The following is a 57,671-nucleotide window of genomic DNA, read 5'->3' as shown; positions in this document are numbered from 1 at the left end:
ATCAATCCGTTCCGCCTCGACCGCAGCCAGGCCAACACCAACGGCCAGTCGCACGACTACATGAAGGAACAGCTCGCCTACAACAATGGCGCGGCGGACCTGTTCCCCAAGTACACGGGTAACAACAGCGCCGGCAGCGGTTCGACGTTCGGCACGCCGGGTCTCGTGATGGGCTATTTCGACGGCAACACGGTCACCGCGCTGTGGAATTACGCGCAGAACTTCGCGATGAGCGACAACATGTACACCGACACGTACGGTCCGTCGACACCGGGCGCGCTCGAGGTAATTTCCGGCCAGACCAACGGCGCTATTCCTGCCAACGGTGCCGCTCAAGGCGACAACGTGATTGCCGACGGCGCGGGCAGCTTCACGATGAACGGTGATTCCGACCCGACCGGGGACGTGTGCAACACCTCGACGTCGAGCGGCCAGGCCACGCTGAGTTCGAATAACAAAAATATCGGTGACCTCCTCAACGCGAAAGGCATTACGTGGGGCGGCTTCATGGGCGGCTTCGACCTGAGCGCCACCAACTCGAACGGCACCACGGCGTGCAAGCGCAGTACCTACTCGTCGGTCCTCGGCGCAACGAAGACGGACTACGTACCTCACCACAACTGGTTCCAGTACTACGCTACGACGGCCAACCTGGCGCACACGCGCCCGACGTCGACCGCGCTGATTGGACAGACCGACCCGCTCGATTCGACGGCTACGCCGGTGCACCATCAATACGACGTCAACGACTTCTTCACGGCCGTCTCGGCGGGCAACTTCCCGTCGGTCAGCTACCTGAAGGCACCGGCCGTCGGCGATGCGCACCCGGGCAACTCGGATCCGATCGACGAGCAGGCGTTCATCACGAAGGTCGTCAACTTCCTGCAACAACAGCCGGACTGGAAGAACACCGCCGTCATCATCACGTACGACGATTCGGATGGCTGGTACGACCACGCTTATGCGACGCCGACGACTTCGTCGTTTGACGCCACCGCCGACCAGCTGAACGGCGCGGGCACCTGCAACGCAACGGGCGCGAAGCAAGGCGTCGGCGTGACAGGCGCGGCTGTCAACGGCCGTTGCGGCCCGGGAACGCGTGTTCCGCTTCTGGTGATCTCGCCGTACGCACGCAGCAACTATGTTGACCACACGGCGGTCACTCAGGCTTCGGTTGTCAGGTTCATCGAAGACAACTGGCTCGGCGGCACCCGCATCGGCAACGGATCGCACGATGCGACGACGGGGAGCATCGCGTCGCTGTTCGACTTCACCAACGGTGGCAAAACGCCGGCGTTGTACCTCGACACGAACCTTGGCACCAAGCTGTCGGCTCCTCCTGCAACGAACTAAGGAGCCACCGTTTATCCGTCCGTTCTGCCGCACAGGGAAGTACGCGGTGTGACGTTCAGGGAACGGAGCTGTTGATGCCCGTCAATCAGTGATGACGTCGAGCCAGCCGGTACGGTGGCTCGACGTGCTTGTTTGCAGTTCAGCTTGACTACCGCTATCGCCATGAATCGTCGTTCGAACGCCACCTTGTCTTCACAACTACCCACCGGAAGCGGCCCGTCCCCTCGCGCTGCGAGCAGCACGTGGCGTCGCCCGATCCTCCGGATAGTGCTGGGCATCGTGCTGCTGGGCGCCGCTCTGGTTGGCTACGCGCTGATCTATCCCGAGCGTATGCCCGCGGCGATCGGCGATACGGTCGAGAATCTGACGGGCCTCAACGCCCATCCGGTCAAGCTCCAGCGTCCCCCCGTCGCGCCCCTTAGCGCGGTCGCGGTACTCGGCAGGGACCTGTTCAATGATCCGTCGCTTTCGGCGTCGGGCAAACAGTCGTGCGCGTCGTGCCACAGCGCCGCGCACGCTTTCTCGCCTCCCAACGACCTGACGGTACAACCAGGCGGCCTTCACATGACGGAAGCGGGCTATCGGCCGGTGCCATCGCTCGCGTACCTGTATCGCCAGGCGCCGTTCAGCATCGGTCCCGATCAGGGCGATACCGACGCCGCACCGGTCAGCCTCGATACGCAGGCATCGGCCGCGCTAGGCGTGCAGCGCGCCCAGAAAACCGCGGGCGCGGCGCCTGCCGCGCCGGCTATGGTGCCGCAAGGGGGACTCTTCTGGGACGGCCGGGCAAGCACGCTGCAGGACCAGGCGCTTGGGCCGCTGACCAACCCGGTCGAGATGGCGAACCCCGATCTGGCTTCGGTTGCCGACAAGCTAAGGCACTCGAAGCACATCGATACGCTCAGACAACTTTTCGGTCCGCACGTCGTCAACGATCCCAATCTGCTCGTGTCGGAAGCCATGTTCGCGATCGGTCGGTATCAATTCGAAGACCCGGCGTTCCATCCATTCTCGAGCAAATACGACGCCTGGCTCGAAGGACGTGCACGCCTCACACAAGCCGAACTACGTGGCTTGCGTCTGTTCAACGACAAGGACAAGGCCAATTGCGCGGGTTGCCACCTGAGCCAGCCGACGTCGGACGGCCTTCCACCTCTTTTTACCGACACGCAGTATGAAGCGCTCGGCGTGCCGCGCAATCGCGAACTTGCGCAGAACAGGAATCCGAAGTTCTACGACATGGGCATTTGTGGGCCATTCCGGACCGACATGGCCAGCGAGACGCAGTATTGCGGCATGTTCCTGACGCCGACACTGCGCAATGCCGCCGAACGCAAGACGTTCTTCCACAATGGCGTGTATCACGACCTCAAGCAGGTGCTGGACTTCTACAACCTGCGCAATACGTCGCCGGACAGAATCTATCCGCGCGATGCGTCGGGCAAGGTGCAGAAGTACGACGATCTGCCGCCGCAATACCATGCGAACGTGGATGTCGCCGATGCGCCGTTCGACCGCAAGTTCGGCGACCAGCCCGCGATGACCGATCAAGACATCCAGGACATCATCGCGTTCATGAAGACGCTGAGCGACGGGTACAAGGACTGAGCAGCCGCGCTGGACGCCGCCGCTGCAGCTTCCAGGCTGCGGCACGCGGCCCGGTGCGGTATCCTTGCCGGTCCGCGACTTTGTCCCTACCCATCCCCGATGGCCGATTTTCCTTTCGACGCCGTGCTCTTCGACTGCGACGGCGTGCTCGTCGATTCCGAACCCATCACGAACCGCGTGCTCACCGAGATGCTCGGCGAGCTCGGCTGGCATTTGAGCGTCGAAGAGACGATGCGCATTTTCGTCGGCAAGATGGTCAGGGACGAAGCCGCGTTGATCGAGGCGCGCACCGGCTTCGCGATCACGGCCGGGTGGCTGGCGCAGTTCCGCGCGCGTCGCAACGTGGCGCTCGACAATGAGTTGCGCGCGATCGACGGCGCGCCTTTCGCGGTCCGCGCGCTGCAGCAGACATTGAACGGACGCATCGCGGTGGCGTCGGGCGCGGATCGCATCAAGATCGAATTGCAGCTCGTGAAGGCCGGCATCCTCGACTGCTTCGACGGACGCATCTTCAGCGGCCACGAAACGCCGCGCAGCAAGCCGTTTCCCGACGTCTACCTCGCCGCAGCCGCGGCACTGGGCGTCGAGCCGACACGCTGTGCGGTCATCGAGGATACGGTGACGGGCGCGACCGCGGGCGTCGCCGCCGGCGCGACGGTATTCGGCTATTGCCCGACGCACCTCGGCCATAGCAGCGCGACCGCGTTGCATGGCGCGGGCGCGGTGCACGTGTTCAGGGAGATGGCTGAGCTACCGGCGTTGCTCGCGGGATGGGGCACGCGCTGATCGACTGACGTGTTGGCGGTTGAACGACACCGGCTTGCCGCAAGTTGGCCAACGCCGATCAGTTTTCGACTGCGCAGATACGGTCGATCAGCGCTCGAGCCAGCACAGACGTTGAATCCCGCCGCATGGCATGGTGCGTGCAACTGGAACGCCCGAGCGCAAAGCATTTGCGCGCTCGCTACCCATCCAACGTTGCCGGAGATTCATCATGTCCAACTTGACCCTTGCCGACCTGTCGCGCTGCGACGACCTCGACCACGCAGCTGCACAGTCCGTGCGCGGCGGCCACTCGTGTTTCCCGCACGAATACCCGCCTTCGTGTTACGGCGAAAAACCGCCGGTTCGCGGCCCGTCGTACTACAACCCGCCCTCCTACAACCCCTGCCAGCCCGTGCATTACGGCTGCGGGCCGGTCTACACCCCGGTCTGCCATCCGGAGCCGGGCAAAATCGTGCCGCTGTAAGCACGAGGCCCAGCGCCGCTGCGGTACGACGGCGCAATCATGCATGGGTTGCGGCCCGGGTTGGTACGATCGGGCCGCATCGCGCGCTTCATGCTCTTATTCGAAGGCCGGATCGATCGGCACGCGATAGCCGACCGCTAGCCGGTTCGTTTCGTTCGCCATCCCGACGATGGCCTGCAGCTCGCCGAACATCTCGTCGGTCATGCCGGCGCGGCGTGCCGCCGCCGTGTGGCTCGCGACGCAATAGCCGCAGTTGTTCGTCACGCTGACCGCGACGTATAACAGCTCCTTGACGAGCGGGTCGAGCGCGCCGGGCGCCATCACTTCCTTCAGGCTGTCCCACGTGCGCGCGAGGGTCGGCGGATGCTGCGCGATGTACTTCCAGAAGTTGTTCACGTCGTCGACCTGGCGGGTCGCTTTGATGTCGTCGTAGACGGCTTTGACTTCCGGTGATGCGTCCGTGTATTCGATGGCTTTGGGCTGGGTCATGCGGGCTCCTTGGCGTATCGGTTGGGGGTGTGCGTCGGGGTATTGTGCACTTGCAGTGGCGGATGCGTGAGGCGAATGTGTACCCCACCGCGCCTCTCAATCCTTCCTGACCCACTCCATCCGCACCGACTCGAGTTCTCGCGGCAAACGCGGTGAGACAGGCGCCCGGCGCGGCAATTCGACGAAGCCGAGACGGCGGTAGAGCGCGTATGCGCGCTTGTTGCTGATCAGCACATCGAGCACGAGTTGCTGCCGATCGCGTTCGCCACGCCCCGCGCGAGCCTGCAAATTCATCAGTTCACCCGCGCGCATCGCATCCGCAAACAGCGTGCTGAAAACACCCGTGCCGCGCAGGCGCTCATGCGTCGCGCAATGCGCGATCAACCTCTGCGACGACTTCGGCGCCGGCAGTTCGCTCTCGAGCACGAGGCCGCGCAACAACATGCGAACCGTGCGGCGCAAGCCAAAGAACAGCAGTAGCATCAGCGCGACGTGCGGATCGTCGAACCATGTGTGGCGTCCGTCATGCAGCGCGAGCACCGCGACCGGCTGATCGTCCCCGGTCACGGCCACACGGTGGCGTCGATACGAAAAGCGCCCGAGCTTCGAGGCAAACGCAAACGCCAGAAATTCGATGCAAGCTTCGGCCGACTCACCGAGAAAGAAACCGAATTCACGCACGCCAGATGCGAAGATCAGCGGCGCGCATGCTTCGGCATCGTCGGCGCGCGCGGCGCGAAAGCGCAGGAGGAGCGGTTCGTCGTCGCGAGCGGGCGCGTGCGCACGTGCGGGTTCTACGGCATACATAGCAGACTGACCTTTCGTGGATTCGTTGATCTTTGTGTTTAGCGCGGCAGGCGCGCGAGCGCGCACTGGTCTTGATAATTAGCCAGGCTGACAGGAAGTCAGTATCTTTTAAAAGTTCGCTTTTCCTTGCACGTCCAATAGAGCACCATGCCAAAACCGACGCACACAGTCACATTCAGTGGAATCAAAAAATAATTCCCTTTTTTGAATCCTAGCAGTACCGAAATCGCCGAATAGAGGAAGCTGAAGATCTCGCCCGCCAGCAACACGGTATTGATCCGCGGCATGATGGCGCGATAGCCATTCGTGCCTTTCGGCGTTCTGTGAAAGTCGCCATACACGCCGAACAGAGCACGCACGCCGCCGACGAAGTAGTACCAGGCCATCGGCAAAAACATCGCGATATAGCGGTAGGTGTCCCACAAATCTTTCACGGCGCTCCGCTTGTCATCGAAACGTGCCCCGCGGCGCGCACCGAGCGCATTTTCGAGCCCCCAGAGCACAGCCAGGCCGAAGAACGTAAACGCCCCCCAGCGCATGAATGCGGCATCGAAATGTACGAAACAGGTAAGCGGCAGGCTCAGCAAGATCAGTACATAGATTGACGCGAGCAGCACCGACGAAAACATCACGGAGATAGCGTGCATTCGCTTCATCAGAGGCATGCGTTGCACCACCATCTGCTTCACATGCTTGAAGCCGCTATGAATTAGTCCGCGCCCCCAACGCTCGCGTTGAATGCGAAATGCGCTAATGGTCTCGGGCAGCACCGACATCGACACCACGTCGCGCAAATAAGCGTATTTCCAGTCGCCGAATTGCGCGCGATAACCGAGATCGACGTCTTCCGTGACGGTCGACGCATTCCACCCGCCCAACGCATCGACGCACGCCTTGCGCCATACACACGAACTGCCGCTGAGCGATGCCATGTCGCCATCCTCGCTCAGGCCGACCGTCACGTATTGCTGATGGCCCATTTCCATCGCCTGGAAACGCGTCAGAAATGACACGTCGCGATTCTCGTAACCGATGCCCGTTTGCAGGAATCCCAGTTTTGGGTCCCGGAAACACGGAATCGTCTTCAGCAGAAAGTCGACGGGCGGCACGAAATCCGCGTCGAAAATAGCGAAGAACTCCCCGCTCGACTGCTGAATGCCGTTGACCAGATTGCCCGCTTTGTAGCCCTTGCGGTCGAGTCGCCTGAGCAGACGAATATCGACGCCTTGCGCCGCGTATTGCGCGACTTTCCCGCGCGCGAGTTGTGTGGTGCCGTCCGACGAATCGTCGAGCACCAGAATTTCGAGCAATTCCGCGGGATAGCTCAGACGGCAGGCGGCATCGATCAGCCGCTCCACCACCTCTGATTCATTGCAGATGGGCAACAGCACGCTCACCGACGGCCGGCAATCGGCGTTGGCTTCGGCAGCCGAATGCTCGAGTTCGGTCAATTTGCGCCGTTCCACCTTTCGCGAAATCAGAAAGACCCGCAATTCAAGGAGCACGTACAGCGCAAAATAGACGACCACGACGAGAAAAACTGCCTGGCAAAACCAGGAAAGCAATGCGAGCATCGTGACCGCTCCCTCAAAGCTTCACGACGGCGCAGATTTCTTCCAATCGATGTGCCCAGGTATGGTTCTCTCGCACGTATTTCGCACCGGCTTCGGCGCGATCGAGGTCCGCACGCGAAGGTCCGTGACGCAGCCGCGCGAACAGATCTCGCGTTTCTTCATAGGTATTCACAACGTGACAGAAATCGCGGAAATGGCGATCGACGGCGCGGCTCGGGTTTGTCACCGCAATACCCCCGCAGGCTAGAATCTCGAGCAAGCGGCGCGAAAACATCGTTTCGGAACTCGTGACCGAATTCACGTTGATCGAAACCGCGTGCGACTTGTAGACGTTCGCCGTTTCCCGATGTGGCACCTTGCCATGCAGGCGCATCTGGCTTGTCTTCGGAAAGCGGAACTCGAAATGGCGCGACAGCCGGTCGTGATTCCGGTCGAACACATTGAGCGGCATCTCGTTGTGCTCGCAGATTTCGAACACCATGTCGAGAAAGCGGCGCCTCTCATTCAGAATGCGCCGGTAATAGCTGCCTGTAAAACAGACTTCGTTGCGCGTGAAATTGAAGCCCGTGAAGCTATGAAAAGCCGGCTGAAAGGGCATGATTAGCGTATTCACGGGCACGTGCGCCGGCACCTGCTGGCGATAGCGTGCGAGGCATTCTTCATCTGTGGTGAAGACGTAATCGAACGCCTTCGCCACGTCGATGAACGCTTCGAAGAACGGACCGTCGTCCTTGTTCCAGAATACCGTGGGAACGCCTGCTTTCCTCGCGAAATCGACCAGACGGAAAATCGCCGTTGGCTTTGTGAGGCGCAACGTTTTCGGCTGCTTCGCCAGTTCGTAGCGCCAGCTACCGTCCACGCCGTGGAATGCGGATTCGGCGAGCACCAGATCCGGCTTCCAGTTAGTGATGACGTCGCGGTAATTCGAGGGCGTCATCACACGAACACGGCATTCGGCAGACAGACAGTCTGCCGTGAAATAGTCCGTGACGAGCGCAATCTTCAGACGGCCAAATGGCCCGTCTCGTTCGACATCTTCCGATACTTTCGGATAGTCGTAGACCAGCGAACCCAGTCTTCTAATGACCCTGCCAACCATTCCCCTCACCCCGCACTTTTTGGTAGCGCCTTGATGACAAAATCGCGCCAGCAACGCTGTGTGGTCGCGTATTCTTTTGCTTGTTCGCCGAGCGCGGCGAGCGCCGGGCGATCGGCCAATGCCGTTTCGATCACGCGCGCGAGATCCGCCGCGTCGCCAGCGTTGAAGAACCAGCCTGCCGGGTGTGCGCCCATTTCGTCGCGAAACACCGGCAGGTCGGGCACGATGACCGGTTTGCCCATCGCCATCGCTTCGACGAGCTTGATGGGCGGCACGATCTCGCACACCTTGAACGGTTTGCGCGGGATGCACACGAGCGCGCAGCGGCTCAACGCCTCATGCGCCTGTTGCGGTGACGTCCGGCCCAAAAAGCGGATGTGTTCCGACAAGCCGAGGCGCTGCACTTGCGCTTCAAGTGCTGCACGCGCTTCGCCGTCGCCGATGATCATCACGTCCGGCTGCGCACCGCGTACACGTAGTTGCGCCACCGCGTCGATCAGCGTATCGAGCCCTTCGTAGCCCATCAACGAACCCGCGTAGCCTATTGTGTTCGGTTCGATTTCGCGTGGCGTGTGCATTGCGAACCGCTCGGGCTCCACGCAATTGGGCAGCAGGAACATGCGTTCTTCGGCAATGCCCCAGCGCTCGCGCGCGAAGCGGCCGAGTTGCTCTGAAATCACGAAGACACGGTCCGCATGCCGTGCGACCAGGCCTTCCAGTTCCAAACCTTGCCTGAACCCCTGGCGTCCCTCGTAATGCGGCAGACGCGAAATGCGCGTGAGCTCCCACAAACCACGCATTTCGTATTGAAAAGGGATGCCCAATTGCCGCGCGGCCAACAGTGCGGGCAGCGCATTGACGTGATTCGACGCGGCGTGAATCACCGACACTCGATATTGTTTCGCCCACTGCGCCACCACGCGCGCGGCTTGCATCGCATATAACAACACCGGACGATTGTTGGCCGGTCCGGCTGCATGCCGATAGCGCACTTCTCCAACCTGTGTTTCGTCGCTCTCGGCATCGCGCAAACGGTCGACGCGATCAAATGGATAGCCCGGACGAGTCAACGCATGCACGCTGCCTCCAGCCGATCGCATTGCACGGATGATTTCGTGCGTGCGCGTGGTGTAACCGCTCGTGTGGTACGGCAATGCGCTTGCGGCCACGTACAGCAGGTTCGGCGAACCCACCTGGCACTCCCGTGTATTGGAGAGGCGATTGAGTTTGCGCTCCAGCGTCCGCACGGTGAGCCATCGGCTGAAACCGAGGTAGGGCTCGCTCACGAACGTTTGCAGAGAATCGAATACGCCGCTCATGCCCGCGCTTTCCCTTGCGACTTGATCTCCGCCTGAGCGAGATCGATCGTCTTCGCCGTCCTGATCCGGCCGCGCGCGTGCAGATCGAGAAACTCGGCGGTCGTGATCACGTCGTAGTCCTTCGTCAGGCGCGACACCAGCTTGCGGTAGCCCTCGACGCGCTGGTCATCGCGATACGTCGCGTAGCCTTTTTCGTCCCAACAGAGCAGCGACCACGAATGCAGCAGGAAAATCGAGAACGTCGGGCTGCCGCTGAATGCGTCGAAAAGCAGTTTTCCCCACCACGGACGAAACCGGAAATACGGTGATTCCGGGTACGTGAGGCGCGCCCACCACTCGTCCTTGCCAACCTTTGGCAGGATCTTCTTTTCCGTCATCGGCACTTCGATGATGCCATTGGACCAGGCAAACGGATGGTTCGTGGGCTCGCTGAATAAGCACTGATTTGCGTGAACGGCGCACATCGAGTTATTGAACGACAAACGTATGCCCGCAGCTTCCAGCGCACGTATCGTGCACGCGTTCCACCGAAATGAACCAGCACGATGCGCGAGCACCGGCTTGCCCGTCTGCTCGGAGAGCAGGTTGCCAAAATACTTGATGACGAATTCGGCGCGCGCATCGTCCGTATATTGGTTCATGTATTGTGGCCGGCGATCTAGCCCATGCTCAGCCCAGAACGAATCGGGCAAATATTCCGGATGCGTGTGCAGTTGCACGTCCTGCCCCACCGAGTCGAGCCAACGTATGACCTCGCGCGTTTCGTCCAGATACGACCAGGGGCCGCATTGATCGACGAAGTAGACGTGCTTGACGCCGAACTCATCGCCGATCTCGGCCATCTCACGAATCCCCGCCGTACCGCGGTCGTGCACGCCCCACATGAGCCGCGTGACGTGATCGTGCGGCGCGCGCTTGGGGAGCGCCTCCGTATCGACCGTCAACATCGCGTAGCGATTTCTGTCCATTATCCTTAATCCAATGTCAGCAATGCATGCCACTCCGGCTCGCTGGCCAATCCAGCGCTCAACGGCACAATGCATGCATCGCGATAGCGCCATGCGAGATACGCCTGCTTTCTTTCATGCAACGATGGGCCTTCTCCGCTCACATCCGGGAGATATTCCACGAGCCAGCCTAGCCGGGAATAAAAAGCGAAGTCGGCGATATCCGTGACAAGAACCGGCGCCAGATCATCTCTGTCGCGCAGCTTTTTTGAAAAACAGTCACACGCGTGGCGTAGCTGATGACGATCCGTGCCTACAGCCCAGATCATTACAGTCTGTACATCGGCCGAACTCGGTCTGTGCTTGAGGGTAGCGAGCCACGGATATTGCGTAACGTGAGGTGAAATCAGCTTCACCGACGCCAGCAGATGTCGCACGTACCGCCATACGCGTTCTTTCCGGGAGGCCGGGGGCTTTTTGCCCAGCAAATCGTAGCGTTGCAGCAGGCTCCATTCAGGGCTGCGAGCAACTGCCTTCAACCGCCGACGCAACGCTTTCGTTTCAACGGTTACGCTCACCGCTTGGGCTCCTTTGATGTGGCCAAAGCAAGGATTTTCTCTGCGGCCAGCGACGCCCCATTCATGGGGATATCCGCTTGTTTTTCAGGTGTCGCGCCCAACATCTCGAGCAATTGAGCAACCGCAGTTTGGCGTTCTTCATCGGTCTCGCACGCGCAAACGACTGCAGGGATTGCCTCGGCGACCATATTCGCCCGACGAACCTGGTCGTCAGCCAATTGCGCATTCGGCACCAACAGCGCCGGAACAGTCGCCTGGACCAGCTCGCAGCAGGTGTTATAGCCGGCCGCACCGACAAAAACGTCGAAAGCGCGCAGGTAGCGTGCCAATGGATAGACCGTGAGCGGCGTTACGCTCTGCGGTAATCCCACATCACGAACCGAAATAGGCGCACGCGCCCACACAATCCTGAAGCCAGCCGCTTCGAAAACGCGAATCAGGCCGTGCCCGATCCCGGCAACGTCCTTCAGATTGCCCGGACCGAGCGCGAACAGAACGACGCGCTCCTCTTGCGGGAGACCCAATGCCTCTCGCGCAGCAGCGCGATCGAGCAATTCATCATCTTCCAACACACAGACTGGTGGAACGACTGCACGCGTTCCCCCTCCGTCAAGTGTGGATTCGCTTTCGCGTGCGCCAAGCTCCCCCGGCTGAATGACGAGATCGAACAACGCCTCATCCACCGTTACTGTCTTGCCACCTTCTTTCAGCAAACCACGATTCGACCACACGAGCGCGGGCGATCCGTATTCTTCGCACGCGGCGAGAAATCCCTGAAAAGGCCACGTGCCGTCGAAGACGATCACATCGGGCCGCACGCGTTCAAGCAACATGCCAAAGCGCACAGCAAGTTCGCTGTTCCAGGCGAAGGTGGAACTCGACGACCAGTATGGCGAAACGAAATAGTCCGCCTCGAAATCCATCTCCTCGATGAGCTCGATCGCGGACGCCAATGAAAAGAACACCGGCCGAGCGCGCCCGCGCAACCGACGTGCGTACGAAATGCAACGGTTCAGATGGCCCATGCCTGAGCCGTTCACGTTGAAGAACAGGATGCGCGGAAGCTGCGAATCGGACGAATCGTAGCGAGATCGCTTCGGATCGCTCATGCGTCGCCGCCGAATAAATCTCGGGTGTACACCTTGTGCACGACGTCCTCCAGATCGGCTGTCATGCGATTGGCGACGATCACGTCCGCACAGCGTTTGAATTCAGCTAGATCGCTCACGACCGCCGAATTGAAGAACGTTGCCTCGTGCATTGCGGGTTCATAGACGATAACTTCCACGCCCTTCGCCTTGATGCGTTTCATGACGCCCTGAATGCTCGATGCGCGGAAATTGTCGGAGCCGGCTTTCATGACCAGCCGGAAAATGCCGACGGTTTTGGGCTTGCTCGCAAGCACGCTGTCGGCAATAAAATCCTTGCGCGTTCCGTTCGACTCAACGATCGCGTGAATCAGGTTCTGCGGCACGTCGCGATAATTCGCGAGCAGTTGCTTCGTGTCTTTCGGTAGGCAATAGCCGCCGTAACCGAAGCTTGGGTTGTTGTAGTGCGCACCGATGCGGGGGTCGAGGCATACGCCTTCGATGATCTGGTGTGTTTCCAGCCCATGCTGCGCGGCATAGGTGTCAAGCTCGTTGAAATATGCGACGCGCATGGCAAGGTACGTATTGGCGAAAAGCTTGATCGCTTCGGCTTCAGTGCTGCCGGTGAACAGAGTAGGAATGTCATTTTTGACCGCGCCTTGCTTTAGCAGGTTTGCAAAGGTTTCGGCCCGCTCCGAGTGTTCCCCGACGACAATGCGTGAAGGGTACAAGTTGTCGTGCAGCGCTCTGCCTTCGCGCAAAAACTCGGGCGAAAAAATCAAATTTTCCGTACCTAAAGCCGCGCGTGTGCGCTCAGTGTAACCAACCGGAATCGTCGACTTGATGACCATGACCGCGCGCGGATTGATGAGCTTAACGTCGGAAATGACGGTCTCGATCGACCGCGTGTTGAAGTAGTTCGTTTCTGGATCGTAGTCGGTAGGAGTAGCGATGATTACGTAATCGGCACCGGCGTAGGCGTCGTCTTTGTCGAGCGTCGCGCGGAAATTGAGTGGCTTGTTCGCCAGAAAATCCTCGATCTCCACGTCGTCGATCGGCGATTCCTTGCGGTTGAGCATCGCCACCTTCCACGCAACGATATCGAGCGCAACGACTTCGTTACGTTGCGCAAGCAATGCAGCAAGAGATAGACCGACATAGCCCGTGCCGGCGATTGCTATTTTCATGGGCATCCTTCCAAGGATCGCGCTCGAAACCTGAACATCAATTCTGGGCCTACCACCAAGCCATGCCGATCAGGCCGATTCGATGAAACCCCGGAGCGTCCGTTCAAAGCTGTCTTCGATGATGTTAAATGGATGAGTTAGGATCGCTTTGCCAGCGTATACGTGTCAAACGGTTCCCGACTCACCTCGACGTAATTTTTCATTTCATCGATGAACTGAAAAATATTTTCAGTGGGAAGCAACTGAAGCTGCTCAGGTGCAAGATTCCACCACTCCGTATTCAACAACTCACCAATAATTTCATCGGGAAATCTATATTTAATGATTTTTGCCGCCACTCCACCCACCACAGCATACGGAGGCACATCCTTTGTAACTACTGCATTCGCGCCCACAACGGCCCCTGTCCCGACAGTAACGCCAGGCATGATTACCGCACCGTCTCCGACCCAGACATCGCTGTTCAGAACGATTAAATTCCCCTTATTTGGGGTTATTCCTAGGATCTCGCGCTCCGTAGCACTGTAAGGGTCCCCGATTCCTTTACTGACCACCGGCGAACTACTGAGTCCATGGATTGCATGTCTTCCTGCACCAATCGTCACCCGCCGGCCGATACTGCAATATCTGCCAATAAATACCGGCGCTCTGACATACCCACCACCATTCATGTAACTATGAGCACCGACAAATGAATTGCGTGATGACGATATAACTGGCGACTCCATTTTCGCGTGGCGCTCAAAGTAACAATTCGCGAGATTTAATGCATTTTTTCGATTAGCCTCACCGTCACAAATAGCATCCACGGGCAATTCAATTGCCTCAAGAGTTTTGTGCTCTATTAAAAAAGCAAATTTTTCAAATATATTCATGGTGATAGACAGCCAACCTTAGAAACTCAATCTTCTGGTTCTTCGCGAATTCCACGTTTAGTGTGCGACTCCCGCTTATTTACTATTTTACCCGCACTTCAATGAGTTTCCGCATCGACGCAGCCACAATCCCTGGTCGGAGCGGAAGCTTTTCAGTCTCCGCAATAACCTTTTCAATTCCTGCCAGATACGCGTCGGCCTCGTCGATTCTGTTGTGTTGAATCAGCAATGCAACCACGCTCAATTCGGTATACAGAGATACCTTCGAAAACGGAACCCGAGCTGCCGCGTTTTTGAGCAGGCGAACCTGGTCGTCCACGGAGAGCCATTTGACCGGGTCCTCCTTGAAATATTCCGTTGGAATTTCCCGTTCGAGCCTGAACACCCCCGAGGTGTCGACGGCACCGAGGAACGAGAAATACGGGCTGAGGAATTCCTGTCGAATCTTGTTTTCGAGAGCTGCTTCGAAAAAATAGTCCTGCTGGATGACCACGGTATGCCCTGGAATGTAATGCGGCACCAACGCATTGAACGCAGCAAGATCACGTTCGTAGTTCTTCAGGCAATCGTAGAACGCGATTTCGATCGGGCCGTCCGCTCGCGCCAGCTTCACGATGTCGCCAATACGAAAATCGATTAAATCAAGGTGGGGCTCCAACAAGCGCTGTAATACGGGAAAGTAGTTGTCGCCTTCTTTAAACGTCGCTCCATTCAGTGCCCGCTGCGTTTCCGGCTGTTCCAGATATTTGTCGAAGCCCGCGCCAGCCCAGATCGCGATATCGTATGCATGAATAGGCTTCTTCAACCCGTCACGTACTGCGGCATAGGCCGACGGATTATTTTTCAATCCAATTGAAAACGCTTCGGTCGACGCGCCCAGGAAAAGCCCTGCGTCCACAATGGCACCCTCGCCACGGTAGTATGATCGGGCAAGCCAATAGAGCAGCGACTTTTCATCCTTCGACATCATCGAAGGAAATGACAAAATTGACGGCGGAACCGGTTCATCACATTGAATGGAACTCAGGAATTGCATGATATCGGCCTGCATTAGAAAACCCCGATCGTAAATATGTTTAGATATGGTCATATTATCTTACTGCTCTTCGTGAGCATCGCTCAAATCATCCAACTTATCGATGTAAATTTCATCGTGAAAGACGATTCTTGGACCATCGAAATAGGACTTTTGAAACGTCGGCTTGTAAATTCCCCATTTTGGACGAGCAAACTTCGGGGTGGAATTGAACATGTTCGCGCCGGTAAAATTGACCACCGGATGGTATGACTTCTCGCCTTCCTCACGGAAATACACCACGACCATGCCGTTCGCTCCGTCAGACCATAGGACATCTATCCTGATATCCATCCATTTTCCTGGCTGGAAATCTTTTTTTATAACGTACTGACCATCCTTTAGAACTCTCAGCACGACATCATGCCCTTTGATGGCGACAAACATGTCGGCATGTGTGCCAAATCGCTTAAATTGCCAGACGGTATCAACGGACTCACGGGTGTCGTACTGCCACTGGTTGTCCGTTCTGAAGCTAAAACCATAGCGATAGGATTCACCTGCGCTATATAGCAGGGACTTCAGGCCGCTTGTTTCCGTTTCCGCCCGATATCTTCCATATGAAATATACGAGTCAGTGCGACACAAGATGGTCTTCAACGAACACTTGCCCGCACGAGAAACCGAGCAATCGACATTAATCGAATCATCTGCCTTAGGTTTTTGAGCGACCACACCGGATTGCGGCGAAATATTTCCTGATTCGTAGCCGATGTGAAGAAGCTCATGCTCCTTTGCTTCCGCAACCCCAGCCCGGCCAAAGACGCTTGCCGATGAGATCAGCAGCAAAAAAATAACTCCGCGAAATTGATAGTCAATTTTCATAGAAATTCTCCGCCAATTTTACGAATCCATTGAAAGCGAGCGGAAATAAAATATTATACTGCCAGACTCGATGTATGCAAAAAAGCCGGAATATCAAGCGACGGCATCGATGAAACATCAATACTCGTATCGCCAGTGATCTTGCTGTCAGATTTGCCCTTCTTTTTTTCGAAGAAGGTATCGACATCGTGCCAGGACCCGTCGTATTTCATTGCGTATCGATCCCCTTTAGCTTTTGACCTCAGTACGAGATTCGAAAACTCCTTACCCCCGAAGCCGTCAGAGCGATCCGGTGCTTCACGCAAGTTGCTCACAAGCTGTGAGGTCGTGACATAAGCGTGAAGCGCGCTTCGCTCGGAATATTGCTTGAGCACATCAAAAAATCCGGAGCTCGACTGGATTTCGTCGCCCTCACTCGTTTTGACTATCCAGTCGTTGCCCGCCCCCTGGACCACGACGGAGACGCCGGCGAGCAGGAACGACGACTCTTGCTCGACTTCAGGACCCTGCAGAACCACTACAACAGTGTCCGGCAGCCGATATCCGTCGATCAGAAACTCATGCCCTAGTCGCGCGTAAGCTTGCGGTAACGTCGAAAGGGGGAAATCGAAATGAGCCGGCAAGGTATCCGGATCAAGGCTTTGGTGATGGTGATCCGCAATTTCGATATGCACGGCGCGCAGATTGTTGTCCACGGTCAGCTTACCGCCCGATTCCGAGAGGGAACAGATATCCGCGGTCAAATTGCCGCCATCGAAAGGCTGGAACATCACGGGCAGCTTGATCCACGATAAAGATGATTTACCAGCGAAGCGCTTCACGCGGCGGATAAATTCCGTATCCGCGTTCTTCCGGATATTCTGGAAAAAGCCCACCTTGTCGATGAGATTTGCCTTGAAGCACAGCGACGCCGTCCCGTAGCGCTCGACCTCGTCGTTGAGCGGAAGCGGAGCGTATTGACCATCCACCCGAATGATATTGAACAGGCACGCGAAATCAATATTCATCGACGTGAGTGCGCCTATCTGCAACGTCGTACGTAGCGCACTGCTAATGTCATCGGAATCGTTGACGAAGAAAACGACGTCGTCGCGTCGATTTCGGGAAATGATCAGATTGCGTATCCAGTATGTTCCACGCTTTGCTTCATTGATCTCAAGCGCGAACAATGCCGGATCCACGCTCAATCTAGCAAAAAATTCGTGTGTTTTTTCGACCGATTCGTCCGTACTAATATCGTCGACGATTTCCAGTTTGATTCTGGAATGCGTCTGCATCAGCCACCCATACAAGGCCGCGTGAAGATGCCTGGCTTTGTTGAAGTTGGACATGATGTAGACCGCCTCCTGCTCCTCACGCGCTGTCACGTCAGCGATGACAGGCACGGGACACCGACGCCCCACCAAAATCTGCCTCGGAAGATCGATCGCTGCGTTTTCGCTCCCGCGATCCGTGATCGGCGGTGAATACGGCGCCGGCCAGATATCGAACACCACCGACTCGCCTTCAGTTCCGGAACGGACGATACCAGGCAAGGTCCTCCACGCATCCTCTCCCTCGGGCTGCAATTCCCCATTCAACGACAGCACCGAGACGGCATTAAACTGGCTGACATCGACACCGCCAAATCGGATCGGTCGTGTCCTGAAAGTCTCCCAGCCTCCCAGTCGGATTAAACCGGTCTCCGTCACGAACAAACGATGAGATTGCGTGGGTGATATGCCCTCAAGCGCAGGCTCGCGCGAGATCGCCAGAGTTTGTTGTTTTCCAGGCGTACATACCGAATGCACGTACCGGAGTCCGTCGTTCCAGTTCGCCGGGAATCGCGCCTTGGGAATAGCTCGCAGCTGCGATTGCCCGGCGTGCCACATGGCGCCGTCCGCACTCAATGCGGAATGGCGAATCATCCCGTGGTGCGCGACAACAAAACGGATCACACTGGCCGGCCGGCTCAGCAGTTCATTGACGTCTGCGAATACTGCCGTGAGTGCATTGCTGCGGATCGCGGCATCGACCAGGTCGTTCAACGCGAGGCTTTCGTGCCCCGAGCAAATCGTCTGGTCAACCAGGCCGTCGGCCAGCCACTTTTGAAGAATTTCGGGCTCAAGACGCCCTCCTCCGCTCATGCCGAGCGTGATGCTGGCCGCGAAACGCTTGCGCAGAACTGCGAGTACCAAGGGCAATTCCGGGATGACCCCCGCGTCGATCCGCTCGCTGACGAAAACACAAATAGCCAGTCCGAGCGCCCCTTTGGGCAGTGTCAGCAATCGCTCTTTCGTTAGCATGATGCGTTCGACTCCGACTGAATCAGCCACGCTAAATCGTAGCCATAAGCGCATGCAAAATAGGCCTCAAGCCGCTCTACCGAAGCGTCATTTTTGCTTTGCGCTCCCGTAGCGTTATGCCGCGCATAGAGGCTATTACCCCTGAAAGACTTGTCGTAGTTGACGACCGGAAAGCTCTTGTAATCCGAACTACATGCCTCTGGATTCAGAACGATTGACGGGAAGCCGTTTAACGCGCAATGCCATTTGATCCACAAGTCATCGGCGGTCGGCGCAATCTCCAGCGCAGCACTCAAATTCAAGAATTCCTTGGTAAAAAACTTGGTGCTGTACAGAATGCCGTCCTTTCCCGTGGGCAGGTTCGAAAGCGTCGGCTCGCACCTGCCCCACGTCCAGGTTTCGTATGGCCCGACCTGCTCGCGGTCGAATTCGATGTGGCGTCCGCGGAATGCAACCACGCAATCGTGTGTGAGGTAATTTTCGTAAAGCTGCTCAAGGAAATATTCCGGGTAGATCGTGTCGTCATCGACCGTCACAAAAAGCCGATCTTCGGCACGCTCCCTGGAGAAATGCTCTTCCAGGAACGGCCAGATCTTCCGGTACGGGCCAATATTCGCAACCCAGTTGACGCGAACCAATGGGAGCGTCATCAGCTCGGCGAGAACCGGATCGTCCGACGCGACCCCTTCGTCCAACAGGTAGGGCTGATGCGAAATATTGAGATCTATTCGCACCGGCCTCAGCGTTTGCTTGGCCAAGCTTTCGATCACACGGGGCAGATAAAGGAGACGAGAGCGGATCGTCGTCATCGTGACGACAATCTGAGGCGCATCGGATAAAACCGCGGCGCGGTCGACATGTCCGCGCTGCCCTTCGGCGTGCACATGAATCCGTCGACGGCAAAGTTCGATGTTGGCGCGAACGATATTCGCCCATCCCGGGCGGCGGGCGATACTCTCGTAGAGCGTGAGTGCCCGGCTAAAGTCACCCGCTCGATACAGCTCATTCGCACCCGCGATATTGTTGTTGTCCATACCGTCTAGTACGTCTTCCTTGTTGTTCGTTTTTTCCGCACAGCAAAAGCGGCCGATCCGCTCGAGCGCGTCTTCTTTCCGATCACTCGAATCTCTGTTGTACATCCCAGCGGTGAGCGATCAGGAATCGACTGGCGTTTTCGAGAAGCTCCGCAGTTCTGGACTTCTCCACCAGATCGGGAACATTCGAGTAATAACTGTCGGGACCCAGCTTGAAGATCGGCTCGAGCCCGTGATTCCGAATCAGTTGATCGAGTTCGTGCGAGTTCTCTTTATGGCCCGTTTCGACCTGCAACACGATCTCATTCTTCCGGAAAAAACTGGCCCCGCCTTTGATGATCTCCGTCTCGTGGCCTTCGGCGTCGATCTTGACAATGACCCGACCTAGTCTTTCGGCGTATCGATGGTCGAGCGTCTCCATAGAAACGCGTATCCGATGCTTGACGGTGTCTTGTTCGTGAATGGAAGTCGAAACAATGGAGTTCTTGCCCGAGCAATCGCCAAAGTCTCCAAACTCGGCCGTGCCGTTCTTCGATGACAGCGCGACACAGCTGGCCTCCGCGCCACCTTCACGCTCGTTCGCATTCAGATTCTCGACGAGATTGGTAAACGTGTCCGGCGTCGGTTCAAATGCAACGCACCGGAGTCGCGAAAAATACTTCTGTGCGACAAGGGTGTAGAAACCGACATTCGCACCGATATCGAAAAAGCGCACAGGCTTGGCATAAGCAATCAGTTGCAGAAACAGCGCTATCTGCAGTTCTTCGATTTTCAAAAAGTACGGCCAACGCTTTCTGCTTTGCTCGGTCAACGTTATCCCGCTGATCAGATTGTTCGCCCCTTTCACGTCGAATGGCTTGCCGGTGGGGGCGGGATTCGGCTTGACCGCGGTCGCGGTCTTGCTCGCTTCGGGGATGGCGATCGCATCGCCCTCCTGAAGACGCTCGGCTTCCAGACGTGACCGGCGCAATTCTATCTGCCTCGTTTGTGCGTCCGTACGTGCTTGAATTATAAGGCGGCTGTCGCACTCAGATGCACCGGTCGATATCGAATTTTCGAAGTGAAACTGCGCTCGACTTGATTGACGCTCAGCTACGGCGATGCGGCCCAAAGTATTGTGGATCGCCGAGATCAGAATCTTGCTGACCAGTGCCCTGCTTGCCCCCCAGTCCAATGCCAAACGAACGTGATGTCGCGCATCGTCACTTAGCCCCGATTGAAGGCGGCCAGCGGCAGCAAAAACCGCGAGCGCCGCGCGATCGGGGTGGTCTTGCAGCATCGCACGATCAAGCATGGCGAGACTGTTCCAATCCCCGAACTGCCATTGCGTTTGCGCACGCTGCAGTAAATGCTTGTCGTAGGGTGGGACGAGTTGTTCTGACCGAAGTTCAGCCATCTCAGCGCTCACCTGATGTCGTTAGATCTCGAAAGAGGATGTCCTTGATCAGTTCGAGCTGTGCCTCGGCACGCGCCACTTCCTCGCGCAACAGTTGCTGACCCACCGCCGTATGTGCTGCCGCGTCCCGGTGCGCCTTCTCCGATGTCGCCTTGTCGCGCTCCAGTTGCAACCGGCCTTGCTTCAGCATCTCGACCTCCTTTGCACAGTCAGCCGCGAGCTTGGCCGCTTCGGCCTTGTCGCGCTCCAGTTGCGCGTTGCTCTGCTTGAGGAGTTCAATTTGCTCGCAACCATGTGCCAACTTCGTAGCCGTCTCGTCGAGCCTGGTCTGGAGGGCTCCGCCCTCGGCCTGCGCCTGTACCTTCGCCTGGATCAGCGAGTTGATTTCGCTGCTGAGTTCGGCCGCGAGCTTGACTGCATCCTCGTGCCGCGCTCTCAGCTCGGCATTGTCCTGTGCCAGCTGCGCACCCGCCTGATTGAGCACGTCAATTCTCGTGGCATGACCCAGCGCAATCTTCGTAGCCTGATCGAGCCTGGCTTCGAGAGCCGCCTTGTCTCTATCGAGGCTCGCTTGAGCTTGAGTGAGGAGATCGATCTCCTTGCGGCCCTCATCTGCCAATCTCGCCGCTGTCTGGTGCTTGACTTTCAGTGCCTCCGCATCCCGCTCCCGCTGCGTTTTGATTTGCTTGAGGGCGTCGATTTGCCTCGCACGCTCAGCGGCAAGCGTCGCTTGCTGGTCCCGCTCTTGCGTCACGCGATTCAGCCTTTTCTCGACTTCGATGCGTCGTTCGTCGTATCCCGTCTTTTGTTTGGCGTCGCGTTGGCGCGCGAGCGCAGCCTCGTTGCGCAACTGATTCGCCTGTCGCGTCTCCGATTCGCTAAATGCGGTATCCGACGGCAGGACGTCAATCATCGCCTGCGCCTGAATGACGTCGCCCGCCTTATGAAGCTTAAAAGCGAGCCACTTAAGGCGATACGTTTTCGGATCCAACGCAAAGGCTCGATGTGCGGCCTCGGCCGCGCCGCCGCGATTTTGGTCGATCAAATACCTGCCCAGCGCCGTGTACGCGTTCGCTTGTACGATCGGGGAAATGTTGAGCAAAAGCTTTTCAGCCGCCTCAAAGCCGCCCGTCTTGAAGGCTTCGATGACCTGGCCGAAATCTTTTCCCCCAAGCGACTCGGGCGCAGTCACGCGGCGATACCTGCGCCAAACCCCGCCAAGCCTGACAGGCAGTGCGAGCAACGCTCTGGGAGAATCGACACCCCGAATCATGAGGTCTCCCAGCTTCACGTTCAGTGCGTTTCGCGTTTGCACTTCGTGTACGTCTCGCTGGACTTTGACCACGGTACGTAAGTGCTGACACTCAGCGAGTGCATCGACCAGCTCGTCATCCACCCAGTCTTTTCCTAGCGAAATGCTCCGCTGGGAATGCTGCCCCGCCTCCTTTTCGAGTGCCTCACTCCGCAGTTGGCAACGCTCCAACTCTTCCTGAACTTGATGCAGTTGCTCGATCAGTAATTCGTTTTCATATTTCACGCCGTCGAAATCCAATGCAACAGGGACATGATTGTTTTGTTCCATCATTTATTTCGCTCCCCATATACCACGTGTATCGATCAGCTTTTGTCGCCGGCTCAGTTCGGGCCTGACGCGCTTGAATTCGGCATGCTCCACGAGCAAAACGAGAATGTTACTTTGGGCGATTGCGTCGTCCAGCGTTAGTAGCGTGGCGTTCGTCTGCTCAAGGTGATCGGGCAATACCTGGAGGTTAGGTTCAACGATCGCGATTTTTTGGTCGTAGCGGCGCGCGAGATCTTCGGCGATTTCGAGCGCGGGGCTCTCGCGCAGGTCGTCGATGTCCGCCTTGTAGGTGATGCCCAGACACGCGATCCGGATATCCTCGAGCGCGACGCCTGATCGGGTCAGCTCTTCGACGGCCCGGTCTACCTTGAGCGAGACCCATGCCGGTTTCGAGTCGTTCACATGGCGCGCGGCACGGATCAATTGCGTGTCCGCCGGCGCACTGTCCACGATGAACCAGGGATCGACCGCAATGCAGTGTCCGCCAACGCCGCAGCCCGGCTGCAGAATGTTGACGCGCGGATGCCGATTGGCAAGCCGGATGACTTGCCACACATCGATCCCCTGTTGATCGCAGATTATCGAGAGTTCGTTTGCGTAGGCGATATTGACGTCACGAAAGCTGTTCTCAGCCAGCTTACACATTTCGGCGGTCCGCACGTCAGTGACGATGCAATCGCCTTGCACGACGAGCTTGTACAACGCAACAGCCGCCTCGGAACAAGTACGCGTCATGCCGCCGATAATACGGTCATTGGCAACCAGTTCATGCGCGACACGTCCGGGCAATACTCGCTCGGGACAATGCGCGATCCGGATATCCGACGCGTCGCCGCGCTGATTCGGAAAGCTCAGATCCGGACGGAACTCCGCGAGCCACTCGGCGAGGCGCTCCGTCGTGCCTACCGGAGAAGTGGATTCAAGGATGACCACATTGCCTGGCTTGAGCACTGGGGCGATCGATCTGGCCGCAGCTTCGATATAGCTCACATCGGGCTTGTTATCTCCAGTCAATGGAGTCGGCACGGCGATGATGAACGCATCGGCGGCCTCAGCGCGCAGAGTCGCCCGAAGATAGCCCGCGCCGACCGCGGCCTGAACGAGGATATCGAGCTCGGGCTCGACGATATGGATATTCCCGCGATTAATGGTGTCGACAACATAGGGCGAGACATCGACACCAATGACACGGAGCCGGCGCGAGGCAAACATTGTTGCAGTGGGTAGGCCGATGTAGCCGAGACCGATGATCGAAATGGTATTCACGATACCTTCACCAGGATATCGCGCATGCCATGCGCGGCGTTGTCGTCGCCATGAGAATTGTTCGCGTGTGACATCCCGACATAGGCGTCCGCTTCCGGCCGCGCTCCTACGACAATCAGGTTTTTCATTTTGACTGTTTGTTCCTGGCAAAAAACTGTTACGTGAGCAGATACAGTTCAGTGGGTCAGTCGACGTGATCGAGGATGATGCTCTCGATCAGTTTCAAGACACCCATCATCGCAAGCCCGACGAGCAAGGTCACGAATGCGCTATACAAGCGCTTCGGCTCCACGGGGTAGTCCGGCCGCGTCGCGGGCTGCAACACCGAAACCATCTTTAAGGTACGGGCTGCATCCATGCGGCCCTGCTCCAATGCTGAAAGCGCAGTCTTGTACAAGTCCTGGGCGAAGCCGACCTGCATCTGCAAGCGCTGGAACTCTTCGACCGTGTAGTTCAGTGTTTTGCTTGACGGTGAAGCCAGTTCCGCTCGCCTTTGCGCAATCTGCTGATCAATGGCGGCGAGATTCTTCTTGAGCATCACCACAGTGGGTTGATTGGCGCTCAACGTCGAAGGCAGCGAATCGAGTTGGGTCTGAACCTCGGTTTTCTGCGCCTCGAGCTTGTCGATCAGGCCGTTAAGACTCGCTGCCGTAGTTGCGGGCGCGACTAGTCCCTGGTGATTCTGGAAATCAACGAGGGCCTGCGTCTCGTCGAGCAGGCGTTGGTGTGTGACTGTGACCTGCTTGGTCAGGAAATCAACCTGGGACTGCGCGAGTTGATGACCGATCCGGTTCATCTGTGCCTGCCCCTCGCGGATCATGAACTCCACGATGGCACGCGCGGTTTTGGCATCGTAGGCCTGGACCTGGATGTCGATGACGCCGTTGTAGCTGTCGTATTCGACGTCAACGCGCGACAGCCAGTACTGATAGAACCATTCAGCCGGCTCATTCCTGAACAACATGCGCGAAATCGGATCATGATGCCAGCCGCTGTAGTGCGAGCGCAGATCAAACGCGGCATCCAGCTTATCCAGCATCTCCCGTGACAAAAGATATTGCGTCAGTAACAACTGATCGGCACTGCTCGGACTGGCGGCGCCTGCGACTGCGGCAATGCCCGGCGCAAGGCTGATTGGCGAGCCGCTGACTTGATCGGTCCGTTGGATGACCACAATCGCATTCGAAACGTAACGATCGGACGCGAAGAACAACCAGTACGGAATGGACAGAATGGTGTACGCGGCGACCAGTCGGATGAGCAATTTAAAAGCCCTGACCGAAAACAACGCGTCCTTGCATTGGCCCAGGAACATGCCCGATCTGGCAATTACACCCGGGTTGGCCGGCAACAATGAATCACTCATACCAGAACATAATCCTTATAGACTTTCAAACCATCTTCGAGATCGTCGAACCAGTGGGCCTGGCCGTTATTGATCCAGATAGCCGACTGACAAAACTGTTTCAGTGTGTTTTCGTCGTGGGAGACCATGATCACGCTAGCGTGAGCGGTCATATTTTTGAAAGCGTTTGCGGCTTTCTTTCTGAATCTCGCGTCTCCTGCCGCCGTTACTTCGTCGGAAATGTACACATCGAAATTGAAAGCCAGAGACATCGCGAATTGCAGGCGCGAGCGCATGCCCGACGAATAGGTCTGCACGGGTTCGTCAAAGGCAGCGCCTAATTCGGCGAAATCCTGGATATAGGCCAGGCGATCGACGAGCTCATCCTGGTGACCGTGAATCCGGCACACGAATTTTGCGTTTTGACGCCCGGTCAATGTCCCCTCCAGACCGGCGCCACCCATGGGCCAAGAGACCTGGCAAAGGCGTTGAACGCGTCCCTTGGTCGGAAAATCGATTCCGCCAATGATCCGCAGCAGAGTGGATTTACCAGCGCCGTTTTTTCCAATCAAGGCCACACTGTGACGCGATGGAATCGTGATATTGATGCCACCCAATATCCATTTTCCGGCTCCGTGTTCACTCTGGTAGCGTTTGTGAACGTCTTCGACAAGTATCATCGCATCACCAGCTTTCTGGAGAACCGCTTGTACAACATCAACCCAAGCAGCAGCAGGGCCAGGGCCCACGCATAAACGTAACCAAGGCTCACGCCTGCGAGCGCGTTGTAATTGGGCCAATAACCCAGCCGCATCATCTCAACGCCATCAACGATCGGGTTGGCGGCAAAGATGTATTGATAAGGCAGCGGCACGTACAACGTCAGCGGCAACAACGCACCCGACATGTAATACAACGGAAGATAAAGAATCTTGAAGATGTGATCGACTTCAGGAACAAATCGCATCAGCACCGAGGTCACCATTCCGAATCCCAAACCCAATAACCACAGTCCGAAAATCGCTGCGATCACCAGCAGAGGATTTTGCGGAAGCCATACTGGATTTTGCGTGTTCTGCGTTATCCCATGTCCAGTCATGATCACCAGAGACATGATTAAAATCGCGACTGGCACCATGAGGAACAACTCGACGAACGCGCGCACGAACGCGACATCAAAAGGTTTGATTTGCCGATAAGCGAAGAAAGCCCGATTCGAGTCGATTCCATGCAACACCTGCATCCATGTGCGACGCCAAAGCAGAAATCCGATGAAGCCCGCGACAATGAACATATTGATCGCCATTCCACCAACCTGGTTAACGTGCAATGTCTCGAATCCAAAAGCATGCAGACCAATGTAGACAACTGGCTCAACTAGTAGCCACAGCCAAGCGGCACGCCCCTCGAACAGACGATCGAGGGCCTCACGCAAAAAAATAGCGCGCCAGACCGAAAAGGTAATTTCGCTCGGACTACGAGTCTTTCCTGTCATAAGCCGCTACCGATTCATGTCGTAAGTGATGGTCGCCGCGGGATAGGCCACCATCGTGATATAGGACAGAAATTTGCTGAACTCGGCACCCGGCGAATTCGAAACGTAGATCAGGTCGTGGTTCTGAATCGGGAAATTCTGCGTCACAAAAAACGAGGCAGGATCACGCAGGTTGATTTCATAAACAACCGGCACGGTTCCGTTGACTGGCTGAACGGATGCATCCTTGCGATCGACCAACTTCGCATCCTCAAACCGGAACACAAATACTCCTCGCGCATCCGCGCGAGAATCACTGAGCCCGCCCGAGCGAGCGAGCGCCTGAGCCAGCGAGATTCCTTGGGCTTCAAGTGGAATTTCCTCATTCTTGCCCGTTGCGCCCAACACCGAGAACGTCTCGGGTTGATAAAGCGCTGTCACTACATCGCCGGGCCGGAGCGGCACGTTCTGATGCGGATCGCGAATCACGGAATCCAGCGGCATCGTCGCCGTCACATTGCCGCGTGAAAGACGAATAGCCATATGGCTGATCGTCTGCTTCCCTCCTCCGGCAAACGCCAACGCATCCAATAACCTCTCACCTCGCGGGGTAAGCGGCATCATCTTGCTGTCATTTACCTCACCAATAACCGTGACATTCGATGCGTTGTTCTTCGCCAGACTCACTAGTACCTGAGGCTGATTTGCCTTGCCTTTGAGCTGACGCAAAATGCTGGCCTCGATCTGCTCGATAGTCAGGCCCTTGACGAAGACCCGGCCAGCAAACGGCACCGAGATCGTGCCATCCGCGTCTACCATCTGAGGCGGCAATGGCACGCCCGTGCTGCCGCTCGGCGTTATGGCGGCGATCGATGTTGCCGGCGTCAGGCTCCCAAACAATATCGCTGGCGGCGCCTCCCATATCGTCACGTCGATCACGTCGCCCGGGCCAATCACGTAAATGTTGGCCGTCCCGCTCGTGAAGATGTTCGAGAATCGGCCGAGCTGCTTGGCATTGGCCAACTTGCGTGCCAAAGCATCGTTGACGTCCACGACCTGAATGCCCTCAACGCGCCCCGAATCGTGCTGTTCTAAAACCTGCTCTCGGCTCGCGCCCGACGACGGCATCCAACCCGGAAAGGTAGCGCACCCCGACAACGTCAAAACCACCGGAAAGCAAGCGATAAAAAAAGTCTTATTCATGAACCCTGAAACCTGAACCGGGCACGACCTGCGAATCGGGTTGCCACGATGCTGAAAACTTCCGGCGAAAGCCAGTCATCACATCGCGTTACGAACTCACCCTGACGAGCGCACCGCTTTTAAAATTGAGCTGGCACATTTAGCGCTATTTTGGATAGCCAGCATTTTATCCAGTGTCAATTGCACGCGATAGGGTTTCTTATTTCCGTTGAAATTCGATTACGCTCCAAAACGTGCTAATAACAAGCGCACGATCAGCAGCAACAGCACTAACCGCGCGACAATCTCGCACCACACAAAAGGTTCAACACCCCGCCAACCTCGCCACTGCCGCAACCGTCCGGCTAATCTGCTCCGGCTCATGCGTCGAGCAGATGAAGAAGCGCAAGCGCGCCGCCTTCTCCTCCACAGCCGGATAAAAAATCGGCTGCACGTTGATACCCTCTTCGAACAGCGCATTCGCCCACTGCGCGGCTTTCAGCGAACTGCCCGTGATGACCGGCACGACTGCATAGCCCGCGCTCGTGCCGGTGTCGAATCCGGCTGCGTGCGCCTCTGTCAAAAACTGGCGACCGCGCGCCTGCAATTGCGTGACACGCTGAGGTTGCGCGATCAAACATTCAAGCGCGGCGAGCGAAGCCTCGGCAAGCGCCGGAGCGAGGCCCACGCTATAGAGAAAACCCGGTGCAAGGTTGCGCAGCATATCGGCGAGCGGCTGGCAGCCAGCGATAAACCCGCCGCAACCTGCCAGCGTCTTGCTCATCGTGCCCATCCACAGATCGACGCGGTCCGACGCCACGTCGCAGTGCGCGCGAATACCCCTGCCCGTCGCGCCGAGCACGCCAAGCGAATGTGCTTCGTCGACCAACAGGAACGCACCGTGCCGCTCCTTCACCTCGCAAAAGCGCTGCAGATCGGGAAAGTCACCGTCCATGCTGTAGAGACCTTCGATCGCGACTAACACGTTGCGATACTCGCGGCGCACGCGCGTAAGCAGTTCGTCGAGCGCCTGCCAGTTGTTGTGCGCGAAGCTCAGTCGCTTTGCACCACTTAGCTGTGCCCCCTGCACGATGCTGTTATGCGCGAGCGCGTCGTGCACGATCAAATCACCAGGCCCGAACAGCGAACCAATGACGGTCACATTCGTGGCATGGCCGCTCACGAATGCGACGCAGTCGTCCGTTTCATAGAACTCGGCGAGCGCTCGTTCGAGTTCGCGATGCACGGGCCGCTCGCCCGCAACGATGCGGCTCGCCGAAGCGGACGTGCCGTAACGGTCGATGGCCGCCTTCGCGCGCGCCGCGATGACCGGATCACCTGCGAGTCCGAGATAGCTGTAGTTCGCGAAGTTCACATACTCGCGCCCACCTATCTGCGTAGTCGCGCCCGCAATACCGTCATGCACCCGAAAAAACGGCGACTCGACGCCCAGCGTCTCGCCCATCTCGCGCATCAGCTTGACCTGCTGGAATTGCGGCATCGCTTCGAAGCGGCTGCGCGCAGACAGTGTCTGCGCGGCCTGCGCCGCCTGGCCATCAGGCACGCCGGGCGCCGCAACCGCATCGGTCGCGCGCTCCAGTTGCCGCTTCAGCGCTTTGGCCGCCAATTGCTGGCGTAGTGTTTCCCCGAGTTTCATGTAATCCGATCTAACCTGTTTATGTGGCATGCCTGCGTAATGCGTGCGCCTCGACCCACTCGTATGCGCCCGGTGTGCCCAACAGCGCCGCGAGCAGCCGATAGTTCATTTCATGCGTTGGCCGCCGCGCGCTCACGTGACCGAGCAGCGGCGCACCGGCGAGCGCGAGGTCACCGACCAGATCGAGCACGCGATGGCGCACGAACTCGTCTGGTTGACGCAAGCCGCCTACTACACGCTTGCCGACAATCGCCGCCGTGCATGACATCCGTGCGCCGCGCAGAATGGGCGAGCCGCGCAGATAGCCCACGACGATCGCGGGCACGGCCCACTTGATCTGCCCATACGAGCGCGACGAAGCGATCTCATCGGCAAAGGCGCGCGGCGTGAGCCGGCCGTGCCATTCCATGTCGCCGAACCCCTTGAGGTCGTTGTTGTGCACGCTGAGCGCATAGTCGTCGGCGGGCTCGACGCGCATTTCACGGCGCGCGGCGCCCTCACCGTCGGCGACGCTCACAGTCTTGAGCACGCGCAAGAAGCGCTTCGGCTGCGGCAGCGCGGTGCGCCCGCATGCCAGGATCGCATCGATCCATGGCTGCGCGCTGCCGTCGAGAATCGGCACTTCTTCAGCGTCGAGTTCGACGATCGCGTGATCGATCTCGCACGCGAGCAACGACGCGAGCAGGTGCTCGACCGTGCGCACGCCGAGGCCATCCTTCGCGCGCAACATCGTGCAGAGCGGCTGCCCCCGGCGCAACGACGGATCGGCGGCCACCGTGCCGAGCGCTTGCCCCTTGTGCAGGCGCCGAAACACGATGCCGTGTCGTCCGCCCGCCGTCGCCGAGGTCTCGACGGGCAAAATGCGCACGTTCACGCGCCGTCCGGTGTGCAAGCCGTGCCCCGACAGTTCGAGCGGCCGCGCCAGCGTGCCTTCGCTCGGCCGCCAGCCCGCAGGCAGCTTCACTCCGCAAACGCCGGCGTCGACTGACATGACTCGTCTCCCTGTTGATCCTGATCGTCGTTGCCCGCGTTTCGATTACGTTCGAGCAGCGCGCGCGCCTCGTTCTCGTCGAGCGCGTGGCGCGCGGCCAGCGCCGCGAATTCCTCGTTCGCGCCATTCGCGGCCCCCTGCGTGCCGGGCTCGTTTTCGCCGCTCTCGTCGTCGAGCATGTCGACGATGCGCACGGCGAGCGTGTGCACCGTCGCGCCTTCGGCAATCGCCATGATCGACAGCTTCACGCCGAACGACTCCTCGACCGCCATGCCGAGTTCCATCCCCATCAGCGAGTCCATGCCAAGATCGAGCACCGAGCGGTCGAGCGCGATGCGCTCCGGCGACATGTGCAGGATGCGCGCGATGTGACCGCGCAACGCGGTCTCGACCGCCGCGACCGCTTCGACTTTCGGGAGAGCGCGCAGCTGTTCGAGCAGCGCGCCGTCCTCGCTCGTTGTCTCGCTAGCGCCGCCGCCTTGCAATGCCATGTAGCGACGCGCCTGCGCGGCGGGCATGCCGCGCGCGATCGCCGCCCAGTCCAGACGCACCACAGCCTCGCCGACCGCACCGGTTGCGAGCGCGCGCTCGAGCGCCGTCATCGCCTCGTCAGAGGTGATCGACGCACCGCCGATGCGCGCCTGCAGCGCTTCACGCGTCGTGCTGTTGCGCGCGAGGAAGCCGACATCCTCGATCGGCCCCCACGCCATGAAGGTGGCGGCCAGCCCGGCCGCGCGGCGATGGGCGACAAGCGCTTCGAGGAAGCTATTGGCCGCCACATATGCGCCCTGGCCCGGATTGCCGAGATAAGTCGTGGCCGAGGAATACAGCACGAAAAAGTCGAGCGCGCAGCGCTGCGTCGCGCGGTGCAGATTCCATGCACCGGCAACTTTGGGTTCGAGCACGGCGAGCATGCGCGCGTCGTCGATGTTGCGCAGCAGGCCGTCGTCGATGCGCATCGCGGAGTGCAGGACGCCCTTGAGCGGCGTTCCGCGCGCCTCGATGCGCTCGATCAGACCATCGAGCGCCGCCGCATCGGTCACGTCGCACGACACCACTGTCACGGTCGCGCCATGCTCGGCACGCCAGCGTTCGAGTTCCTGCTGCTTCGCCGAGTCGAGTGCGCCGCCGCGGCTCGCGAGCGTCACGTGACGCGCGCCGCGCGCGATCATCCAGCGCGCGCTTGCGTAACCGAGACCACCCGTTCCGCCGACGATCAGATACGCCGCCTGCGGGTCGAGGCGCAGCACGGGCTGCGCGACGCCGCGCGTGGGCGCCGGCGTACCCGACGGATAGGTGACGAGCACCTTGCCGATCTGGCGCGCCTGCTGCATGTAGCGGAACGCCTCCTCCGCGCGCGCGGCCGGGAAGGCACGATACGGCAACGGATGCAGCACGCCGTTCACGAAGAGCGCCATCACTTCCTCGAAGAGGCGCGTGGTGAGTGCGGGCAGCACGCCCATGAGCTGATCGGCGTCGATGCCAAAATAGCTGATGTTGTTGCGGAACGGCCGCAGGCCGATCTGGCTGTTCTCGTAGAAGTCGCGCTTGCCCAGTTCAAGGAAGCGGCCAAACGGACGCAGCATGTCGATGCCGCGCACCATCGCCTCGCCCGCGAGCGAGTTGAGCACGATGTCGACGCCCTCGCCGTTCGTGCAGGCGCGCACCTCGTCGGCGAACGCCAGGCTGCGCGAGTCGAACACACGATCGGCGCCGAGCAGGCGCACGAACTCGCGCTTCTCGTCGGCGCCAGCGGTGGCGAACACTTCCGCGCCGAGATGGTGGGCGATCTGGATCGCCGCGATGCCGACGCCGCCCGCACCGCCGTGTACGAGCACGCGCTCGCCCCGGCGCAGCCGTGCGAGCTCGCACAGTGCGTAGTGCGCGGTGAAGAAGGTCGTGGGAATCGTAGCGGCTGCTTCGAACGAAATCGTTTCGGGCTTGCGCGCGATCGCGCTCGCACGCGTGACCACGCGCGTGGCGAACGAAGCCGGCGCGAAGCCGAGCACCGCGTCGCCGGGCGCCCAGCCTTCGACGCCCGCGCCGACGCGCATGATGCGGCCCGAGAGTTCCATACCGATCGTCGCGCCCGCGAAGCCGGTTTCGACCGCCTCGTCGGAGAGCAGGCCCATCGAATACATGACGTCGCGGAAGTTCAGACCGGTCGCCATCGGCGCGATCTCGACTTCGCCTGGACTCAGTTCGCGCTCGGGCAACGCGAACCATTCGAGGTTGCGTAGCGAGCCGGGCATATCGAACGCCAGCACTGCGGGCACGGGGGCGGCCACCTGTTTAGCCGTGGATTCGTCGCGCGGCGTCTGCCGTTCCGCTGTTTGCGCCGGCAGCATGCGTGGCACGTAGCGGCCCTGCGCCGTGAGCAGCACCTCTTCCTCGCCGTCATCGTGCGTGAGCGCGTGCGCCAACTGCGATACGGCCTCGCCATCCGCGCCCGCCACGTCGATAAGGCGCAGCGCAAGCGTCGGGTATTCGTTCGCCATCACGCGGCCGAGGCCCCATAGGCTCGCCTGCTCGGGCTGCGCCGCTGTGCCCGAGCCTTGACTGAACGGCGCGCCTCCGCGTGTCACCACGGACAGGCGCGCCAGCGCGGCCACGCCGGCTGCGTCGAATTCGCGTGCGAGCATGGCGAGCGCGAGCACGCCGTCCTGCTGCGCGCGCATGATGTCGGCGCCGCTGGCGTCGTCGAGCTGTACGAGCGGTGCCACGAACACGATCTGCGCTTGCGTGTTCTTGCGTTCGAGCCATGCGGCCGCTTCGGGCACGCTCGTCGCTTCAACCTGGCAGCCAAAGCGCTCGAGTTCTTCCGCGAGCGCAGACCCGAACGCGTCGTTGCCGCTCTGCACGATCAGCCACGGCTGCGCGTCGGTCGAACTGGGTTGCATCTGCTGAGCGGACGCAGGCTTGCGCGCGACCATCAGCGTCGGCGCACCTTCGAGATCGAGGCCCTGCTCTGAGTGACGCACGACGTCCTGCAGACCGGCGCGTTCGCAAAGCGTGCGAAGCGCGGCCGGTGCGAGCGCGCCGTAGGCCTGTGCGGCGACCTCGTGGCCCGCCACGCCGAAGACGATGTCGGCGAAACGGCTGCGGCGCGCGTCGGCGAGCACGACTACGCCGCCCGGCGCGAGCCGTTCGGCAATTGCTTGCAGCGTGGAGAGTGGATCGGCCTGTTCGCCGATCATGCGATTGACGACGATCACGTCGAACGGCGCGGCGTCACGGTAATGCGTGAAAAGCGGTTCGTTCTCTCCGAGCTGCAGCGTCTGAACGTGCGCGTGCGCTTCCGCGTCGAGCGCGGCGAGCTGCTGGTGCGTGCCTGCAATCACGTGTTCGCACCGCGAAGCCGGCACGCCGATGTCGAGCGGCTGGAGCACTTCGACGCTCGTCGCGCCGATTTCCAGCATGCGCAGGCGACGAGTGCCCGGCCACGCTGCCAGCGCTTCTTTCGCGCAGGCGGCGAGCATCGCGCGGGCATGCGACCACGTGGGCGAAGCGTCGAAAAACTGCTCGACGAGGCTGCGCCCCGTCGGCGACAGCAACGCGGGCGCATCGGCATCGGATGCTCCATCGCGCAGCACGCGTGGCAGCGCCGCGCCCACGTGCGCGAGCAGTGTCAGTTCGGCGACGTGCGCGGGCGAAGCCCCCAGCACATCGCGCCACAGCGCATCATGCGAAGGCATCGCCGCGAAGGCGGCCGCGTCGTCGCGCACGAGACGCTCGCCCTCGAAGCGGGCGAGTCCGTCTTCCACGACGATCTGCGCAAGGCGCGCGAGCAGTGGCGTATTGGCGAGCGTGGGCAGCACGAGCTGCGCGAATGCGCCGATCGCTTCTAGCGCGTTCAACGCGTACAGGCCCGCGAGCACGTCGAGCAACGGCAGCGTTTCGGTCAAGTGACGCGTACGTTGCGCGCTGTCCTCATGCGAAGCGAGACGCGCGCTCGCACGTTCGACGAGCGCAGCCGGCGTGGGCAGCGCGGCGGCCGTGAAGCCCTCAGGCAGCGGACGCGCTTCAAGCGCGTAGGCAAAGCGCGCCGGTGCGGCGTGGCGTCGGCCCGTAAGGTCGACGCGGCGGAAACGGCACGCAGAAAGACGCGCGACGATTGCATTGTCGGCGTCGAGGAATTCGAATGACGCAACGATCGAATGCGGGCTGCGCCGCTGCACACGCGCCAGCACACGCCGTACCGAGTCGCCACGCAGAAAGTCGACGCGGCCGATCTGTACCGGCACGAAGGCCGCTCGCGCTTCGCCTGGCGCGGCGCCGGCCTGGCCCAGCACGGCGAAGAGCGGATGAAAACCGCTGTCCATCAGCGCGGGATGCAGCAACCAGCCGGCCACCGCGTGCGCGCTGGCAAGCACCTGCGGCACTTCAAAGTCAGCGAGCGCGTCGTCGCCTTGCACCTGCACCTTGTGCACCCAGCGGAACGCCGGACCATAGCTCAGACCGATAGCGGTCGTGCTTGCGTAGAGGGCGTCGCCGGGCATCGCGGGGATAGCTTCGAGGCGCGCCAGCACCGATTCATCGGCCGTGCTCTGCGCGCCTAGCGTGCTGCCGCTTTCGAGCAGGCGGCCCGTCACGTTGAGATTCCACGGCCCGTCGCTCATGCGCTCGCGCGTCTCGATCGTAAACGACGCGGTGCGCGCGTCGATCACGAAGCGCAACAGCTTCGCGTGCTGCGGCTGGAACACGACCGGCATGCGGATCTCGAGGTTCTCGAGGGCGACGTCCGACGTGCGGAAGAACACGCGCGCAGCGGCCAGCGCCATTTCCACGTAGCCCGCGCCCGGAAATGCAACGCCACCATCGACGACGTGATCGGCGAGCATCGGCACGCGCTGCGGATCGAGCTGGTTTTCCCATGCAAACGCATGCTCGTGCAGACGGTAGCCGAGCAGCGGATGATCGACGCGGCGATTCACGAGGTTGTAGCCCTCGATGGTGGCCGTCTGCCAGTGGCGTTCGCGCTGCCACGGGTAAGTCGGCAGCGCCACATGTGAGCCCTGAGACGCCACTGGCACGAAGCGGTCGACATCGACGCGCGCGCCGTGCGCGACCGCCGATAGCGTCGAATGCGCGAGCATCTGCGCGCTGTCGTGATGGCGCTTGAGTGTGGGCACGACCTCACCGGCGAGATTCAGGCTCGCGAGCGTCTGCTTGACGTAGTGGCGCAGAATCGAGTGCGGCGCGATTTCGATGAACACGCTTACGCCTGTATCGGCGAGACGCGTGAGCGCTTCGCCAAAACGCACCGGCTCGCGGATGTTGCGCCACCAGTAGCCTGCGTCGAGCGACGTGCCGGCAAGCGTGTCGCCGGTGACAGTCGAGACGTAGCGCTTCGTGCCTTCGCGCGGCGCCAGATCGGCGAGACCGGCGCGCACGACCGGCTCGATGGCGTCCATGCGGCTGCTGTGGAACGCGTAATCGAGATCGAGCAGCTGGAAGAAGCTGCCGTTCGCGGCGAGCGAAGCGCCGATCGCTTCGAGATCTTCGGGCGATCCGGCCAGCGTGACGGCTTCGGGGCTGTTGGTGCCGGCCAGCTCGACCGTCTCCGCGAGACCGAGGTGTGCGATCAACTGCCGTGCCTCGGCTTCGCCAATGCCCGCCGCAGCCATCTTGCCGGTGCCGCGCGTCAGGCCCTGCGCGCTGCTGCGAACGCGGATCACGCGCACGGCCTGGGCAAGCGTCAGCGCGCCCGATGCCCACGCGGCCGCGATTTCACCAACGCTATGACCGACCGCCGCATCAAAGCCGAGGCCGCGCGCTTCGAGTGTGCGCGTGATGCCGACCTGAATCGCGAACAACAGCGGCTGCGCGTTCTCCGTCGCCGCGAGCCATTCGGCGCTCGCGCCCGCGCGTAGCACGTCGAGGAGCGAGTCGCTGCCGTCGGCGCGCCAGAGCGCGTCGACTTCGTCGAGCGCCGCGCGGAACACTGTGTCTTCCGCATAGAGCTGCTTGCCCATGCCGGCCCACTGGCAGCCGTTGCCCGCGTAGACGAACGCCACCTTGGCGGCCGTCGCTACGGCCTGGCCGCGCGCCACATACGCCGGGAGCGCCTGATCGGACGACTCGGCGAGCATCAAGAGTGTGGCACAACCCGCTTTCAGGTCGGGAGGCGCAATGACCACGCGCTGTTCGAGCCATTCACGGCGGCGCGCGGCGCCGGCCGCGAGCGCGGCCCAATCGGCGCCGTTCTGCAAACACGCGAGATAGCGCGCGGCAAGTGCGGCGAGCGCATCCTGCGAGCGCGCCGTGAGAACGAGCGGCGGCAACGCTCCACGCGCGGCCGGCGTGCTGCCCATGACAGGCGCGGCGGGCGCGACGGGCGCGGCTACCCTCACCGCCTCCGCTAGCACGACGTGCGCGTTGGTGCCGCCGAAGCCGAACGAGTTGACGCCAATCGTCAGCGGCGCACCATCACGCCGCGAGAGTGGGGTGAAGCGGTCGACGACGCGTAGGCGTCCGCCCTCGAAATCGATGGCGGGATTGGGCGTTTCGAAATGGAGCGAGCGCGGCACCGCGCCGTGCTTCAGGCAGAGGATCGCCTTGAAGAGGCCGGCCATGCCCGAGGCGGTTTCGAGGTGCCCGACGTTGGTCTTGACCGAGCCGATCAGGAGCGGATCGTCGGCCGGACGGCCGCCCGCGACTGCCTCTATTAGCGCGCGCGCCTCGATCGGGTCGCCGACTGCGGTACCAGTGCCGTGAGCTTCCAGATAGGCGAGCGAGCGCGGATCAACGCCCGCGCGGCGGTAGACCGAGCGCAGCAGTTCAGCCTGCATGGCCGTCGTCGGCACACTGATACCGCCGTGCGAATGGCCGTTGGAATTCACGCCCGAACCGGCGATGACCGCGTGAATTGTGTCGCCGTCCGCAAGCGCGCGCTCGAGCGGCTTGAGCAGCACGAAGGCGCCGCCCTCGGCGCGCACATAGCCGTCGCCGGTCGCATCGAATGCGCGGCAGCGGCCTCGCGGCGACAGCATCGACGCCTTCGAGAAGCTCACGAAGCCAAACGGATGGAGCAGCAGATTGACGCCACCCGCGAGCGCCATTTCGGTTTCGCCCGATTGCAATGCCTGCACGGCCTGATGCAGCGCGACGATCGACGACGAGCAGGCAGTGTCCACCGACATGCTCGGACCGCGCAGATCGAACAGATAGGAAACGCGATTGGACGCAATGCTGAGCGTGTTGCCCGTGGCCGAGTATGGATCGATCCAGTTCAGGTCGTCCATGCTGCGGTTGCCGTAGTCCATGCTTGCGGCGCCGACGAACACGCCGCAGTCCCGGCCGCGCATCTCCGCTGGACGCACACCGGCGTCCTCGAACGCTTCCCACGCGAGTTCGAGCAGCAGACGCTGCTGCGGGTCCATCTGGGTCGCCTCGCGCGGCGAAACGCCGAAGAAAGCGGCATCGAAACCGGCCACGTTGTCGAGAACACCCGCCGAGAACGTGTAGCTCTTCCCCGGCTCTTTCCTGGACGGATGCTGGTAGAACTTCGTGCCGAATCGATCGGGTGGCACGACGGTCACTGCGTCGCGCTCATCGCACAGCAGTTGCCAGAAGTCTTCGGGCCCGGTCACTCCGCCGGGAAAGCGACATGCCATCCCGATAATTGCTATTTTTCTTTCCATCATCATGCCGGCATCTGCTGCAATTCGTTGCGCGAATCGGTGTCGCCGCCATCGGCAGGCATCATCGCGCGCTGTATCGTGGAACCGAGAGTCTCGACACCAACATCTCGGCGCTTGCCGGTGTCGCTTCCGAAATTGCGCCAAATAAAGTAATCACTGTTCGTCGGTTCCGTTTCGAGCGCATCGAACACGGAAGACATAGCAGGGACGTGATCGCCATAAAAACACAGGACCGTCGGCCGATTACGCCCGCGCAGATAGTCGGTCAACCTGCCGATCATCGCGTCCGCGTTTTCCACATGCCGAAGGTACGCGGTCAGGTCGAGCCAGCGTGCGTCGTCTCCTAGCGTGTGCCGCGATGAGGACTCCCCAGGGGAAACCGTCTCCAGATGCAAAGGGCCGTGATTTTCCATCGTGATCGCAAACGCAAACAGCGGTTTGTCGTCACTGGCCTGCAGGAGGGCGATGAGCTTGTCCGCTACCGCAAGATCCCCAACGTAAGGCCCCACACGAGACGCACCTTCGAAATGCTCAATGTCCAGAAAGCGGTCGAAGTGCATGTGCGCGAATGCCCGTCGACGGCCAAAGAAGTTCGCGTGGTACGGATGCAGGGCCACCGTGCGATATCCTCCGCGCCGGAAATAACCCGCCAGCGACGCGCACGCGCGGCGCACATACATATACGGATAAAAGCGCGCGTATCCAAGTTCGACCGACGTCAGGCCGGTGAGCATGGCGAATTCGCTGCGCATGGTATTCGCGCCCCAGGCCGGCACGGACAATTCGCCTTGCTCGAACGACTCGCGTTTTGCGCGATCGAAGTGCGCATAGGGCTCGCCAGACACGCATTCGCCGAGCCGGCGGGCGTCGAAATACGACTCGCTCTGAATGACGATGACGTCCGGATGAACGTCTGGGCGCCCGACCGAAAACGGGCTGTTAGCTTCGGCGCGAGTGAACGCGCGCCGTTGCGCACTGCTCAATCCGTTGATCAAATAGGCAACGGACGCCGAGAAAAAACCGAATCGGCGCTGGTCCGAAAAGGGTTGCAGCGTGAGCGGCAAGCGACGAGAAAGCGCGATGCACACTGGTAGACAAATCAATGCGACGACGGCCTCAGCCCATCTTTGCCGCAGCGCCACGGGACGTTCGGCAATGAACGCCCCCGCCGCTGCCCCTATTCCGACGAGCACGATGATGAGCTTGCCAAAACCAAGAAACGGCAAATAAAGACGCGGATGCGAGAAGACCTGGCTGAAAAGGCTCAGGTCGCTGAAGACCAGCGGTTCGCGCAGCGAGGCGTATTTGGCGTTGCCGACGACCGCGAGCAAGCCAATCAACACGAACGCGACGCCCATCGAAAATAACGGCCGCCCCGTCAGTGCGATGCAACCTGCCGTCACGGCAGCGAGCGCCGCCAGATGCAGCATCAGCGCGACAGGCGGCCTACGGAGCGACGATCTTGTGACAGAGATCGCTTCAACGGCGAAGGAGCATGCGACCATGGCGGCCGCGATCGTAATACCGTGCGGCACTTCACATATTCCGACGAGGGATCTGAAACAGGAGACCCAGGATTGCGTCACCGACAGCCGCTGGCAACAGGCGTAGTAACTTGAGGCCGAGCGTCAAACCGAAAGGGAAAGCGATTTCCACGCGACGCCGAGTCAGGCGCTTCTTGATAAACAAGGCGGCCTTTTCGGCGCTCCATATGAAGGGCTTGTTGCCAGGAAAAACGTCGCTCATCCCAGTTCGCACGAAGCCGGGCATCACGACTGAAATTCCAATATGGTCGCGTGCGAGAACCGGACGCACGGAATCGCAGTACGCCACGAGCGCGGCCTTGCTCACGCAATAGGCCGGCGAGATTGCCATCCCCCTCAATCCGGCGAGCGAACTGACAATCGCGATCTGGCCGCGCCGCCGATTCCGCATGCGCTCGATGGAAGGCAGCACTGCGTGCAAAGCACCGTAGAGATTGGTATCGACGACTTCGGCAGTCCGACTAACGCCTTCCCAGTCGTCAGATGAGCGGAGTGTGCTGGCAACGCCGGCATTGGCAATCAGCAAGTCGATTGGATGTCGCGAGTCGAAATCGAAGATCCACGCCTGAAGCGCCGCTGCATCACGGACGTCCACGCTGCCAACCACGACCTCGGCGCCGCGCGCGCGACACGCCTCGGCAACGTCCTCGAGACGTTCAGCGTTTCTTCCGATTAACCCTAGCGTGATACCGGGCGCGCAATAGCTTAAGGCCAGCGCACGCCCGAGTCCGGCACTACCGCCAGTGATAACGACTACACGCGGCACACTCGTTCTCACTCTTCCCCCGATCTCAAGCAATATTGTTTTGCCACGGTCTGTGAATGGAGTTATTTGCTTCTTTGCCGTGGTCGCACGGAATGAAACGCGCAGACCTTCATTGAAAAACATGCGAGGCCGGACAACCACTGTTTCCGCTAACGTCGATTTGAGCCAATCAAAACTTTGAAGTCGGAACGTCCGCTCTTGCAGCGCCGATCCTTTCACCGTCCTCTAGCGACGACACGGGAACATTCAATCCAGCGCAACACGGATAGTGCCGAGCGAAGAGACGTACTGAAAGAGACGAAAAGGCAAGCTTGTAAGCGCCGGCAGAATATTAGCGCAGGAAGATTCTTTCATACCATTACAGTTGACGAATATTTCTGTAAGAGTCGCGTCTTCACAACAGACGGAAAATTTCCAGTTGTTACAAGCCCAATCCATCGCCGCCCTCGCGTGAGCAATAAAAATTTCTTCTTGCTTGGGTCGCAAATATCTGCATCTTCAACTGTCCAGCTTTGCCGGTAGACATTGGCGGGCTTTTCCACTGAAGATCAATGCAGTAGTTCGCAAAGTGCAAAGATTATTTTTCAAAATGGCACCTGAATTTCCGTAAAAAAGCCAGCACCGCAAACGTTTGGTCATGCTCAAATGAAGCGAAAATAGTTCAATTGGGACAATTGTTAGAATAGGTTGGCGGCCTCAAATCTGAAGCGCAACACCTGTTTCGATCCGATTCATTCGCGATGCAACGCATTTCATGATTGGCCCAGCGGCACCCTTGTCGCAGTTCACATCGCTCACCGTAACGCTGGTATTCGCAACTGCGCGACCTACCGCGACCGGCTATCGTGTTGAACGACAATACCAGCGCGTCCGCCACGCTCGCCGCACTCTCGGTGGTTGATCGCGTCTCTCGCACTGTTGGCAGAGGACGTCGATCGTTTGCGCAAGCGCGATCGATTCGGCTTACCTCGAGGCCGGTTTCCACTCGTGGAGCGACGATCTGCGTATCCGATCCCACGTGCGTTATCTTGATGATCATCCAGTGCCTATTGGCGCCGGAGTAATTGGGAGGTGCCCGTGCCGATGTTCGCGCTTGACCTCGACTGAGTTTCCCGCGTGGACTCCATCGGCGAGTTGGCCCCTGGAGGCGCAGGCGCGAATACAATTAAACTACAGCGTTAGCCCCAGTTGTCGTTGGTTTCGTTCTGCGCTTGCGCGTCAAGACATGGCAAGACGAGGTCGCGATCAAATGCACTTCACGCAGAGAAGAGCTACAGGAATGCGATCGAGACACGCCGGCGTGGCGGCTTTCGTTGGGTGCCCACGGTTGCATGTGCGCACGAATCGACATGCACACTCAAAGCGGTCCCGCTTTCGGCACGCGCAGGACAGCGTCACCGCCTCTGTTTTAATGGCTCATGGCAGGTACCCTCGCCCGACGCCCAGTACACCGCAATAGCTTCTTCTTTCGGCACGAATTTCTTTCTCAACAATACATATAGGACCCGCACCTAAAATAGCGAAAAAGGTCCTCTGTAACCATGCGTGGCCATGGCGATCAGCATCGCGGACAGCGCCGGCAGCAATAGATCTAGTACTTTGTAGGCGTCCCAGTGCCATGGGAGCCAGCCAATCGCCCAGGTATAAGCGTGCGACTCGAAAGCAAGCAATTCTTCCTTATCCAAGGTTTCGAGTTCACACTCGAGTTTTTTGCGCGACCAATACCAGACGATTACGGCAAGGGCCCCCATTCGGAAGTCGAACAGTAGCCCAACCGGTATCTGCACCAGCAACCCTTCCAGACAGTGAGACAGGGACATGCGCCACCTTGCCGCCGCGAACCAGTCAAGTAGAGACGTCATTGGAATATCCTCCTTGTTCCAACATGCCAATGTGTCAAATTGAATTGGCTTCATCTTAACTGCACGTTGAGTTTCCGGGTTATGCGGTATTCCGATGCTATCGCGTGCCAACTGCCGTCATGCCCCCCGCGCCGATAGCCCGCGGACGTATGTGATTTAACCAGGCTGTGCCGACACCCGAATTATGCGCGCCAAGGTCGCGGATCAGATCGATCATGTCTTTTCTGACCGTCGAGTCGGCATGCGGTCGCAACGGGTACCCCGGCCTCCGGAGATACCACGAGTTGGAAGCGAAAGGTCCGCCTTCGGCCAGCCAGGTATTACCCTCCGCTGTAGGGTGTGGCACTCCCTCATCCGGGCGCGAGAGGGACTTGAACCGTCCTGAACAACGCGCTACTCAGGGCACACTACGGTATCTGCCGAGTTCTCGCCCCGGCTCGAAGCCCCTGCCCTTTCGGGCATGAGGCGAGATCTCCCAGGTAAAAGCGCACTCCTTCATCGCACAATCAACGCATCTACGCCATTTCGCCTTGCTCACTAAAGCTCCGCGATTTCGTACTTGCTCGCTCCGCTGGACAACGCCTTGCATACGGTTTTTGCTCATCGTCTCGCGATTCACGCTCCACGTCGGGTCTTGTCACTCGGTCACCCTCCTGCGGTTACGCTTCACTTCGTCCGCCGTGACCAGCTTATGGCGAGACTTGCACCAGCAGGAATGCGCCGATTCCGGGCGTACATGACAAAAGCCCCGCAAGAACTTTCATTCTTACGGGGCTTCTCTTTTGACGCTAAAGCGTTATCCGCCTACCGCGACATCATATTCATGCTGACGTTATGCAACACCCACAACGTCCCGCCAACCACGATCACAGCGGTCAGCACGGTGAACGCAAACGCCGTCACATTCCAGCGCTGCGACGACGACGTGTTCATATGCAGGAAGAACACCAGATGCACGAGGATCTGCACGAACGCGAGACCCGCGATCGCGAGCAACGCGCTCTGGCCCGTCAACGTGCCGGTCATCACGATCGCGAAGGCCGCGACGGTCAGAATGACGGAGAGCACGAAGCCCGCCGTATAGCTGCCGAAGCTGCCGTGACCGCCTTCCGAGTGTGCGCCATGGGCGCTATGACTATGGTCCATTTAGATCACGCTCGCAAGATAGACAAAGGTGAAAACGCCGATCCACACGACGTCGAGGAAGTGCCAGAAAAGGCTCAGGCACGTCAGACGGATCATGTCGCGTTCGGTCAGGTCGCGATGACGCATCACCTGCAGCGCCAGCACGACCATCCAGATCAGGCCGAACGTCACGTGCAGGCCGTGCGTGCCGACCAGCGTGAAGAACGACGACAGGAACGCGCTGCGGCTCGGACCCGCGCCTTCGGCGATCAGGTGCGAGAACTCGCGCATTTCCAGCACGAGGAACGCGAGGCCCAGCAGGAACGTCACGCCGAGCCAGCCGAGCAGCACGCCCTTGCGGTTCTTGTGCGCGCCGAGCATCGCGAAGCCGTACGTGATACTCGAGAGCAGCAGCATCGTCGTTTCAAGTGCGACGCCCGGAATCTCGAACAGGTCCTTGCCGCTCGGACCGCCCGCGAACTGGTGGCTCATCACCGCGAACACCGCGAACAGCGCCGCGAAGATGATGCAGTCGGTCATCAGGTACAGCCAGAAACCGAACACCGAGTGCGACGGCACATGGTCCGGCGCGAGTTGCGGCTCAACCGCAATTGTCTTCTGTAACATCAGTCCACCTCCAGCGCGACCTGCTTGCCGGCGCTTGCGCCGACACCGGCCACGGCACCAGCACCGCCGTTGCGATTCTCTTCAATCAGCGCGACAGTGTCGGCAGGAATGTAATAGCCGTCGTTGTCCATGAAGCTGTAGATGATCACGGTGGCGATCGCGCCGACCGCGCCAACGATCGCAAGCCACCAGATGTGCCACACACCGGCAAAACCGAGCACCAGCGAGAACAGACCCACCAACAGACCCGCGGACGTATTCGACGGCATGTGAATGTCGCGATACACCGGCACTTTCACACCGCCCTTGCGCGACTTCATTTCGGTAAACGCGTCGAGCGAGCGGACGTCCGGGATATGCGCGAAGTTATAGGCCGGCGGCGGCGAGCTCGTCGCCCATTCCAGCGTATGACCGTCCCACGGATCGCCCGTGAGATCGCGGTTTTCCGGCAGGTTGCGATCGCGGATGCTGACGACCAGTTGCAGCAACTGGCAAGCGATACCGATTGCGATCAGCACCGCGCCAAACGCGGCGGCGATCAGCCACGGATGCCATGCCGGGTTGTCGTAGTGGTTCAGACGACGCGTCATGCCCATGAAGCCGAGCACGTACAGCGGCGTGAACGCAACCCAGAAGCCAACCTGCCAGAACCAGAACGCGGCCTTGCCGATCTTCTCGTTCAACTTGAAGCCGAACGCCTTCGGGAACCAGTAGTTGAAGCCGGCCAGATAGCCGAACAGCACGCCACCGATAATCACGTTATGGAAGTGAGCGATCAGGAACAGGCTGTTGTGCAGCACGAAGTCCGCGCCCGGAATCGCCATCATCACGCCGGTCATACCGCCGATCGTGAAGGTCACCATGAAGCCGAGGGTCCACAGAATCGGCGTCGTGAATTGCAGACGACCCTTGTAGATCGTGAACAGCCAGTTGAACACTTTGACGCCGGTCGGGATCGCAATCACCATGGTCGCGATACCGAAGAACGCATTGACGTCGGCGCCCGAACCCATCGTGAAGAAGTGGTGCAGCCACACGAGGAACGACAGCACCATGATCGCGCACGTCGCCCACACCATCGTCTTGTAGCCGAACAACGGCTTTTTCGCGAAGGTCGCGACGACTTCCGAGAAGATACCGAACGCCGGCAGGATCAGGATGTACACCTCGGGGTGACCCCAGGCCCAGATCAGGTTCAGGTACAGCATCGCGTTGCCGCCGGCATCGTTTGTGAAGAAGTGCATGCCGAGGTATCGGTCCAGACCGAGCAGCGCGAGCGTGACGGTCAGGATCGGGAACGACGCCATGATCAGCACGTTCGTGCACAGCGCGGTCCACGTGAACACCGGCATCTTCATGAACGACATGCCGGGCGCGCGCATCTTCACGATCGTCACGAAGAAGTTCACACCGGTCAGCAAGGTGCCGATACCGGAGAGCTGCAAGCTCCACAGGTAATAGTCGACGCCGACACCGGGGCTGAACTGCAGTTCGGACAGCGGCGGATAAGCGAGCCAGCCCGTCTGCCCGAATTCACCGATCACCAGCGAAATGTTGATCAGGATCGCGCTGACGGCCGTCATCCAGAAACTCAGCGAGTTGATGAACGGGAACGCGACGTCGCGCGCGCCGATCTGCAGCGGCACGACGAGGTTCATCAGACCGACCATGAACGTCATCGCCATGAAGAAGATCATGATGACGCCGTGCGCGGTGAAGACCTGATCATAGTGATGCGGCGGCAGAAAGCCAGGGCTCAGGTACGACAGCGCCAGCTGCATACGCATCATGATCGCGTCGGCGAAGCCGCGCAGCAGCATGATGAACGCAACGACGATGTACATGACGCCGATCTTCTTATGATCGACGGACGTCAGCCATTCGCTCCACAGGTAGCGCCATTTGCCGAAATACGTGATTCCGCCGAGCACGGCCAGCGCGGCGAGCACCATGCCGCCGCCCGCCGTAACGATGATGGGCTCGTGATACGGAATCGCATCGAGCGTTAGTTTTCCGAACATGCGTTACCCCTTCGGCGCACAGTTGGCGTCCTTCAAGTTGTCGATGACGTTGCCGTTGTTGTAGCGGGCAATGATGTTGTTGAAGAGCTTCGGATCGACGGTCGAGAAGTACCGGACCGGGTCCTTTTCGCTCGGCTCCGACACCGCGTGATAGCGGTCCATGTCGAGGCGGTCCGACGAAGCGCGCACCTTCGCAACCCACGCGTTGAAGTCTTCAGGCGACGTCGCGAGCGTGCGGAACTTCATGTCCGAGAAGCCCTTGCCGCTGAAGTTTGCCGCGAGGCCCGCGTAGTCGCCGGCGTGATCCGCGATCAGATGCAGGCGCGTCTGCATGCCCGCCATGGCGTAGATCTGGCCGCCCAGCTGCGGGATGAAGAACGAGTTCATCACCGTGTCCGACGTGATCCGGAAGTTCACCGGCGTGCCGACCGGGATCGCGAGCTGGTTCACCGATGCGATGCCGAGGTCCGGATAAATGAACAGCCACTTCCAGTCGAGTGCGACGACTTCGACGTTGATCGGCTTGACCTGCGACTCGAGCGGACGATACGGATCGAGCTCATGCGTGCTCTTCCAGGTCAACACGGCGAGGAACAGAATGATCAGCGTCGGAATCGTCCAGACAGCGACTTCGATTGCGGTGCTATGCGTCCAACCCGGACGGTACTCGGCGTTCCGGTTCGACGCGCGATAACGCCACGCGAAAAACAGAGTCAACGCAATGACGGGCACCACGACGATCAGCATGGCCCACGTCGAAGTCGCGATCAGATCACGCTCCGCGAGTCCCACACTGCCCTTCGGATTCAGAATATCGAGGTTGCTGCAACCCGAAAGCAGCAACATGAGGCTGGCGGAAATGAAACTTGCCGGCCTTCCTAGCGTCCGTCCTTTCATATCCACTGCCTCGTTTTTTTGGCTTCAACGAACGTCATTCGACGGCTCTCCATTAATAAGCGCTCGCATAATAGGGGGGCATCGGATGCTAATAAACACTCGATTTAGCAACGAACTATTGCGTCGCGACGCAGTGCGACACGTTGCCGCATTTCCCCGCGCACCCTATTCACCAGCGTCGTTTGCGACGCTTCGAAACGAAGCATCGAAAAGCTCACGCATCGCGAAAGTCCCCTGAAATAAGCGCTAAAAATCGCTGGACGCGCAGCGGTTTTCGACGTACTGCAACACGCATGCATTCACAAAGGGATTGATAACGACGCGCAAAAGCGCAAAAGCGTCGCCGCATCCTGACGCGCGGGTGCGACACCGACTCTTGCGCTCTGTTCTTTTAACCCGGAGTCTGCGTGGCGACGGGAGCCGGTCCGGGCGCCGCTGCCTGCAGATGCTCGCCGCCTTCCGTCGGCACCGAGTCCGAAGGCAGCGCCGAGCGTTCCGATTGCGCGAGTAGCGTGCCGACCGACGGATCGATCGCATCGGTGAACGGCTTCGGGTCGAGACCGATCGCGAGCACCAGCAGCGCCAACGCACCGAGCAGCACGAACTCGCGCTTGCCGAGGTCCTTCAGCTTCGCCACGCGCGCGTTGGCGATCGCACCGAAGATCACGCGCTTGTACATCCACAGCGTATAGGCCGCGCTCAGGATCAGGGTGGTCGCGGCGATCGCACCGATCCAGAAGTTGAAGCGGATCGCGCCCATCAGCACCATGAATTCGCCGACGAAACCCGACGTGCCCGGCAGACCGATGTTGGCCATCGAGAACAGCATCACGAAAGCGGCAAAGCGCGGCATCGTGTTGGCGACGCCGCCGTATTCGGCGATCGACGCGGATTTCGTGCGATCGTAGAGCATGCCGGTGCACAACAGCATCGCGCCGGACACCACGCCGTACGAGATCATCTGCACGATTGCGCCGGACTGGCCGAAGCGGTTGAAGACGAACAGACCGAGCGTGACGAGGCCCATATGCGCGACCGTCGAATACGCGAGCAGGCGGCGCATGTCGGTCTGCACGAGTGCGAGCAGGCTCGAATAGATCACCGCGACGAGCGACAGCGTGATCATCATCGGCGCGAAGAAATGGCTCGCTTGCGGCGCGATCGGCAGCGCGAAACGCAGCAGACCATAACCGCCGATCTTCAGCATGCCGATCATCACCGCGGCGCCCGTCGGGCCGTCGAGGTGCACGTCGGGCAGCCACGTGTGCAGCGGCCACATCGGCACCTTCACGCCGAACGCGGCAAGGAAGCCGAGGAAGATCAGCGCCTGCGGCACCATGTCGAGGTGCGCTTCGCGCCACACGGCGAGGTCGAAGCTATGCGTCTGGCTATACAGGTAGAGCAGCGACATCAGCATCATCAGCGAGCCGAGGAACGACACGAAGAAGAACTTCACCGCCGCATACGTGCGGTTCTTGTGACCGTAGGTGCCGATCAGCAGATACAGCGGGATCAGCGTCGCCTCGAACGCAATGAAGAACATCATGCCGTCGAGGGACGTGAACACACCCTGCATGAAGCCCGACAGCATCAGGAACGCGCCGAAGTACTGGGCGGTGCGCTGCGTGATCGACTCCCACGACGCGATCACGATGATGATCGTCGTCAGCGCGGTCAGCGCGACCAGCCACAGCGAAATCCCGTCGATTCCCACATGCCATGCGATATCGAACGTCGGCGACCAGCGGACATTCTCGACGAACTGCATCGAGGTCACGTCGTTACGGAAACTCGCCACGAGCGGGATCACCGGCAAGAAACCCGCCACCGCGCCGATCAGCGCGAGCCAGCGCGTGCGATCACGCGCCGCGTCCGACCCGGCGCGCAGAACGACGAACCCGGCGACGATGGGGATCCAGATGAGAAGACTTAGGAGAGGCAATGGCATGTGCTCTGTCAAAACTTGAAGTACAAAACGCCGCGTCAACACCCCCTGAAACAAGCAGGCATTGAAATGGAAATGTAAGTTGGAGTTCGCTGAAATTGACGCGTGGCGGGATTCCCGCTACACGTTTACCCGCAGCCGACTGACCAAGGGTGGGAGATTACCAAGATAAGAATAATTTTGCATCGCAACAGCCGCGAAATCCGCGCCACAATACATTGTTGCGACGTAGGCGCTTGCAAAATGCATCGAAATGTGCGCTTGCACATTGTTACAAAGGCGTCGTTAGGCCTTGGCAGTTTGGCAGCAAAAGCTGGCAATTAGCCGGAGGTTGGCCGCTGTTAGACATTCGCTGTTTATGGGGCTGGTTCGACTGGAACGGATCGTGCTCTCGAGTGCTTTTTGACGGTCGGGCACGAGCGGCAACCAAACAAAAATTTGCCGCGTCGGCGATAAAAAAATTTTGGTGCGGGCGGTCTAAACCGACCGGCGAGGAGGTCGCGAGCGGTGCCGCGCGCCTCGATCAAGGTGCGCTGAAAATGTTCCACTCCAGGCGCACGAATCTTCCGTTTTCCTTACACAGGCCAGCGCCGCGCCATGGTAACTGCTGCAGAAACTCGCGCGGCGAGGCACACTCAATTCGCGCAGCGGGCTCCCCTCGCCCGACTCCTTTTCCGGACCTCCTCGCATGGCGCTTCGTGACGACGTCGTATCCGCACTCGAATGCCGCGGCCTGAGCAAGCGGTACGGCACCGGCCGCATCGTGCTCGCGCAGCTCGACTTCACACTCGCTGCGGGCGAGTTCGTCGCGATCATGGGCGACTCGGGCGTCGGCAAGTCGACATTGCTCAACCTGATCGCCGGGCTCGACCGCGCCGATAGCGGCAGCGTGCTAATCGACGGACGCCCGGTCGAACAACTCGACGACAACGCCGCGACGCGACTGCGGCGCCAGAAGCTCGGCTTCGTGTTCCAGGCGTTTCACGTGCTGCCGCATCTGACGCTCGCGCAGAACGTCGCGCTGCCGCTGCTGCTCAATGATCTACCGACGGCCGCCGCGCTCGACATGCTCGCGGCGGTCGGCCTCGGCGGACGCGGCGACGACTTTCCGCGCGATCTCTCCGGCGGCGAGTTGCAGCGTGTAGCCATTGCACGCGCACTCGTGCATCGTCCGACGCTGCTTCTCGCCGACGAACCGACCGGCAACCTCGACCCTGCCACCGCGCGCGACGTGCTCGGCCTGTTCCGCGCGCAAAGCAAGGCGACCGGCGCGGCGACGATCATGGTCACGCATTCGGAGGCCGCGGCCGCCGTGGCGGACCGCGTGTTGATCCTCAGCGAGGGCGGCTTGCATGGCGCGCGCGATAAGGCCGCGAACGTCGCGCACGCCGCGGCCCGCTCGACCCACGATGGCCGTTGACCTTCGTCCACTGCCGCGCGCGCCGGGATATCGTGTTCTCGCGCGCTGGCTGATGGTCGCGGAATGGCGCAGTCATCGCGGACGCGCACTCGTCGCCATCGCGACGATCGCGCTAGGCGTCGCGCTCGGCTACGCGGTGCAATTGATCAACAGCGCCGCCTTCAACGAATTCTCGGCGGCTGCGCGCAGTCTGTCAGGCGAAGCGGATCTGCAGGTGCGCGGCGCGCAGCCTTTTGTCGACGAGTCCCTCTATCCGCGACTCGCCAACGAACCGGGCGTGGTGCTGGCGAGTCCCGTGCTCGCGCTCGACGTCGCGGTGCCGGGCCGCACCGGTGCACTGCCCGTTCTCGGCATCGATGTCTTCAAGGCGAGGTCGATCACGCCCGATCTGATCGGCGTGCCCTCGCCCGATCGCCCGTTCGACACGCTCGCCTCCGATGCGATATTTCTGTCGACGGCCGCGCAGCAATGGCTGAACGTCAGGACCGGCGATGACGTCACGCTACGCAGCGGTACGTCGGATCTGCATCTGCGCGTCGCGGGCGGGCTCGTGCGCACGCGGCCGGGTCAACGGCTCGCGGTGATGGACATCGCCGCCGCGCAATGGCGATTCGGCAAGGTGGGCAAGCTGACGCGCGTTGACGTGCAACTCGCACGCGGCGTCGATCGGCAACGCTTCAAACGCGATCTGCAACAGCAGCTCGGCAGCACATGGGTAGTCGCCGAGACGCGCGACACTGAGAGCCGCACCGATCGCCTGTCGCGTGCTTACCGGATCAACATGAACGTGCTCGCGCTGGTCGCGCTGTTCACGGGCGCATTCCTCGTGTTTTCGACTCAGGCACTCGGTGTCGTGCGACGCCGATCGCAATTCGCGATGCTGCGCGTGCTCGGGCTCACGCGCGCTCAGCTATTGCGGCAGATCCTGCTCGAAGGCGCGCTGCTCGGGTTGCTCGGCTCGTTGTGTGGACTTGCGCTCGGCTACGCGATGGCCAGCGGTGCGCTGCGCTTCTTCGGCAGCGATCTCGGCGGCGGCTATTTTCCGGGCGTGCAACCGCGAGTCGGTTTCGAGCCGCTCGCGAGCGCGGTGTTTCTCGCGCTCGGGGTCGCGGTGTCGGTGTTGGGCAGCGTAGCGCCCGCTATCGACGCGGCGCGCGCACGGCCTGCCCCGGCACTCAAGGCCGGTGCCGAGGAAAGCGCATTGGCGCGGCTCGCCACGCCGTGGCCGGCGTTCGGCTGTTTGCTGGCGGCCGCCGCGCTGACGCGCGTGCCGCCGTGGTTCGATGCGCCGATCGCCGGTTATCTGGCGGTCGCGTTGCTGCTCGTCGGCGGCATTGCGCTGATGCCGCGCGTGACCGCGCTGATATTCGGCGCGGCAGGCCGCGCGCGCGGCACGCGACGCCGCGCGGGCGCGACGGGCACGCTCGCGATTGCGCGTCTCGCGAATGCGCCGGGGCAGGCGTCGATCGCGATGGGCGGCGTGCTGTCGAGCTTCGCGCTGATCGTCGCGATGGCGATCATGGTGGCCAGCTTCCGCGTGTCTGTCGACGACTGGATCACGCATCTGCTGTCCGCCGATCTGTATGTGCGCGTAGCGTCGGGCGGCAATAGCGGCGACAGTGGCGGCTTGCGGCCCGACGAACAGACGCGCATCGCGACGGTGCCCGGCATCGGCAACGCCGCGTTCGCGCGCATCACACATCTGACGCTCGATCCCGCGCGCCCGGACGTCGCGCTGCTCGCCCGCGAAATCGACGCGACCGATCCGGGCGCGACTCTGCAGATGACCGGCGCGGTGCTGCCGCCGTCCGCGCTTCGCGCCGGCGACATACCTATTTGGGTCTCCGAAGCAATGATCGACCTGTATGGGTATGAGTTAGGTCAACGTGTGCGGTTGTCGCTCGGCGAGCATGGCCAGACGTTCGTCGTAGCCGGCGTCTGGCGCGACTACGCGCGGCAGAGCGGCGCGATCCAGATACGGCTTGCCGATTATCGGCGGCTGACCGGCGACTCCACCGCAACCGATGTCGCCGTGACCGTCGAGCCGGGCGTGACTGTCGAACGCGTCGTCGCAAGTTTGAAGGCGCTGCCGTTCGGCGCTTCGCTCGAGGTGTCGCAACCGGGCGAGATCCGTGCGCGCACGCTGGTGATCTTCGATCGCAGTTTCGCGGTCACGTATCTGCTCGAGGCGGTGGCGATCGTGATCGGATTGTTCGGCGTCGCAGCGACGTTTTCCGCGCAGACGCTCGCGCGCGCCCGTGAGTTCGGGATGTTGCGCCACGTCGGGGTGACGCGCGCGCAGATTCTCGCGATCCTCGCTTCGGAGGGCGGTCTGCTTACCGCATGCGGCATTGCGCTCGGTTTCGCGCTTGGTTTCGCGATCAGCCTGATTCTCGTGTTCGTCGTCAATCCGCAGTCGTTTCACTGGAGCATGTCGCTTCATGTACCGTGGTTAGTGCTTGGCACAGTCGCGTTGGTAATGCTGGTGCTGTCGTGTACGACGGCGGTAGTCGCGGGACGCGGCGCGGTGTCGGTGGATGCAGTGCGCGCGGTGAAGGAGGACTGGTGATGCCAGTTGCGCGGCGTGCGTGGAAAATGCGGTTGATCTGGGATAGCGCGGCTATTCGCCAGGTTTGCTCTGCGCTTGATGGCTGCGCGACGTGCATCGCGCGCCGACACGGCGGGTCACCTCCGCGGCGCCTTCAGCTTTTTTTCCGAGGGCTACTTTGGATTGGCATAGCCGCTGTGTCGCCCTCTTTCGCCGCTAGTAGCGACTCCACTGGATCCACCCCGGTCGCCTTCGCGGCAGTCACGCCAGACCATCCGATCTCGTTTCCGCGGGACAGCGGTGCTCATCCGGCTTTCCGCACCGAATGGTGGTACGCGACAGGCTGGCTCACGACGCCCGACAACCGACCGCTCGGATTCCAGATCACGTTCTTCCGTACGGCGACTGGTCACGATGCCGCCGATCCCGGCGATTTCGCCCCGTCGCAACTGATCATCGCGCACGCTGCGCTGAGCGATCCGGCCATCGGACACCTCGTTCACGATCAACGCATCGCTCGGCAGGGTCTCGGGCTCGCCTACGCGAAGACCGCCAACACCGACGTCAAACTCGACGCCTGGAAAATGATGCGCGCCGCGGACGGCCACTACGACGTCACCGCCGATGCAAGTGGATTCTCGCTACACCTCCAACTCACGCCAACGCAGCCTCCGCTGATTCAGGGCGAGCGCGGTTACTCGCGCAAAGGACCGCGGCCCGAACAGGCGAGCTATTACTACAGCGAACCGCAACTCCGCGTGACGGGCACTGTGGTGCGCCCAGCCGGAGGTGGAAACGACACAACGCGCGATGCAGCAGTGACGGGGACCGCATGGCTCGATCACGAGTGGTCGAGCACGTTGCTCGACGCCAATGCGGTCGGATGGGATTGGCTCGGCGCCAATTTGACGGACGGCTCGGCGCTAATGGCGTTCAAGATCCGCAGCCGCGACGGACATGCAATATGGGCCCACGCGACGCTTCGCAGACCCGATGGTCAGGTAACGAATTTCGACCCCGGTGAAGTCGACTTCACGCCGCGTCGCATGTGGCGCTCGCCGCACACGAATACTTCGTATCCGGTCTCGATGACGGTTAGAGCGGGAACGCTGACATGGCAACTCGATCCGCTGATGGACGATCAGGAACTCGACTCACGACAGTCGACCGGTGCCGTGTACTGGGAAGGCGCGGTACGGGTGAGTCAACAGAATGCGGATGTAGGGCGAGCCTATCTGGAACTGACGGGTTACGCGGATGCGTTGCGGATCGGAAAGTAGTGAAGCGCGCAAAGTCGGCCGCGTAAACGCAGAAACCCCACCGCGGCGGGTGGGGTTTCTGACTGGGGGGGAGCCTGACGATTACCTACTTTCACACGGGCAATCCGCACTATCATCGGCGTGGAGTCGTTTCACGGTCCTGTTCGGGATGGGAAGGGGTGGGACCGACTCGCTATGGTCATCAGGCATGACGGGTTGCTGCGTCGCAGGGTTGGAGTCAACCGGTTGCGCCACAGCCAATCGGGAAGAAGCGTAAAGGATTCGGGTGGGGGGTTGTGTTGTTTCTGGCACAACACTGAATCCCAACCGTGCGTTTCTGCTGGCTCCCGCGGGAGTTCACACCAATCCCCTTCGGGGATCGGACCGGCGTCAGTGCTCAGGCACTAACGCCGGTCGAGACACACCTGTTATAGGATCAAGCCTTACGGGCAATTAGTATCAGTTAGCTCAGTACATTACTGTACGTGCACACCTGACCTATCAACGTCCTGGTCTTGAACGACCCTTCAAGGGGCTCGAAGCCCCGGGGATATCTCATCTTAAGGCGAGTTTCCCGCTTAGATGCTTTCAGCGGTTATCTCTTCCGAACATAGCTACCCGGCGATGCCACTGGCGTGACAACCGGTACACCAGAGGTTCGTCCACTCCGGTCCTCTCGTACTAGGAGCAGCCCCCTTCAAATATCCAGCGCCCACGGCAGATAGGGACCAAACTGTCTCACGACGTTTTAAACCCAGCTCACGTACCTCTTTAAATGGCGAACAGCCATACCCTTGGGACCGGCTACAGCCCCAGGATGAGATGAGCCGACATCGAGGTGCCAAACACCGCCGTCGATATGAACTCTTGGGCGGTATCAGCCTGTTATCCCCAGAGTACCTTTTATCCGTTGAGCGATGGCCCTTCCATACAGAACCACCGGATCACTATGACCTGCTTTCGCACCTGTTCGACTTGTCAGTCTCACAGTCAAGCACGCTTATGCCATTGCACTATCAGCACGATTTCCGACCGTACCTAGCGTACCTTCGTACTCCTCCGTTACACTTTGGGAGGAGACCGCCCCAGTCAAACTGCCTACCATGCACTGTCCCCGACCCGGATCACGGGCCAAGGTTAGAACCTCAAACAGATCAGGGTGGTATTTCAAGGACGGCTCCATTGAGACTGGCGTCCCAACTTCATAGCCTCCCACCTATCCTACACAGACCGGTTCAAAGTCCAATGCAAAGCTACAGTAAAGGTTCATGGGGTCTTTCCGTCTAGCCGCGGGGAGATTGCATCATCACAAACACTTCAACTTCGCTGAGTCTCGGGAGGAGACAGTGTGGCCATCGTTACGCCATTCGTGCAGGTCGGAACTTACCCGACAAGGAATTTCGCTACCTTAGGACCGTTATAGTTACGGCCGCCGTTTACCGGGACTTCAATCAGGAGCTTGCACCCCATCATTTAATCTTCCGGCACCGGGCAGGCGTCACACCCTATACGTCCACTTTCGTGTTTGCAGAGTGCTGTGTTTTTATTAAACAGTCGCAGCCACCAGTTTATTGCAACCCTTTCACCCTTCTGGCGCAGGCCAGTCAGGCTATGAGGGCGTACCTTATCCCGAAGTTACGGTACCAATTTGCCGAGTTCCTTCTCCCGAGTTCTCTCAAGCGCCTTAGAATACTCATCTCGCCCACCTGTGTCGGTTTGCGGTACGGTCACTGTGAAACTGAAGCTTAGAGGCTTTTCCTGGAACCCCTTCCAGTTGCTTCGCCACCGAAGTGGCTCGCCTCGCACCCTTGAATTGCGCGCCCGGATTTGCCAAAGCGCCTTCTCCAATGCAAGGACCGGGACTTCCAACACCCGGACAACCTTCCGCGATCCGTCCCCCCATCGCATTTCACAATGGTGCAGAAATATTAATCTGCTTCCCATCAGCTACGCATTTCTGCCTCGCCTTAGGGGCCGACTCACCCTACGCCGATGAACGTTGCGTAGGAAACCTTGGGCTTACGGCGAGGGGGCCTTTCACCCCCTTTATCGCTACTCATGTCAGCATTCGCACTTCCGATACCTCCAGCACACTTTCCAGTGCACCTTCGCAGGCTTACGGAACGCTCTCCTACCATGCACATTACTGTGCATCCGCAGCTTCGGTATATGGCTTAGCCCCGTTACATCTTCCGCGCAGGACGACTCGATCAGTGAGCTATTACGCTTTCTTTAAAGGGTGGCTGCTTCTAAGCCAACCTCCTGACTGTTTTAGCCTTCCCACTTCGTTTCCCACTTAGCCATATTTGGGGACCTTAGCTGGCGGTCTGGGTTGTTTCCCTCTTGACACCGGACGTTAGCACCCGATGTCTGTCTCCCGTGATTGCACTCTTCGGTATTCGGAGTTTGCTATGGCGTAGTAATCCGCAATGGACCCCACAACCATGACAGTGCTCTACCCCCGAAGGTGAGACACGAGGCACTACCTAAATAGTTTTCGGAGAGAACCAGCTATTTCCAGGTTTGTTTAGCCTTTCACCCCTATCCACAGCTCATCCCCTAACTTTTCAACGTTAGTGGGTTCGGTCCTCCAGCACGTGTTACCGTGCCTTCAACCTGGCCATGGATAGATCACCTGGTTTCGGGTCTACACCCAGCGACTGGACGCCCTGTTCGGACTCGCTTTCGCTACGCCTGCCCTAATCGGTTAAGCTCGCCACTGAATGTAAGTCGCTGACCCATTATACAAAAGGTACGCCGTCACCCCGCTTTAAGCGCTCTCGCGCTTAAATCCACTTCAAGCGCGCAGTGGTCATGTTTCAGACTTGATGTCTTTTGACGCATTCATTTCATGAATGCGCCGAAAGCGCTTAAAGCGGGGCTCCGACTGTTTGTATGCATGCGGTTTCAGGATCTGTTTCACTCCCCTCCCGGGGTTCTTTTCGCCTTTCCCTCACGGTACTGGTTCACTATCGGTCGATCACGAGTATTTAGCCTTGGAGGATGGTCCCCCCATCTTCAGACAGGATTTCACGTGTCCCGCCCTACTTCTCGTACACCCAGTTCTTCCATGCTGTTTTCGTCTACAGGGCTATCACCTGCTATGGCCGCACTTTCCAGAGCGTTCGACTAACAATACAGATAACGTGTACCGGCTGATCCCATTTCGCTCGCCACTACTCTGGGAATCTCGGTTGATTTCTTTTCCTGCGGTTACTTAGATGTTTCAGTTCACCGCGTTCGCTTCACGTAGCCTATGGATTCAGCTACGGATACTCCATTAGGAGTGGGTTTCCCCATTCGGACATCTCCGGATCAATGCTCGTTTGCCAGCTCCCCGGAGCTTTTCGCAGGCTACCGCGTCCTTCATCGCCTGTGATCGCCAAGGCATCCACCACATGCACTTGTTCGCTTGACCCTATAACGGGTGTGTCTCTGTGTCGACCCACGTTAGCGCTTTGTAATGGTCTAATTCCCTCGGACAGGTCGATAGGAGGACAATCCGGAATCGACGAGGAACAGAGCTAGATGACAAGGAAGCGCCGACAATTCGATGCCAGCTTCAAGCTGGAAGTGGTGAAGATGATACGAGACCAAGGCTTGTCGGTGGGCGAGGTTTGCCGGTCGATGGACCTTGGCGAGACGGGGGTACGGCGCTGGCTGGCGCAGTACGACGCGGAATGCGCGGGCGGTGCTGGCGCGGGCAAGCCGCTGACGGCCGAACAGCAA

The 57,671-nt window shown here is 59.9% G+C and carries 41 protein-coding genes and 2 rRNA genes (2 of these 43 only partly in view); 8 read left to right on the top strand and 35 right to left on the bottom strand.

The window, feature by feature from the left end:
• From OKW30_RS31525 to OKW30_RS31510, 4 genes are all read left to right on the top strand, one after another.
• A protein-coding gene (locus tag OKW30_RS31525) for a phospholipase C (RefSeq protein ID WP_429348543.1) crosses the window boundary here: on the top strand, positions 1–1,353 show its 3' portion. The gene continues 372 nt to the left of window position 1, outside the view; the window shows 1,353 of its 1,725 coding nt (coding positions 373–1,725); its start codon lies off the left edge, out of view; it ends in the stop codon at positions 1,351–1,353.
• A 162-nt stretch (positions 1,354–1,515) separates the two neighbouring features.
• The gene (locus tag OKW30_RS31520; protein ID WP_429348542.1) at positions 1,516–2,961 is read left to right on the top strand and encodes a cytochrome-c peroxidase; all 1,446 of its coding nucleotides are present in this window, start codon (positions 1,516–1,518) and stop codon (positions 2,959–2,961) included.
• 99 nt (positions 2,962–3,060) lie between these two features.
• A complete protein-coding gene (locus tag OKW30_RS31515; protein ID WP_429348541.1) occupies positions 3,061–3,747 on the top strand; it encodes an HAD family hydrolase in 687 nt (228 codons plus the stop codon).
• Between the two features lie 208 nt (positions 3,748–3,955).
• Positions 3,956–4,210, top strand: coding sequence for a hypothetical protein (locus OKW30_RS31510; RefSeq protein WP_184038248.1), 255 nt, complete (start codon positions 3,956–3,958; stop codon positions 4,208–4,210).
• A gap of 96 nt (positions 4,211–4,306) precedes the next feature.
• Here OKW30_RS31510 and OKW30_RS31505 read toward each other — a convergent pair whose 3' ends face one another.
• The 33 genes from OKW30_RS31505 to OKW30_RS31345 form a co-directional block, all read right to left on the bottom strand.
• Positions 4,307–4,699 carry a carboxymuconolactone decarboxylase family protein gene (locus OKW30_RS31505; protein ID WP_429348540.1) on the bottom strand — a complete coding sequence of 131 codons (393 nt, stop codon included), beginning with the start codon at positions 4,697–4,699 and terminating at the stop codon, positions 4,307–4,309.
• A 96-nt stretch (positions 4,700–4,795) separates the two neighbouring features.
• Positions 4,796–5,506: an N-acetyltransferase gene (locus OKW30_RS31500; RefSeq protein WP_429348539.1), complete on the bottom strand. Its 711-nt coding sequence runs from the start codon at positions 5,504–5,506 to the stop codon at positions 4,796–4,798.
• 98 nt (positions 5,507–5,604) lie between these two features.
• The gene (locus OKW30_RS31495) at positions 5,605–7,080 is read right to left on the bottom strand and encodes a glycosyltransferase (RefSeq protein ID WP_429348538.1); all 1,476 of its coding nucleotides are present in this window, start codon (positions 7,078–7,080) and stop codon (positions 5,605–5,607) included.
• A gap of 13 nt (positions 7,081–7,093) precedes the next feature.
• Positions 7,094–8,179, bottom strand: a complete 1,086-nt coding sequence (locus OKW30_RS31490; RefSeq protein ID WP_184072925.1) for a CgeB family protein — start codon at positions 8,177–8,179, stop codon at positions 7,094–7,096.
• A 5-nt stretch (positions 8,180–8,184) separates the two neighbouring features.
• Entirely contained in the window at positions 8,185–9,498 is a 1,314-nt protein-coding gene (locus OKW30_RS31485) for a glycosyltransferase family 4 protein (RefSeq protein WP_429348537.1), read from the bottom strand.
• On the bottom strand, positions 9,495–10,466 hold the full coding sequence (locus OKW30_RS31480) for a polysaccharide deacetylase (RefSeq protein WP_429348536.1): 972 nt from the start codon (positions 10,464–10,466) through the stop codon (positions 9,495–9,497). The genes OKW30_RS31485 and OKW30_RS31480 overlap by 4 nt, the downstream gene beginning before the upstream one ends.
• Positions 10,467–10,471: 5 nt before the next feature.
• Positions 10,472–11,023 carry a hypothetical protein gene (locus OKW30_RS31475; protein WP_429348535.1) on the bottom strand — a complete coding sequence of 184 codons (552 nt, stop codon included), beginning with the start codon at positions 11,021–11,023 and terminating at the stop codon, positions 10,472–10,474.
• The gene (locus tag OKW30_RS31470; RefSeq protein WP_429348534.1) at positions 11,020–12,132 is read right to left on the bottom strand and encodes a glycosyltransferase; all 1,113 of its coding nucleotides are present in this window, start codon (positions 12,130–12,132) and stop codon (positions 11,020–11,022) included. Before OKW30_RS31470 ends, OKW30_RS31475 begins: the two co-directional genes overlap by 4 nt.
• Complete coding sequence (locus tag OKW30_RS31465) at positions 12,129–13,298, bottom strand: nucleotide sugar dehydrogenase (protein ID WP_429348533.1); 1,170 nt, start codon at positions 13,296–13,298, stop codon at positions 12,129–12,131. The genes OKW30_RS31470 and OKW30_RS31465 overlap by 4 nt, the downstream gene beginning before the upstream one ends.
• A gap of 137 nt (positions 13,299–13,435) precedes the next feature.
• Entirely contained in the window at positions 13,436–14,173 is a 738-nt protein-coding gene (locus OKW30_RS31460) for a CatB-related O-acetyltransferase (RefSeq protein WP_429348532.1), read from the bottom strand.
• A gap of 82 nt (positions 14,174–14,255) precedes the next feature.
• Positions 14,256–15,209 (bottom strand): hypothetical protein, encoded by a 954-nt coding sequence (locus OKW30_RS31455; RefSeq protein ID WP_429348531.1) that lies wholly within the window; start codon positions 15,207–15,209, stop codon positions 14,256–14,258.
• A gap of 60 nt (positions 15,210–15,269) precedes the next feature.
• The gene (locus tag OKW30_RS31450; protein WP_429348530.1) at positions 15,270–16,073 is read right to left on the bottom strand and encodes a heparin lyase I family protein; all 804 of its coding nucleotides are present in this window, start codon (positions 16,071–16,073) and stop codon (positions 15,270–15,272) included.
• A gap of 53 nt (positions 16,074–16,126) precedes the next feature.
• The gene (locus tag OKW30_RS31445) at positions 16,127–18,358 is read right to left on the bottom strand and encodes a glycosyltransferase family A protein (RefSeq protein ID WP_429348529.1); all 2,232 of its coding nucleotides are present in this window, start codon (positions 18,356–18,358) and stop codon (positions 16,127–16,129) included.
• Positions 18,352–19,497 carry a glycosyltransferase family A protein gene (locus tag OKW30_RS31440; protein WP_429348528.1) on the bottom strand — a complete coding sequence of 382 codons (1,146 nt, stop codon included), beginning with the start codon at positions 19,495–19,497 and terminating at the stop codon, positions 18,352–18,354. The genes OKW30_RS31445 and OKW30_RS31440 overlap by 7 nt, the downstream gene beginning before the upstream one ends.
• The gene (locus tag OKW30_RS31435; protein WP_429348527.1) at positions 19,475–20,788 is read right to left on the bottom strand and encodes an FkbM family methyltransferase; all 1,314 of its coding nucleotides are present in this window, start codon (positions 20,786–20,788) and stop codon (positions 19,475–19,477) included. The genes OKW30_RS31440 and OKW30_RS31435 overlap by 23 nt, the downstream gene beginning before the upstream one ends.
• A 1-nt stretch (position 20,789) precedes the next feature.
• Positions 20,790–22,373, bottom strand: a complete 1,584-nt coding sequence (locus tag OKW30_RS31430) for a hypothetical protein (RefSeq protein WP_429348526.1) — start codon at positions 22,371–22,373, stop codon at positions 20,790–20,792.
• A complete protein-coding gene (gene wecC, locus OKW30_RS31425; RefSeq protein ID WP_429348525.1) occupies positions 22,374–23,636 on the bottom strand; it encodes a UDP-N-acetyl-D-mannosamine dehydrogenase in 1,263 nt (420 codons plus the stop codon). It abuts the gene before it with no gap.
• Positions 23,633–23,764 carry a hypothetical protein gene (locus OKW30_RS31420; RefSeq protein WP_262413946.1) on the bottom strand — a complete coding sequence of 44 codons (132 nt, stop codon included), beginning with the start codon at positions 23,762–23,764 and terminating at the stop codon, positions 23,633–23,635. Before OKW30_RS31420 ends, wecC begins: the two co-directional genes overlap by 4 nt.
• A 56-nt stretch (positions 23,765–23,820) precedes the next feature.
• Complete coding sequence (locus OKW30_RS31415; protein WP_429348524.1) at positions 23,821–25,002, bottom strand: chain-length determining protein; 1,182 nt, start codon at positions 25,000–25,002, stop codon at positions 23,821–23,823.
• Complete coding sequence (locus tag OKW30_RS31410) at positions 24,999–25,661, bottom strand: ABC transporter ATP-binding protein (protein WP_429348523.1); 663 nt, start codon at positions 25,659–25,661, stop codon at positions 24,999–25,001. The genes OKW30_RS31415 and OKW30_RS31410 overlap by 4 nt, the downstream gene beginning before the upstream one ends.
• Positions 25,658–26,476 carry an ABC transporter permease gene (locus tag OKW30_RS31405; RefSeq protein ID WP_429348522.1) on the bottom strand — a complete coding sequence of 273 codons (819 nt, stop codon included), beginning with the start codon at positions 26,474–26,476 and terminating at the stop codon, positions 25,658–25,660. The genes OKW30_RS31410 and OKW30_RS31405 overlap by 4 nt, the downstream gene beginning before the upstream one ends.
• Positions 26,477–26,482: 6 nt before the next feature.
• Positions 26,483–27,658 (bottom strand): polysaccharide biosynthesis/export family protein, encoded by a 1,176-nt coding sequence (locus OKW30_RS31400; RefSeq protein WP_429348521.1) that lies wholly within the window; start codon positions 27,656–27,658, stop codon positions 26,483–26,485.
• Positions 27,659–27,962: 304 nt separating this feature from the next.
• On the bottom strand, positions 27,963–29,294 hold the full coding sequence (locus OKW30_RS31395) for an aminotransferase class I/II-fold pyridoxal phosphate-dependent enzyme (protein ID WP_429348520.1): 1,332 nt from the start codon (positions 29,292–29,294) through the stop codon (positions 27,963–27,965).
• A gap of 19 nt (positions 29,295–29,313) precedes the next feature.
• On the bottom strand, positions 29,314–30,258 hold the full coding sequence (locus OKW30_RS31390) for a UDP-3-O-acyl N-acetylglycosamine deacetylase (RefSeq protein WP_429349202.1): 945 nt from the start codon (positions 30,256–30,258) through the stop codon (positions 29,314–29,316).
• Positions 30,255–37,928: an SDR family NAD(P)-dependent oxidoreductase gene (locus OKW30_RS31385; protein ID WP_429349201.1), complete on the bottom strand. Its 7,674-nt coding sequence runs from the start codon at positions 37,926–37,928 to the stop codon at positions 30,255–30,257. The genes OKW30_RS31390 and OKW30_RS31385 overlap by 4 nt, the downstream gene beginning before the upstream one ends.
• A 2-nt stretch (positions 37,929–37,930) precedes the next feature.
• Positions 37,931–39,463, bottom strand: coding sequence for an LTA synthase family protein (locus OKW30_RS31380; protein ID WP_429348519.1), 1,533 nt, complete (start codon positions 39,461–39,463; stop codon positions 37,931–37,933).
• A gap of 1 nt (position 39,464) precedes the next feature.
• Entirely contained in the window at positions 39,465–40,250 is a 786-nt protein-coding gene (locus OKW30_RS31375) for an SDR family NAD(P)-dependent oxidoreductase (RefSeq protein WP_184073015.1), read from the bottom strand.
• A gap of 1,499 nt (positions 40,251–41,749) precedes the next feature.
• Positions 41,750–42,154, bottom strand: a complete 405-nt coding sequence (locus OKW30_RS31370) for a hypothetical protein (RefSeq protein ID WP_429348518.1) — start codon at positions 42,152–42,154, stop codon at positions 41,750–41,752.
• Between the two features lie 750 nt (positions 42,155–42,904).
• Positions 42,905–43,246 (bottom strand): cytochrome o ubiquinol oxidase subunit IV, encoded by a 342-nt coding sequence (gene cyoD / locus OKW30_RS31365; protein ID WP_090805900.1) that lies wholly within the window; start codon positions 43,244–43,246, stop codon positions 42,905–42,907.
• Complete coding sequence (gene cyoC / locus OKW30_RS31360) at positions 43,247–43,852, bottom strand: cytochrome o ubiquinol oxidase subunit III (protein ID WP_018425052.1); 606 nt, start codon at positions 43,850–43,852, stop codon at positions 43,247–43,249.
• Entirely contained in the window at positions 43,852–45,873 is a 2,022-nt protein-coding gene (cyoB, locus tag OKW30_RS31355) for a cytochrome o ubiquinol oxidase subunit I (protein ID WP_184072891.1), read from the bottom strand. The genes cyoC and cyoB overlap by 1 nt, the downstream gene beginning before the upstream one ends.
• A 3-nt stretch (positions 45,874–45,876) precedes the next feature.
• Entirely contained in the window at positions 45,877–46,770 is an 894-nt protein-coding gene (gene cyoA, locus OKW30_RS31350) for a ubiquinol oxidase subunit II (protein WP_187629045.1), read from the bottom strand.
• 391 nt (positions 46,771–47,161) lie between these two features.
• On the bottom strand, positions 47,162–48,718 hold the full coding sequence (locus OKW30_RS31345) for a complex I subunit 4 family protein (protein WP_429348517.1): 1,557 nt from the start codon (positions 48,716–48,718) through the stop codon (positions 47,162–47,164).
• A 685-nt stretch (positions 48,719–49,403) separates the two neighbouring features.
• Here OKW30_RS31345 and OKW30_RS31340 point away from each other — a divergent pair.
• From OKW30_RS31340 to OKW30_RS31330, 3 genes are read left to right on the top strand one after another with little or no spacing between them, the layout of a single operon-like run.
• Positions 49,404–50,135 (top strand): ABC transporter ATP-binding protein, encoded by a 732-nt coding sequence (locus tag OKW30_RS31340; RefSeq protein WP_184072885.1) that lies wholly within the window; start codon positions 49,404–49,406, stop codon positions 50,133–50,135.
• On the top strand, positions 50,125–52,704 hold the full coding sequence (locus OKW30_RS31335) for an FtsX-like permease family protein (protein WP_429348516.1): 2,580 nt from the start codon (positions 50,125–50,127) through the stop codon (positions 52,702–52,704). The genes OKW30_RS31340 and OKW30_RS31335 overlap by 11 nt, the downstream gene beginning before the upstream one ends.
• A 26-nt stretch (positions 52,705–52,730) precedes the next feature.
• Complete coding sequence (locus tag OKW30_RS31330; RefSeq protein ID WP_429349200.1) at positions 52,731–53,963, top strand: lipocalin-like domain-containing protein; 1,233 nt, start codon at positions 52,731–52,733, stop codon at positions 53,961–53,963.
• Between the two features lie 72 nt (positions 53,964–54,035).
• Here OKW30_RS31330 and rrf read toward each other — a convergent pair.
• Together rrf and OKW30_RS31320 are read right to left on the bottom strand one after the other, a co-directional pair.
• Positions 54,036–54,149, bottom strand: a 5S ribosomal RNA gene (gene rrf, locus OKW30_RS31325).
• A 225-nt stretch (positions 54,150–54,374) separates the two neighbouring features.
• Positions 54,375–57,360 (bottom strand): 23S ribosomal RNA (locus tag OKW30_RS31320).
• A gap of 110 nt (positions 57,361–57,470) precedes the next feature.
• On the opposite strand from OKW30_RS31320, the gene OKW30_RS31315 reads away from it, so the two are divergent.
• Positions 57,471–57,671 (top strand): IS3 family transposase gene (locus OKW30_RS31315; RefSeq protein ID WP_429346789.1) (it continues 977 nt past the right edge of the window). Within the gene, positions 57,471–57,671 belong to an annotated coding region that runs on past the window's edge; the region does not span the whole gene.

It is taken from the genome of Paraburkholderia sp. Clong3 (genome assembly GCF_050436485.1).
Taxonomy (GTDB): Bacteria; Pseudomonadota; Gammaproteobacteria; order Burkholderiales; family Burkholderiaceae; genus Paraburkholderia; species Paraburkholderia tuberum.
Note: the sequence above shows the minus strand (reverse complement) of the source record. Positions and strands in the feature narration are given on the sequence as shown.

Coding starts and splice junctions, on each gene's coding strand:
- OKW30_RS31430 (WP_429348526.1), bottom strand. CDS start 22,373: ATGATGGAACAAAACAATCATGTCCCTGTTGCATTGGATTTCGACGGC.
- OKW30_RS31455 (WP_429348531.1), bottom strand. CDS start 15,209: ATGCAATTCCTGAGTTCCATTCAATGTGATGAACCGGTTCCGCCGTCA.
- OKW30_RS31340 (WP_184072885.1), top strand. CDS start 49,404: ATGGCGCTTCGTGACGACGTCGTATCCGCACTCGAATGCCGCGGCCTG.
- OKW30_RS31520 (WP_429348542.1), top strand. CDS start 1,516: ATGAATCGTCGTTCGAACGCCACCTTGTCTTCACAACTACCCACCGGA.
- OKW30_RS31450 (WP_429348530.1), bottom strand. CDS start 16,073: ATGAAAATTGACTATCAATTTCGCGGAGTTATTTTTTTGCTGCTGATC.
- OKW30_RS31495 (WP_429348538.1), bottom strand. CDS start 7,080: ATGCTCGCATTGCTTTCCTGGTTTTGCCAGGCAGTTTTTCTCGTCGTG.
- OKW30_RS31410 (WP_429348523.1), bottom strand. CDS start 25,661: ATGATACTTGTCGAAGACGTTCACAAACGCTACCAGAGTGAACACGGA.
- cyoC (WP_018425052.1), bottom strand. CDS start 43,852: ATGTTACAGAAGACAATTGCGGTTGAGCCGCAACTCGCGCCGGACCAT.
- OKW30_RS31415 (WP_429348524.1), bottom strand. CDS start 25,002: ATGAGTGATTCATTGTTGCCGGCCAACCCGGGTGTAATTGCCAGATCG.
- OKW30_RS31500 (WP_429348539.1), bottom strand. CDS start 5,506: ATGTATGCCGTAGAACCCGCACGTGCGCACGCGCCCGCTCGCGACGAC.
- OKW30_RS31400 (WP_429348521.1), bottom strand. CDS start 27,658: ATGAATAAGACTTTTTTTATCGCTTGCTTTCCGGTGGTTTTGACGTTG.
- OKW30_RS31470 (WP_429348534.1), bottom strand. CDS start 12,132: ATGAGCGATCCGAAGCGATCTCGCTACGATTCGTCCGATTCGCAGCTT.
- OKW30_RS31420 (WP_262413946.1), bottom strand. CDS start 23,764: ATGAAAAACCTGATTGTCGTAGGAGCGCGGCCGGAAGCGGACGCCTAT.
- OKW30_RS31405 (WP_429348522.1), bottom strand. CDS start 26,476: ATGACAGGAAAGACTCGTAGTCCGAGCGAAATTACCTTTTCGGTCTGG.
- OKW30_RS31480 (WP_429348536.1), bottom strand. CDS start 10,466: ATGGACAGAAATCGCTACGCGATGTTGACGGTCGATACGGAGGCGCTC.
- OKW30_RS31445 (WP_429348529.1), bottom strand. CDS start 18,358: ATGCTAACGAAAGAGCGATTGCTGACACTGCCCAAAGGGGCGCTCGGA.
- OKW30_RS31485 (WP_429348537.1), bottom strand. CDS start 9,498: ATGAGCGGCGTATTCGATTCTCTGCAAACGTTCGTGAGCGAGCCCTAC.
- OKW30_RS31435 (WP_429348527.1), bottom strand. CDS start 20,788: ATGGCTGAACTTCGGTCAGAACAACTCGTCCCACCCTACGACAAGCAT.
- OKW30_RS31345 (WP_429348517.1), bottom strand. CDS start 48,718: ATGCCATTGCCTCTCCTAAGTCTTCTCATCTGGATCCCCATCGTCGCC.
- OKW30_RS31370 (WP_429348518.1), bottom strand. CDS start 42,154: ATGAAGCCAATTCAATTTGACACATTGGCATGTTGGAACAAGGAGGAT.
- OKW30_RS31330 (WP_429349200.1), top strand. CDS start 52,731: ATGCGGTTGATCTGGGATAGCGCGGCTATTCGCCAGGTTTGCTCTGCG.
- OKW30_RS31465 (WP_429348533.1), bottom strand. CDS start 13,298: ATGAAAATAGCAATCGCCGGCACGGGCTATGTCGGTCTATCTCTTGCT.
- OKW30_RS31440 (WP_429348528.1), bottom strand. CDS start 19,497: ATGTACAACAGAGATTCGAGTGATCGGAAAGAAGACGCGCTCGAGCGG.
- OKW30_RS31385 (WP_429349201.1), bottom strand. CDS start 37,928: ATGGAAAGAAAAATAGCAATTATCGGGATGGCATGTCGCTTTCCCGGC.
- OKW30_RS31395 (WP_429348520.1), bottom strand. CDS start 29,294: ATGAAACTCGGGGAAACACTACGCCAGCAATTGGCGGCCAAAGCGCTG.
- OKW30_RS31515 (WP_429348541.1), top strand. CDS start 3,061: ATGGCCGATTTTCCTTTCGACGCCGTGCTCTTCGACTGCGACGGCGTG.
- cyoA (WP_187629045.1), bottom strand. CDS start 46,770: ATGAAAGGACGGACGCTAGGAAGGCCGGCAAGTTTCATTTCCGCCAGC.
- OKW30_RS31335 (WP_429348516.1), top strand. CDS start 50,125: ATGGCCGTTGACCTTCGTCCACTGCCGCGCGCGCCGGGATATCGTGTT.
- OKW30_RS31460 (WP_429348532.1), bottom strand. CDS start 14,173: ATGAATATATTTGAAAAATTTGCTTTTTTAATAGAGCACAAAACTCTT.
- cyoB (WP_184072891.1), bottom strand. CDS start 45,873: ATGTTCGGAAAACTAACGCTCGATGCGATTCCGTATCACGAGCCCATC.
- OKW30_RS31510 (WP_184038248.1), top strand. CDS start 3,956: ATGTCCAACTTGACCCTTGCCGACCTGTCGCGCTGCGACGACCTCGAC.
- OKW30_RS31490 (WP_184072925.1), bottom strand. CDS start 8,179: ATGGTTGGCAGGGTCATTAGAAGACTGGGTTCGCTGGTCTACGACTAT.
- cyoD (WP_090805900.1), bottom strand. CDS start 43,246: ATGGACCATAGTCATAGCGCCCATGGCGCACACTCGGAAGGCGGTCAC.
- OKW30_RS31505 (WP_429348540.1), bottom strand. CDS start 4,699: ATGACCCAGCCCAAAGCCATCGAATACACGGACGCATCACCGGAAGTC.